Genomic DNA, 47,815 nt, shown 5'->3' on the forward strand with positions numbered 1-47,815 from the left:
ACCGTGGGGCAAGTGCGGCGGGGGAGGGCCGGAGCGCGGTGGCCCTCCCCCTGATCGGGGCCCGGTGGGGTCAGTGGGCGATGGCGCCCTCTGCACCGATACCGGTCATGGACCGAACCTCCATCTCGGCCTGGAGACGGGCATCGGCCGGCTCCTTGCTGGTGACAGTCCCCAGCCAGCCAGCCAGGAAGGACAGCGGGAGGCTGATGATCGTGGGGTTGGTCAGCGGGAAGATGTCAAAGTTCGCGCCCGGGAAGAAGGCCTTCGGGTCTCCGGAGATGGCCGGCGAGAGGATGATCAGCACCACGGCGGAGATCAGGCCGGCGTAGATCGACCAGGTCGCGCCGCGGGTGTTGAACTTCTTCCAGTACATCGTGTAGAGGATGGCCGGCAGGTTGGCCGAGGCGGCGACGCCGAAGGCCAGCGAGATCAGGAAGGCGATGTTCTGGCCGTTGGCGAAGATGCCACCGATGACGGCCAGGATGCCGATCGTGATCGAGGTGTAGCGGGCCACCTTGACCTCGTCCTCGGGGTTGACCTCGCCGTTCTTCATGACGTTGTTGTAGATGTCATGGGCAAAGGAGGCCGAGGCGGTGATGGTCAGGCCGGCAACCACCGCGAGGATCGTGGCGAAGGCCACGCCCGAGATGATGGCCATGAAGACCGAACCACCGAGGTGGTGCGCCAGCAGGGGAGCAGCCGAGTTGGCTCCGCCGGGGGCCTTCTTGATCGCGTCCGCACCGACGAGCGCCGCGGCACCGTAGCCGAGCACCAGGGTGAAGATGAAGAAGATGCCGACCAGGCCGATCGTCCACACGGCCGACTTGCGGGCGTCCTTGGCGGTGGGGACGGTGTAGAAGCGCATCAGCACGTGCGGCAGGCCCGAGGGACCGGCGACCAGCGCGATGGCCAGCGAGACGAATGACAGCTTGGTCCAGTTGTTGGCGCCGTACTGCAGCATCGGCTCCATGATCAGGTCGCCCTTGGGGTGGGCAGCGACGGCGTCACCGAACAAGCGGGAGAGGTTGAAGCCCTTTTGGGCCATGACCCACAAGAACATGATCGCGGCACCGGAGACGAGCAGCACGGCCTTGATCATCTGCACCCAGGTGGTGCCCTTCATGCCGCCGATGAGCACGTAGACGATCATGATGATGCCGACGAGCGCGATGACCAGCGACTGGCCGTTCTTGCTGGAGATGCCGAGCAGCAGGGCGACCAGGCCACCGGCGCCGGCCATCTGCGCGAGCAGGTAGACGAAGGAGATGGTCAGGGTCGACAGGGCGGCGGCGGTCCGGACGGGCTTCTGGTTCATCCGGAAGCTCATCACGTCGGCCATCGTGTACTTGCCGGTGTTGCGCAGGGGCTCGGCCACCAGCAGCAGGGCGATGATCCAGGCCACGAAGAATCCGACCGAGTACAGGAAGCCGTCGAAGCCGTTGAGGGCGATCGCGCCGGTCACGCCAAGGAAGGCAGCGGCCGACAGGTAGTCGCCGGTGATGGCCAGGCCGTTCTGGCGGCCGGAGAAGGCCGCGCCGCCGGTGTAGAAGTCGGTGGACTTCTTGGCCGAGTCGCGGGTGACCTTGATCACGACGCCCATGGTCGCGATGACGAACAGGGCGAAGATGCCAATGTTCAGTGCGGGGTTGCCGACCGTCTCGAGCAGCGTCATCGCACGGCCTCCTTCTCAAGGCGGTCGCGCACGGCGACGGAACGGGGGTCAAGGTTGTTGTTCGCGTGACGGACGTACAGGAAGGTCACCAGGTAGGTCGTCAGGAAGTTGAGCAGGCCGAAGACGATGCCGACGTTGACGAAGCCGATCAGGCGCTTGCCCATGAAGTGGGGGGCATAGACCGCCATCAGCACGAAGACGAAGTAGAGGCTGATGAAGGTGGCAACCATCGGGAACGCGAAGCTGGTGAACTTGGTGCGCAGCTCCTGGTAGTCGGGGGACTTCTGGGCGGCGACGAAGTCGATGCCGTCGCCGGGGTGTTCGGGGCCGACCTGGCTCAGTTCAGGCAGGGGCCAGTGGTCCTTGGGGAGGTGGTTTTCCACCTCTTCCTCGATGTGGCGGTGGGTCATGATCGCTCCTGAAAGGTGATTGTCCGGGCGTGGGCTGCATCGACCACGCTCTCTCGACATCAAGAGGTTCGCACACTTGTGAATCGGAACACAAGCGTTCCTCGTGAAATTTCTCACGAAAGCTTGAAAAGGTGCCGGACTGTGACATGTCTCGGTCTGGGAGACTGGTTGGCATGACTGAATCCGGCCTGCTGATCTGTGACAAGCCTGCTGGGTGGACGAGCCACCAGGTGGTGGGGCGGGTCCGCCGGCTGATGGGCACCCGCAAGGTGGGCCACGCTGGAACGCTCGACCCGATGGCGACCGGTGTGCTGATCATCGGCGTCAACCGGGCCACGCGTCTACTGGGGCATCTGGCCCTGCACGACAAGCGCTACCTGGCGACCATCCGGCTCGGGATGTCAACCACCACGGACGATGCGGAGGGCGAGTGCAGCGGGGGAGCGGACGCCTCTGGGCTTGTCCGCGAGCAGGTCGAGGCCGCCATCGCGCCGCTGCGCGGGGTGATCATGCAGCGTCCCAGCTCGGTCAGCGCGATCAAGGTCAACGGCCAGCGGGCCTACAAGCTGGTGCGCGATGGCGAGCAGGTGGAGTTGGCGGCCCGCGAGGTCACGGTCAGTCGCTTCGACCTGGGCGGGCTGCGCGTCGACGGGCCGTACTGCGATGTGGACGTCGATGTGGAGTGCTCCTCGGGCACCTACATCCGGGCGCTGGCCCGCGACCTCGGCGAGGCGCTCGGAGTCGGCGGCCACCTGACGATGCTGCGCCGCACCCGGATCGGCGGATACGACCTCGACCAGCTTCCGGTGGTCAACCTCGACAGCGACGAGCGGCCCGTATTGCTCGGCATGGCCGATGCCGCCCGGCGATCCTTCCCGGTCGTCCAGCTGGACGCGGAGCAGGCCGCCAATGTTCGGTTCGGTCGATCGCTGCGCCTCGAGGTGCCTGCCAACCCGACGGGCCTGGTCGACCCGGCGGACGAGCTGCTCGGCCTCTACCGTCCCGATGTGGACGACCCCGGCCTCGCGCGCCCGGTGGCCGTCCTGGTCTGAGGCTGTCGCTGGCCGGCGGCTCCGTGTGAGGATGGCCGCATGACGACCTATTCCCGCACCAAGGAGTTCGAGGGCGCGAGCTTCGAGCGCGTGAGCTTCAAGGGCGCCACCATCCGCTCCTGCGATGTCAGCGGTCTGGTGATGCGCGGCGTCGACCTCGACGGACTCGACATCGACAGCCACGACCTGTTCTTCGGCACGCTCATCGTCAACGGGGTGGATGTCGTCCCCTTCGTGGACGCTGAGCTCAACCGGTTGTTCCCCGGGCGGGAGCTGCAGAAGGCGCAGACCCCCGAGGGCCTGGGCGAGGGCTGGGCGGCAGTACAGGCCGCGTGGGCGAAGACCGTCGACGAGACCCCCGCCGCGCTGCGCGATGCGCACGTCCCGGACGAGTGGTCGCTCACCCAGACCCTGCGTCACCTCGTGCTGGCCACCGACGCGTGGCTGCGCTGCGGCATCCTGGGGGTCGAACGGCCCTTCCACGAGATCGGCCAGATCTTCCCCGGCGCCGCCGAGATGGGCTTCGACACCTCGATCTTCCGCACCGACGAGCCCGGCTGGGAGGAGGTGCTGGCTGTCCGCGCCGAGCGGCAGCAGATGCTCACCGACTTCCTCGCCACGGTCACCCCCGAACTACTTGCCGAGAAGCGCACCAATCCGTGGTCGACCGTGGACGACTGGCACCCCACGGTGGGTGACTGCATCCGGGTGATCCTCGAGGAGGAGTGGGCGCACCTGCGCTACATCCGCCGCGACCTGGCGCTCCTGCAGGCCCAGTAGTTCAGGGCATACCCAGTAGTCGCGCCACGGCGGCTGCTGCGGCGCCGAGCACGACCACGCCGAGGTAGGGGACGCCCCGCCACAGCGCCAACCCGGCGACTACCAAGGCCACCAGACGGGCGTCGAGGACGAGGTGGCTGCCAGTGGTGACCGCATTGAGCATCACCAGCGAGGCGAGCAGCCCGATCGTCATGGCGCTGGTGGCCTGCAGCACCCGTGGACTCTCCAGCCAGCGCGTCGGCACCAGGTAGCCGACCAGCTTGGTCAGGTAGGCGATCAAGCATGCCGCGAGCACCCATGGCCACAGGCTCATCGACGGGGCTCCCGTCCCAGCAGGGCGGCGACACCAGCGGCGGCCGCAGCTGCCACGAGCAGCGGCAGGCCCTGGGGCAGCACCGGCACCAGCAGCAGCGTGACAAACGCGGCAGCCACCCCGATCGTCACCGTGTCGCGGTTGTGCAGCCTGGGCCACAGCAGGCCGAGGAAGGCAGCAGTCGCCGCACCGTCCAGACCCCAGGCCTTCGGGTCGCCCAGGGCATTGCCCAGCACCGCGCCGGCCAGCGTGAAGAGGTTCCACAGCAGGAATACGCCCACCCCGCCGGTCCAGAAGCCTCGCGCCTGTTCGTCCGCGTCGTCCTGGCCCACCGCGCAGGCGACCGACTCGTCAATGGTCACATGCGCCTGCAGCAGTTTCCGCGGCCCTCGTGGCGCGAACATGGTGTTCATCTGCGCGCCGTAGACCATGTTGCGCACACCCAGCAGGGACGCGCTGACCAGGGCTGGTGCACCGCCGCCGCCGATGGCCCCGACGAAGGCGAACTGGGACCCCCCGGTGAACATCAGCAGGCTGAGCGCCTGGGTCTGGGCCACCGAGAGGCCCGCGGCCACGGACAGGGCACCGAAGGAGATGCCGTACAGGCCGGTGGCGACGGCCACGGACAGGCCCATGCGGACGGCTGGAGTGGGTTGCATGACCCGGAAAGGCTAGACGATCTGGGTGACCCCGGTCTGAGGGTGTCCCATTGTTCTTCGCCAATGGGCCCGCCGCACAGCTGCTCGGTCAGTCCCACAGGACGCCGGGAGCGAAGGTCTCCTCGACCAGTTCCTCGAACCAGCCAGCCTCGCGGGCCACGTCCAGCACGGTGTAGCGGGAGCGGTAGTACATCGCCTTCGGGAAGGTGGCTCGGACGTCCTGGCTGGTCAGCCCGATGTCCTCGGGTCGGCTGGGAGCCCCGGCCAGGCGCAGCATGTGCTGGAACTCGCGGGCAGGAACCAGTTGCTCCACCAGGAGCCGCCGGGTGAGCGGCCAGCCCTCCACCAACCGCGCGAGGCGGGATCGCAACTGCTGGGGGTCGAGGTACTTGACCTTGGTCTCCTTCACGGCGTGCTCGGCCAGGGGCCCCTCGAAGGTTCGTCGGATGTCGGCCTCCACCTGCTCCCACTGCGGCCAACGGGCGATCGCAGCGTCCACGTCCAGGGCTGCGACATCGCGCGCCAGGAAGCGCTCGTAGAAGGCCAGCATCGCCAGCGTCCCGATCGCGACCTTTGCGCCATGGGACAGTGGCGGATCATGCTCGGCGCCCAGATGGGAGAGCTCCCAGATGTGGCTGAAATAGTGCTCGGCGCCGGAGGCCGGACGCGTCCCGCCGTAGACCTGCATGGCCAGCCCCGACAGCACCAGACCGTCGACCAACCCCTGGTAGGCCTCCGGCTCGCCGGCCGCCAGCGCCTCGGGTCGGCTGAGGGCCGAACGCACCCCGGACTGCACCAGCTGCCAGGCCTCCTGGTGGAGGGGTTCAACGCCCACTGCGTCAGCCAGCAGCCAGTCTGCCCCACCGGGGATCTTGGCGGAGAGGTCCCCGTACCCGCTGGCCATCATGCTCTTCGGTGCGGCGGCAGCGACGTCCAGGTCGAAGATGACCACCTGGGGCGCCACGCAGTTGAGGGTGACCTTGACCCCATGGTCGCTGATCGGCGCACCGGCGCCGGTGTAGCCGTCCATGCTCGCGGCGGTACCCACGACCGCGTAGCGGCGGTCGGTCTCCTGTGCCGCCAGCTTGACCAGGTCGTTCAGGGTGCCGGCACCCACGGCGACCGGGACCACCACGGCCCCGCTGGCCTGGTCGGCCTCGCGGATGGCCGTCGCGATCGTGCGGGCGTTGTCCAGTGAGGCGTACAGGGTGGGGCTGCCGGGGAACACCAGCGGTTCCGCCAGCCGGGAACCCTGTGACCGCAGCCCGTCGTGCACCGCCTGCCCAGCCACCTGCCAGGTGCGCTCATCGGCGACCAGCAGCACCGGCTGGTCACCGAAGCACTGCGCGAACAGCTCCGGGCACCGCGTCACCGCGCCGCGTTCCACGCACACGAGATCTGTCTGGTCGGCCTGGGCCACGGCGCGCTCGACGATGGGATCCACCACTACCTCCTCGTTGACTGCTTCACGCTCACCCTAGGCACCCGACGGGATCGGCGGGGCGGGTGATGGGGTCACCGATTTGCAGCCACCGCTGCTGATCTTCGGACAATTCCGCATGGTCTGGTCAGCGATGGCGGGGGCCCGGCATCGTCTGCTGGAGCAGTCTGCTGGAGCAGTCTGCTGGAGCAGTCTGATGGAGCAGACGGAGCTCAGTGTTGGTCCGGCTCGTCCTGCAGGATGCCGCGCAGCTCGGCGAGCGCCGCCTCTTCGTCCAGACCATCGGTCAGCAGCGTGACCACCTCTGCCTCACCCACCGCCAGGGACAGCACGTCCATCACGCTCGACAGGCTCACGGTGCGCTGGCCCAGCAGGTAGGCGGAACTGCGGTAGCGGGCGGCGCAGCGTGCCAGTTCGAGCGCCACCCGGGCGTGCACGCCACCGGCCACTGTCACCGTGACGTTGGCAGTGCGCATCGGGACTCCTGGGGACGGGTGGTGACCATCGTCCCACCATGGGGAGTTCGGCGGACGATCCCACTGGGGGTACTCGTCCGGAGCTTTGCGTCCGGCCTCGCAGAGGCCCGGGTGATTCAGCGCTGCGCGAACCCGCCCGTGCGGCCTAGCGTGGCCAAAACGACGAGGAGGGAGGACGCGATGCAGCGCTCGGCACTGATCCTGCACCAGCTGGAGAGCTCGTTGTCCATTGCGCCCGAGTCCGTGGCCAGGTTGCTCGGGGTGGGGCAGCGGACGGTTGCCACCGAGGTCGCTGCCTTGAACAGCGCGCTGGGCGGCTGCGCGCAGGTGCGCCTGATCAACGGCCGCTACCGCTTGCGGGTCGCCGATGCCGTCGGGTTCGCGGAGGTTCGAGCGCAGCTCACCGGCCAGCGGGAATCGTTCAACGACCCGCACCACCGGGTTGGGCACATCCTGGGGCAACTGGTTGTCAGCCCCGTCCCGGTGCGCATCGAGACCCTGGCCCGCGGCATGAATGTGGGACGCACCACGGTGACAGCCGATCTGGTCACGCTGCGGCGCCTGGTGGCGCCTCTCGGCGTGATCGTCGAGGGCAGACCACATGTGGGCCTGCAACTGGTCGGTAGCGAGCTGGCCATCCGGCTGGCCGTCCTGCGGCACGGATTCCGCGCCACCTATGGGAGCCATCCCCTTGCGCCGGCGCTGGTTGACGTCCTCGACGACACCTGCGGCCGCTTCGGGTTCGATCCGGCTCTCGCCATGGAGCTGAGCCGCTGGCTGATCGTGAGCCTCGACCGCCAGACGGTCGGCCGCGAATTGACCGAGCTGCCCCCCACCCACCGCCGGCTCGAGGGCACCGAGGCGGCGGGCTTCGCGCAGGCCTTGGCCGATGGCGTCGCGGAGGCGACGGGACGTCCGTTCTCGCCCCAGGAGGTGCTCTTCCTCGCCATTCCGGCAGCGGGCCGGCGCACCACCTTGGGCGAGTCGAGTGACGACCACGATGACCAGCAGCAGGCCCGGGAGTTGGTCATCCTTATCCTGCAGCGGATCCGGGAACGCCTGGAGATCGACGTCCAGCCGGGTGAACTGCTGGGGGAGTTCACCCACCACCTCGGGTTCATGCTCAACCGACTCCGCTTCGGACTCCAGGTCGACTCCCCGCTGGACCTCACGGAGATGCGGGGCCGCTTCCCGCTGGCAGCCCAGATGGCGGCGATCGCCGCGGACGTCGTCCAGGCCGAGACGGGGCTCCAGATGGACGAGTCGGAGTTTGCCCTGGCGGCCACCTACTTCCAGGTCTTCCTCGACGACGAGGCACAGCGCAGGCGGCGACCCTTCCGCATCGGCATCCACTCCCGCAGGGGTCCGGCTGCCGCGTCGCTGCTGCGGGGTCAACTGGCTCAGGCGCTCTCGGTGCCCACCGAGTATGTGATGGTCACCACGGCCGCCGACGTGGCCGACAAGGGGGTGGACCTGCTGGTGCGCTCACCCGGCAGCACCCTCGACACGGACGTGCCCACCATCGAACTCGCGGAGCTCTTCGACCGCGGGGAGCTGATCCGGCGGTTGTCGCTGATGCACTTCCCCCACTTCGGCCCGCTGGTCGGCGAGCACGCCGAGGGGTCGATGCTGGTGCTCCTGCTGGACTCGGACCGCATCGTTTCGTTGCCGCCGGGTTGCGGACATCGCGATGCGGCCAGGGCCTTGGCGCAGCACCTGGTCTCGCTCGGTCAGGTGCCCCCGGCCTTCCCGTCGGTCCTCACCGAACGGCTCGACCACACCGAACCGGTGGTGATCGGGGACCGGCTGTTCTTCCCGCACGCCAGTGACCCGAAGGTCACCAGCGTCAGCTGTGCGCTGGGCATCGTCCCCGAGAACGAGTCGGGACCCCGTCGGGTCGTGTTCCTGATGGCGGTGCCCGAGAAGGACAACTACGACGACCGGATCCTCGTCCGTACCTACGAGGAGCTCATCCGGCTGGGCACCGACTCCCGACTGATGGACCGGCTCTGTGCCATCACCAGCTATCCCGAGCTGCTCGGCCTGCTCGAGGACTTCCGTGACCACAACCAAGGAAAGTGACATGTTCTGGACACTCATGATCGCCTTCGCGATCTTCTACATCCTCCAGATGGTGCTGTCGATCCGCCAGGCCACCCACTACACCAAGCAGTACGGCGCGATGCGGCGCCGCGGGCGGGTGGCGATCGGCAAGCAGAAGAACCTGCTGTTCAGCGGCGCGATCGTGATGTTCCTCATCGACGACGACGACGTGGTGGTGGAGGGCTCCCGGCTCAACGGCGTCACCGTGTTCTCCCGGTTCCGTCCTCTCGAGGGGTGCGCTGGGGTGTCGATCCGTGACGTGGACGCCCTGGCCGACCGTCGCCACCCCAAGAGCGTGCGCCAGGCGATCGCCAACGCGCGGCACAACTTCATGGTGGTCTCCGAAGGTCTGGTTCCCGAGGAACCGCCGGGCCCGATCACCCGCCTTCTCAACCGTTCCCCCCGCACGGGCCCCGTCACCGCCTGACCCGGCCCGCATCTCACGAGAAAGGAAAGACCGTGCACTATTTCACAGACTCAGCCACGTGGTTCATCGGCTTGTTCCGAGCCGGCGGCGAGACCTTCATCGGATGGATGACCGGCATCGTCCCGTTGGTGCTGATGCTGCTCATCGCGATGAACTCCCTGATCCAGATGATCGGTGAGGACAAGATCAACAGGCTCGCGCGGCGTGCCTCCGGCAACCCGGTGAGCCGCTACCTGGTGCTGCCCTTCCTGGGCTTCTTCATGCTGGCCAACCCGATGGGCTTCACCCTGGGCCGCTTCCTGCCCGAGAAGTACAAGCCCAGCTACTACGCCAGTGGCGCCCAGTTCTGCCACACCTCGAGCGGCATCTTCCCGCACATCAACGCCGGTGAGCTGTTCATCTGGCTGGGCATCGCCAAGGGCATCGAGCAGCTCGGGCTGAACAGCGCCGAGCTGGCCCTGCGATACCTGGTGCTGGGCGTCGTGCTCAACTTCCTCGGTGGCTGGGTCACCGACTTCATCACCCCCTGGGTCGCCAAGCAGCAGGGCGTCACCCTCTCCAGCGAAGTGAAGGTGCAGGCATGAGCGAGTACCGCAGCGTCGTCATCGACAAGGGCGCCGGCGGTTGGGGTGGCCCGATCCGGGTCGACCTCACCGAGGAGCGCAACAAGATCGTCTACATCGTCGGTGGCGGGCAGAAGCCCGCGGTCGTCGACCGGCTGGTCGAGCTGACCGGCGGCGAGGCCGTCAACGGCTTCCAGACCTCCGTGCCGGACGAGCAGATCGCCGTGGCCGTCATCGACTGTGGGGGAACCCTGCGGTGCGGCATCTACCCGAAGAAGAACATCCCGACGGTGAACGTGATGCCGACTGGCAAGACCGGGCCCCTGGCCCAGTTCATCCGCGAGGACATCTACGTCTCCGCGGTCACCAGTGAGCAGGTCCATCCCGCTGACGCCAGCGCGGCCCCGGTTGCTCCGGCCGCTGCTGACGATTCGCTGGCCGGCGCGACGAGCACCACGTCCAAGCCCACCTTCACCGCTGGCAAGAAGGTCTCCGAGACCCTCGCGGAGCAGAAGAAGCAGGGCATCTTGATGAAGATCGGACTGGGCGCCGGTCGTGTGGTGGCCATCTTCTACCAGGCCGGACGCGACGCCATCCAGACCATGATCAACACGATCCTGCCGTTCATGGCCTTCATCTCCATGCTCATCGGCATCATCAACGCCTCCGGCTTCGGCGAGTGGTTCACCCACTTCCTGACCCCACTGGCTGGCTCCGGCTGGGGTCTCATGGTGCTGGGCTTCATCTGCTCGCTGCCCTTCCTGTCGCCGCTGCTCGGCCCCGGTGCGGTCATCGGGCAGATCATCGGCACCCTGATCGGCGTCGAGATCGGCAAGGGCAATGTCGCACCGCACCTCGCGCTGCCGGCCTTGTTCGCGATCAACACCCAGAACGCCTGCGACTTCATCCCGGTGGGCCTCGGACTGGCCGAGGCGGATCCGGAGACGGTAGAGGTGGGTGTTCCTGCGGTGCTGTACTCCCGCTTCCTCAACGGCGTCCCGCGCGTCGCCATCGCCTGGCTGGCCAGCGCCGGCCTGTACTCCTGACAGGGGCTCGACATGACAGAGATCTTCCGTACCACCGTCACCGATGCCGGCGAACAGGCCGGTACCTTCATCGCCGACGGGCTGTTCGTCACCTTTGGCCAGGGAGTCCCTGATTCGCTCAAGGACTTCTGCTTCATCATCGAGATGAATCCGGTCGAGCAGCCCCTGGCCGTGGGGCAGAACCTGCTGGTGGATGGGGTTTCCTACCCCATCACGGCCGTGGGCGAGGCTGCCCACAAGAATCTGGAGGGGCTCGGCCATGTGACGGTCAACGTCACCGGCGGTGACACGGCCGGTCTGGCCGGAGCCATCCACATCGACTGTGCCGGCAACCCGCCCCAGCTCCAGGTGGGCAGCGTGTTGACGATCGAGTCATGACCGAGGACGCAGTGAACCTGCCGATGGTCCCGGCCCCCATGCGGGGGTCGGGCCATCGGCCTGTGCTGCGGGAGCTGGCGCCGGTGGTGCGTGGCCTGTTGTCGGGCGAGGCCAGGGTGACGCTGCGTACCGTGGCGGTGGACGCCGTGCCCGCCGATGGCTGCTGGACGCCCACCGTCGAGCTGCCCCGCGAGGCAGGTGAGGGGCTGGTCGTCTCCGACGGGCTCATCGCGGCGCTGCGCGACCAGCTTCCCGCCCAACTCCCGGCCGGCATCCGGCTCGGTGATCTGGGCGGCTTCCTGGTCGAGGCCGAACCGGGCCACACCCGTCTCCAGGGCCGCCTGGCGTTGGTCACCGGAGCCGCCCAGGGCTTCGGCCTGCAGATCGCCACCCAGCTGGCCGCCCTGGGCTGCCGGGTCGCCCTCGCCGACGTGAACCAGACCGGTGTCGAGCAGGCCACGCGAGAACTGGCCGCCGCCCATGGCGAGGATCGCGTCCTGCCGCTCACCGTGGACGTTGCCGACCCCGACTCGTTCAAAGAGGCCGTGGCCCAGCTCGTCGACGCATGGGGCGGCCTTGACCTGCTGGTGAGCAATGCCGGGGTGGTGCGGGCTGGATCCGTGTCGGAACTGTCCTGCGCAGACTTCGACCTGGTCACCCGCGTCAACTACCGCGGCTACTTCGTGGCCGCCCGCACGGTGGCCCCGGTGATGGCCGCCCAGCACCGGGCCCAACCGGCGCTGTGGTCGGACATCGTCGAGGTGAACTCGAAGTCGGGCCTGGCCGGATCGAAGCGGAACTTCGCCTACGCCGGGAGCAAGTTCGGCGGTATCGGCCTCACCCAGTCGTTCGCCCTCGAACTGGTCGACGATGGCATCAAGGTCAACGCCGTGTGCCCCGGCAACTACCTGGACGGTCCACTGTGGACGGATCCGCAGCGCGGACTGCTCGTCCAGTACCTGGCGGCAGGCAAGGTCCCCGGCGCGAGGTCGGTGGACGACGTGCGACGCCACTACGAGCAGCAGGTGCCGATGGGGCGTGGCTGCCGACCGGCGGACGTGGTTCGAGCCATCTGCTACTGCATCGAACAGGACTACGAGACCGGTCAGGCCATCCCGGTGACGGGCGGCCAGACCATGCTGAACTGACCTGCCCAGACCCCTTGGGTCGAGGGCGACGCACAAGCCCGTCCGCTGGCGGGTGGAGGAGGAAACATGAGCAACACCACCGTCGCGCCGGGCCAGCCGGTGCCGATCCGCATCTTCGTCGACTCCGCGGTGCGGGCGGAGGCCGAACCGTGGCTTGCCACCGGGATCGCGCACGGCCTGACCACCAACCCGACCCTGCTCAAGCGCGCCGGGTTGCGGCTGTCCGACATCGCGGAGGTGGCCCAGTGGGCCGGTGCTGAGGGACGGGAGGTCTGCTTCCAGCTGTGGGGCGAGACGGTCGAGGAGCAGTACGCGGCCGCCATGCGGCTCCGAGAGATCTGCGAGCACGCCACCATGAAGGTGCCGGTGACGCCGGTCGGCGCCACCGTGATCCAGCGCCTGCACGCGCAGGGTGTCCCGGTGCTGATGACTGCGGTGTACAGCGCCACCCAGGTAACCATCGCCTCCGCCATGGGGGTGCGGTACCTGGCGCCCTACTTCAACCGCATGCAGCTGGCCGGACGTGACGCGCTGGAGCAGATCCGCGCGATGACTTCCGCCGTCCCGCAGGACGGATTGGGCCCGCTGGTAATGGCGGCCTCGGTCAAGAGTGCCGACCAGGTGATGCAGTTGGTGGGAGCCGGGGTGCGGGTGTTCACGTTGCCGCCGGCGGTCATCGCGGAGCTGTTCGACGACGAACTGACCACCCGAGCGGTGGCCGACTTCGCCGCCGACATGGCCGACGTCCTGTGAAAGGTTGCCTGCGGGCCGCGGGTGCCAGGCGCCAGGCAGCGCAGTTCAGGGCTGGTGCACCGCCGCCGCCGACGGTGCCGACCAAGGCGAACTGGGACCCGCCGGTGAACATCAGCAGGCCCAGTGCCTGGGTCTGGGCCCGAGAGACCGGCGGCCACCGACAGGGCGCGTCCGGTGACGCTCTGCTGTCCACCGATGGCGACGCCGCCCTAGACTCATCCGCGCAGCAGGAGGAGAGGAAGACCGTGGCCAAGTCCATCGTGGTGATCGGCAATTTCGACGGGGTGCACACCGGCCACGCCGAGCTGTTGCAGCACGCGCAGTCCCTGGACCCCGAACTCCCCATCATGGTGGTCACCTTCTGGCCGCACCCGATGGCCGTCCTGCGCCCCGGTCGTCAGCCCAAGCTGCTCGGCGACCTCACCGACCGGATCGAGCTGCTCAAGCGCGCCGGTGCCCGCGAGGTGCGCGTCGTCCAGTTCACCCGTGACGTCTCGGTCTGGAGCCCGGACGAGTTCGTGGACCGCATCATCGCGCCGCTGGACCCGGCCTGGGTCGTCGTCGGCGAGAACTTCCGTTACGGCTACCGCGCCGCCGGAACGGCCGATACGCTGCGAGCCTCAGGCCAGGGACGTTTCCAGGTCGAGGCCGTCCAGCTGGTGCAGGTGGACGGGGAGAGCACCTGCTCGACCCGCATCCGTGCTGCCCTAGAAGAGGGTGACGTCGAGACCGCTGCCCGGCACTTGGGGCGTCCTTTCCGCGTCCGCGGCGTCGTCGTCGTGGGCGACCAGCGCGGACGTGACCTGGGCTTCCCGACCGCCAACCTGCCGGTCTCGGACGAGATGGCGGTCCCGGCGGACGGCGTCTACGCGGGCTGGCTCACGCCCCTCGTCCCGGGCGGCGAGCGGATGCCGGCGGCGATCAGCGTCGGCACCAACCCGACCTTCAATGGCATGGAACGTCGCGTCGAGACCTACGTGCTCGACCGGGACGACCTGCAGCTCTACGGCGTCGAGATCGCCGTCGACTTCGTCAGCCGGATCCGTGGGCAGGTCGCCTTCACCGGGATCGAGGCACTGGTCGAGCAGATGACCCGCGACGTCGACCAGATCCGCGACCTGCTGTCGCGCTGACTGCCCGCGTACGAAGGCTTGGCCACGTTGCCAAGACGAACGCCCCGACCGGAATCAATCCGGGCGGGGCGTCTTCGTCATGCGCGCGTCGTGCCTGGGGGTGGTCAGGCCGTGAGCGACTTCTGGTAGATCGCGTAGTGGTTGCTCACCTGGGAGGGGTCGACCACCTGGTGGGTGTCGGGGTCGTCCACGAAGAGGTGGTTGCCGGTGGGGGAGTAGCCACGGTTGAGGAAGAGCGCCAGCGCGCGTCCGTTGTTCGGGTCGACCGCGAGGAAAACCTCCTTGTGGCCGGCCTCGGCGGCCTTGTCCTCGAGCCAGGTGAACAGTTCCTGGCCAGCGCCGTGGCGGCGGGCCTCGGGAACGACCCACAGGTTCTTGACCTCGGGGTGCAGTTCGTTGTCGACGAAGTCCAGGTAGCCCATGCCGACGACCTCGTCGTCGAGGGTGGCGACGGCCAGCAGGCCCGTGCCAGCGGTCATTTCGTCGAAGCGCTTCTGTGCCAGCTTCTGCTCGGGGCGGGGCTCGATCTGGCCGAGGGCGGACAGGTCCGCGTCCTCCGCCTGGCGAATGACGAGTCCCTGTGCGGGGGTCGGTGTCATCTAGGTACTCCTTCCTGGCATGTGGCGCCAGTCAATCACGGCCATGCAAACACAAGGTGAATGACTGATCGCTGAGACGATCGTCCCAAACCGGGCGGGCGTCGGGACCGCGAGAAGCGGCCCGATGTGGTCGAAATGTGTCCGACGCCCGCGGACGTGCACCCATTTCGCCCGGATCCGGGCGATGTCGTCACGGACCTCGACGGACGACGATTCGCCCGTTCGTGTGACCGGCTGGTAGTCTCGTCCAGTTGCCGTTTGATCGGCCGCGGCCCCCAAAGAGCCCCCACTGCACCAGCACGGGGGCGCCGCGCAACGGGAAACCGAGAGGAGAGCACCGTCATGGACGCTGCGCAGAAGAAGAAGATCATTGAAGAGTACGCGACCGCCCCTGGCGACACCGGCTCTCCCGACGTGCAGATCGCGGTGCTGACCGCCCGCATCTCGCACCTGACCGAGCACCTCAAGATGCACAAGGGTGACCACCACAGCCGTCGTGGCCTGATGCTGATGGTCGGCCAGCGCCGCCGTCTGCTCAACTACGTCGCCAAGAACGACGTCGAGCACTACCGTGCACTGATCGCCCGCCTGGGCCTGCGTCGCTGATCGCAGCCAGAACACTGGGGGAGTGACCCGCATGGGTCACTCCCTCTTTGTGCACTCTCGGCTAGGCTCGAATCCGTGGCCATGAGAGTGCGCCACCGCAAAACTCAACACCGAACCACCGTATTTAGAAGCACCGTATTCAGAAGCACCGTATTCAGCAGACCCTCCGACGAGGCCGCCGTCTGGTCCTCGGTAGTGGCCTTCGGGCGGGATCCATCCCGGCCGCGGGCCTCGATCGAAGACCGGCGCGGACGCCGTTGACCGCGACAGGTGTCGCGGGTCGCCACGCCCCAGGAGGGGGCGCGGTGTGGGGTGCGTCTGCCCACACAGAAAGGAGTCCCCATGGAGGGACCCGAGATCAAGTTCGCCGAAACCACCATCGACAACGGAGCCCACGGCAAGCACGTCGTCCGCTTCGAGGCCGGCCTCCTGGCCCAGCAGGCCGCAGGCTCCGCCGCCGTCTACCTCGACGGTGACACCATGCTGCTGTCCGCCACCACGGCCGCCAAGAGCCCCCGTGACGCCATCGACTTCTTCCCGCTGACGGTCGACGTCGAGGAGCGCATGTACGCCGCGGGACGTATTCCCGGCTCCTTCTTCCGTCGCGAGGGCCGCCCCGGCACCTCCGCGATCCTGACCGCTCGCCTGATCGACCGCCCGCTGCGTCCGTCCTTCGTCAAGGGCCTGCGCAACGAGGTCCAGGTCGTCGTCACCGTGCTGTCGCTCAACCCGAGCAAGCTGTACGACGTCGTCGCGATCAACGCGGCCTCGATGTCGACCCAGATCGCCGGCCTGCCCTTCTCCGGCCCGATCGGCGGCGTCCGCGTCGCCCTGATCGACAAGCAGTGGGTGGCCTTCCCCGACGTCAAGCAGCTCGAGGACGCCACCTTCGACATGGTCGTGGCCGGCCGCGTGCTGGCCGACGGTGACGTCGCGATCATGATGGTCGAGGCCGAGTCCACCGAGCAGACCTGGGAGCTCGTGCGCTCCGGCCGCACCGCCCCCACCGAAGAGGTCGTGGGCCAGGGCCTGGAGGCTGCCAAGCCCTTCATCAAGCAGCTGTGCGACGCCCAGTCCGAGCTGGCTGCGCAGATCTCCAAGGAGACCTTCGACTTCCCCGTCTTCAAGGAGTACGAGGACGACGTCTGGCAGGCCGTGCAGTCCGTCTCCGACGAGCTGGCCCGGGCCATGCAGATCGCCGGCAAGCAGGAGCGCGACGACGCCACCCACGCGATCCGTCAGCAGTTGCAGGCGAAGCTGGCCGAGCAGTTTGCCGGCCGCGAGGGCGAGGTGAGCGCCGCGTTGAAGGCGCTGACCAAGAAGATCGTCCGTCACCGCACCCTGACCGAGAAGGTGCGCATCGACGGCCGCGGTGTCACCGACATCCGCACCCTGTCGGCCGAGGTCGGCGTGATCCCGCGCGTCCACGGCTCGGCCCTGTTCCAGCGTGGCGAGACCCAGATCCTGGGCGTCACCACGCTGAACATGCTGGGCATGGAGCAGAAGATCGACACGCTCGACCCCGAGAACACCAAGCGGTACATGCACCACTACAACTTCCCGCCCTTCTCCACCGGTGAGACCGGTCGCGTCGGGTCGCCGAAGCGTCGTGAGATTGGCCACGGAGCGCTCGCCGAGCGCGCCCTCGTGCCCGTGCTGCCCACCCGCGAGGAGTTCCCCTACGCGATCCGCCAGGTGTCCGAGGCGCTGGGATCCAATGGCTCGACCTCTATGGGCTCGGTCTGCGCGTCCACCCTGGCCCTGTTGAACGCCGGTGTGCCGCTGAAGGCTCCCGTGGCTGGCATCGCCATGGGCCTGATGAGCGAGGAGATCGACGGTGAGACCCAGTACGTCACGCTGACCGACATCCTGGGCGCCGAGGACGCGCTGGGCGACATGGACTTCAAGGTCGCCGGCACCTCCGAGTTCGTCACCGCCCTGCAGCTCGACACCAAGCTCAACGGCATCCCCGCCGACGAGCTGGCCAAGGCCATGCTGCAGGCCCGGGAGGCGCGTCACACCCTGCTCGAGGTCATGAACGAGGCCATCGACGCTCCCGACGAGATGAGCCCCTACGCTCCGCGCATCATCACGGTGAAGATCCCGGTCGACAAGATCGGAGAGGTCATCGGCCCGAAGGGCAAGATGATCAACCAGATGCAGGACGAGACCGGCGCCGACATCACGATCGAGGACGACGGCACCATCTACATCGGTGCCGAGACGGGCGAGGCCGCCGAGGCTGCGCGCTCCATGATCAACTCGATCGCCAACCCGACGATGCCCGAAAAGGGGGAGCGCTACCTCGGCACCGTCGTGAAGCTCACCGCCTTCGGCGCCTTCGTCTCGCTGCTGCCAGGCAAGGACGGCCTGCTGCACATCTCCAAGCTGAAGCCGCTGAACAACAACCAGCGCGTCGAGGCCGTCGAGGACGTGCTGAGCGTCGGCCAGAAGCTCCAGGTGGAGATCAGCGAGGTCGATGACCGCGGCAAGCTGTCGCTCGTCCCCGTCGTGGAGGAGGCGGGGGACGCCGCTGCTCCCGCCGAGCAGCAGGCTCCGGCCGCCGAGTGATCGGATCGACCATTGCGGGTGGCCGTCGGTGACGACCACCCGCACCGGGACCGCCCGGCAGCATCCCGGAGGAGAAGTCCTCCGCACGGAGCTGCCGGGCGGTCTTCGCGTCCTGTCCGAACACGTCCCCGGTGCCGTGGGCACCAATCTGGGCGTCTACGTCGGTGTCGGATCACGACACGAACCGGCCAACCGGCACGGGTCCAGCCATTTCCTGGAGCACGTCCTGTTCAAGGGCACCCCTACCCGCACCGCCGAGCAGGTTTCGGCGGAGCTGGAGGCGCGCGGCGGCGACCTGAACGCCTACACCACGCGCGAGTACACCTGTTTCCACGCCCGCGTGCTGGCCGGTGACACCGCACGTGCCGTCGAGTTGCTCGGTGACATGCTCACCCATTCGCTCGTGCGTCCCGCGGATGTGGCCATCGAGCGCGAGGTGATCCTGGACGAGATCGCCATGCACGCCGACGACCCGAGCGAGTCGAGCGTCGACCGGGCCATCGCCACGCTCTTCGAGGGCAGCTCCCTGGCGCCGCTGGTGATCGGCTCGGCTGGGTCGATCCGCCGCCAGAGCGCCCGCGCCATCACCGCGTGGTGGCAGGAGAACTACCGCGCCGGGCAGATCGTGGTCGCCGCCACCGGAGCGGTGGACCATGAGGCGCTGGTCAGCTCCGTCGCGGAGGCCTTCGCCGACGCCCCCACCGGACGGGCCGCGCGAGCTGTCGAGACACCCGTGCCCGGCGAACCAAGGGTGGCCTTCCAGCGTGGGGACACCGCGCAGACCGCCGTCACCCTGGCTTGGCCAGGCGTGCGTTACGGCGATGCGTTGCGCCCCCGGCTCGACCTCGCGTCGGTGGCCCTGGGCGGTGGCATGAGCTCCCGGCTGTTCGTGGAGGTGCGAGAGCGCCGCGCGCTGGCCTACACGATCGACGCGTCCACCAGCTCCTGGACCGATTCTGGGCTGTTCACCGTCGAGTGGCAGTCACTGCCCGCGCGCACCGCCGAGATCATCGACGTGGTGGGCGACATCTGCCAGCAGGTGCGCCAGGAGGGTTTCAGCGCGGACGAACTGGCTGCGGCCCAGGGGCAGCTGGTCGGGCAGACCCTGCTGCACTTCGAGAATCCCTCGGCCCGGATGGGCCGGATCGGCAGCCGTGAACTTCTGGGCGACCCCTGGGACACCGACGAGCTGCTGGCTGCCTACGCCGCGGTCACCCGGGAAGAAGTGAACGACACCATCGCCGGGCTGTTGTCGCGCGCCCCGGTCGTCAGCCTGGCCGGGGGATCGTCCGGACGTCTCGCGGCGGAGCGGATGATCACCCGCTGGGACGACGCCCGCTCCTGAGCCCAGCCGATCCCTGCCTCAGCGCGGTTCGCAGAAGACCGCCGCGGTGCGACCCGGGACGTGCAGCACTGCCGCCTTGGCGTCCCAGGCGGAGGTCTTGACGACCTCGTCGGAACCCCCTGCCTGCACCCGGGATAGTTCCAGCATGCGCCCCTGCAGGCCGGGAATGGCCTGCGCCACGGCATCGGGACGGGCGTTGAGCACCAGCACCAGGCCGGCCAGTTCCGCGTCCACCGGTTCGGCGCCGGAGTCGTCCACGTGCATGACGATCACGCCGTCCTGCGCGTGCTCGGTGCCGCTGACGGGGAAGCGAACCATCTCGTGCACCAGGCGTGCCTGCCCGAGCCGGAACAGCGGGGTGCTGAACCGCAGCCGCAGCAGGTCGTGGGCCATCGCCGCGGCGAGCTCGACCTCGTCCTGGGTCGGCTTCAGCGAGGGTTCGCGCAGCAGTGGCTCCAGCCAGCGCCAGCGAATCCGGTTGTCGGCCGCTGGGGGCAGCCCGCGGCCGAAACCGTTGTCGGCGCCGCTCCAGTCGAGGTGGTTGAACCAGTCACCCGAGTCGAAGGAGTTGCGGTCCAGCGACTTGGAACGCAGCAGGTCGGCGCCGGCGTGCCACAGCACGGGCGTCTGCGAGAGCGTCGCGCAGGCCAGGCTCAAGGTGTTCATCCGTATTCGACTGGCCATGGACGTGCTCGGGGGCAGCTTCATCGTCAACGAGTCCCACAGCGTCTCGTTGTCGTGCGCGTCCACATAGCTGACGACGTCGCTGGGCTCGTCCGCATAGCCCGCGGGCATCGTGAAGTAGGGCACCTCATCGCCGCGCAGCACCTTCCCTCCGGTGCCGGTGAACTCGTAGTCACGCAGGTTCCCGGCCAGCCCCAGCTGCACCAGGTTGGTCATCTCGGCCAGTTCCTCGGCCTGCTCGCGCCGCTGCCGGCGCCCATTGGGCTCGAAGTACAACCCGGAGCCGAAACCCTGCCGACGGGGGTCGTCGTCCATCGGGCGGCCACCGCGGACGGCGTCACGCAGCCGGTCGCTGAAGGTGGCGACGCCGCTGCTGGCGAGCTGGCCCTGGGTGGCCTGGAAGAACAGCGCATTGTCGGCGACCTCGCCGAAGTTCCAGCCCTCGCCGTAGAGGTAGACCTCCCGCCCGTCCACGCCGTCATCGGCGACGGTGAGCGCGTCGAGTGCGTCCCGGACGGCCGACATGTTGGCAGCAGAGGAGTGCCCCATCAAGTCGAAGCGGAAACCGTCCACGCGGTAGTCGCGCGCCCAGCGCACGCAGGCGTCGACCATCATCTTCTCGCCCATCGCCCGCTCGGGCGCGGTGTTGTTGCACACCGTCGAGTTGTAGGGGCGCCCGTCCTGGTCGAGGCGGTGGTAGTAGCCCGGGACGATCCGGTCAAGGACGGCCTTGGGGTCCTGGCCGGCGTGGGCGGTGTGGGTGAAGACCTGGTCCATGACGACGCGCAGCCCCAGCCGGTGCAGTCCGGCGACCATGGCCCGGAACTCCCGCACGCGCGCGATGCCGTCGGCATTCTCGTTGCTGGAGGCATAGCTGCCCTCGGGAACCATCCAGTGCCAGGGGTCGTAGCCCCAGTTGAAGGCGTCGCGGTCGCGGGTCTGGGCGACCAGCTTCTGCTGCTCGTGGGAGGCCGGATCCAGATCCGCGAGGCCCTGTGGGGCGACCCAGGTCGTGCGGTCCTCGTTGATGGACGTGATGTCGAAGCAGGGCAGGAGGTGGACGGTGTTCATCCCGGCCTGCGCCAGGCTGGCGAGGTGGCGTGCGCCCTGCCCATCGGCGGTGAAGGCCAGGTAGCTGCCGCGCAGGAGCTCTGGTACCCCAGGGTCGTTCGCGGAGAAGTCGCGCACGTGCAGCTCGTAGATCGTCGCGTCGACCAACTGGTCGAGCTGTGGGCCGGTGGAGCCCTCGAAGCCCTCCGGCATGCCGCAGGGATCGGCGAGGTCGACGATCACCGAGCGTGCCGAGTTGAGCGTCAGGCCGGCGGAATAGGGGTCGGTGACCAGATTGGTCTCCAGCCGTCCGGTGCTGGGCGCGTACACGGCCACCTCGAACAGGTAGCGCCAACCGACGTGCTCGCGCTGCAGGTGGGCCTCCCAGACGCCATCGTGGCGACGCACCGTCGGGTGTCGCACCGCCTGGTCGATCGGCGGCTCGCTGCCCGCGTCCGTGCGCCACAGCAGCAGGACGACGCGTTGCGCGGTCGGCGCCCAGACCCGGACGTCGACGTCCTTGCCGTTCACCACCGCGCCCAGCTCTGTCTTCCGGGCGCTGTCGGCGTGCAGGGAGTCCAGCACCCGTCCGAGCTGGATGCCCGTCAACTCGACCCGCTGGCCGTCGCGAGTGCGTTCCACCCACAACTGACCGGTGAGCATTTCGGGCACCGAACGCACCATCGGCTCGGGCAACCGCAGCGCGATGTGACCGGTCAGCTCGGGGTGCAGTGCGAGTTCCTCCCGGGCCAGTTCGGGCCGTCGCTTCAGGGGGACGGCCACGTGGTCGTCCACGTCCAGACTGTCCGGGGTCATCGTGCAGCTGGGCGACCAGTGCAGTGTCCACTGCGAACGTGACGGCTCCCGCGAACTGGTGGCACGGTGGGCGGGGACGGTGATCGTCGATGCGTTCAGCCACACGGCCCGCGCGTCGATGGTGGTCGGCTCTGGCACGGCTGGAAGCCTAGTTGGTCGCTGGGGGAGAATGGGCGCCACCATTGGGCATGACGAGGGCACGACGAGAGGTACGGCGATGACGCGGGTAGCGGTGTTCGGGGCGAACGGGAAGATGGGCGCGGAGGTCTGCCGCGCCGTGGCCGAGGCAGGGATGAACCTCGTCGCCGCGATCGACGCCGGCGATGACCGTTCCGCCGCCGAGAACGCGGAGGTCGTCGTCGACTTCACCCACCCTGACGCCGTGATGGACAACCTGCAGTGGTGCATCGAGCACGGCATCCACGCCGTCGTCGGCACCACCGGTTTCACCGCCGAGCGCCTTGACCAGCTGCGCTCCCAGCTCGCCCAGCACCCCGAGGTGGGGGTACTGGTCGCGTCCAACTTCTCGATCGGCGCGGTGCTGATGATGCACTTCAGCCGAATCGCGGCCAGGTACTACCCGAGCGTCGAGGTCATCGAACTGCACCACCCGAACAAGGCTGATGCCCCCTCTGGCACCGCCGCCACCACCGTCGGCAAGATCGCCGCCGCCCGCCGCGAGGCCGGCCTGGACGCCATCCCCGATGCCACCCAGCACGACCCCGACGGCGCGCGCGGTGCGCAGGTCGAGGGCATCCACGTGCACGCCGTGCGCTTGTCCGGCCTGGTCGCGCACCAGGAAGTGCTGTTCGGCGCTCCCGGTGAGACCCTGACCATCCGCCATGACTCGATGGACCGCGCCTCCTTCATGCCCGGCGTCGTGCAGGCCATCGAGGCGGTCGGTTCGCGGCCCGGCTTGACGCTCGGCATCGAGGGCCTGCTGGATCTCGAATGAGGCGCCTGTTGACGGGCCTGTTGGTCACGCTCCTGGTCCTCGGCGGTCTGGGCGCCGTGGGGGATGAGTTGCTGCGCTCCGAGGCGGAGAAGCGCGTCGCCACCACCTTGGCCGCGCGTTTGGGCACCACGCCTGACGTCCAGGCCCACGGCTGGCCCTTCTGCGCGATGCTGGTGACGCACCGGCTGCCCGGAGCGCAGGTGCGGGCAGACCAGATCAGCGGCCATGTCGACGGTCAGCAGGTGAGCGTCACCGACCTGCTGGTCGAGGCCGACTCGATCACCAACCCCACCGACCTGGACCAGGCGAAGGTTGGACGGGTCGTCGTACACGGCACCGCCGACTGGGCGACCCTCTCGCGCCGGCTGGATCTGGCCGTTTCCGACGGGGGGGACGGGCGCATGAAGGTCGCTACCACGGTGGCCGGCCAGCAGGTGGAACTGGTTGGACAGCCGGTGATCGCCGGCGACGGGTTGTCCTTCAGCAACGCCACCGGGACGCTCGGCGGCAAACCGCTGGACCAGGGCTTGGTCGAAGCGGCCGTCATGGTGGCCCAGAGTGAACTCCAACTGCCCCGGGTGGAGGGCTTCACGCTCTCGGACGTGGAGGTCGTCGAGGGCGGCCTGCGGGTAGGACTGGTCGGCAACGACGTGGCGGTCTCTCGATTCCGCTGACCCCGACCCCGAACTACTGGGAGATGTCGGTGTGCATGCGCACCTGCTTGACGCGCAGCACGCCATCCTCTGTCCCGATCTCACGGTGCGCGCCGTCGGGCGCCCAGCCGGCCTCGGCCAGCCAGCCGCGCAGGGCATCGTCGGTGGAACGCACCCACCAAGTGGCCCGCTGGTAGCCATCGGCGCGCATGGTGTCGACCAGCGCATTCATCAGCCGGTCCTCGTGGCCCTGGTCGCGCAGCAGGGGGTCGACGCAGAACTCGGTGACCAGCGAGTCGGTGGCGTCGGCGTCCGGGTCGTCGGAGGGGCCGGTCGCGGCGAAGGCGCACACCCGGGTGCGCTGCCTGCTGCCGCCTCGCTCGTCTGCCTGCTCCGCGGTTCCGTAACCCTCGGTTGCCACCAGGACACGAAAGTGTGCCAAGGGAGGACGGGTGATGGCCCCGTGCCACAGCTCCGCGACCTGGTCGACGCTCACCTCGTCCAGCATCCGTCGTTCGAGCTCGTCGGTGGCCCAGACGCGGCGCTGGAGGTCGGCCATCTGCCAAGCCTCCGCGGGCAGGGCGAGACGGACGCTGGGCGGGACGGCGGCTGGCTGTGACATGCGCACCATCCTAGGGAGTGCCTCGGCCCGGCCCCTGCGGGCAGCCCTTCACCCTGAACCCCGGCGGTCGTTATGGATTCGTTATGTGGTAGGGCTTTCACGGGGTTTTGGCTGTGCATCCAGGTGCACTACGTTGTTCAACAGGTCCCAGTCGTCCGAACCCCCGAGCGGGCGGCTGGGACTCCTTGCGTCCAAGGACATGTCATCGGATGGGTAGGGTGGAGCGGTGACTGGCGAACTACGAACCCCACCTGCCCTGAAGCCCGGCGTACTGCGCGTCATCCCTCTGGGAGGCCTGGGCGATGTGGGCCGCAACATGTCCTGTTACGAGATCGATGGTCAGATCCTGCTCATCGACTGCGGCGTGCTGTTCCCCGAGGACGACCATCCCGGCGTTGACCTGATCCTGCCCGGCCTGGACTTCCTGGCCGACCGGATGGACGACATCATCGGGATGGTGCTCACCCACGGGCACGAGGACCACATCGGCGCCGTGCCCTACCTGCTGCGCCGCCGCAGCGACATCCCGATCTGGGGCTCGAAGCTGACCCTGGCCTTCGTCGAGGCGAAGCTGCGCGAGCACCGCATCCGCAACACGAACCTCGAGGTGGTGGCGGAGGGTGACCGTGCCCGCGTCGGCCACTTCGACCTGGAGTTCCTGGCCGTCAACCACTCCATCCCGGACGCCCTGGCGGTGATGATCCGCACCGCCGCCGGCAGCGTGCTCAACACCGGCGACTTCAAGATGGACCAGTTGCCGCTGGACGGACGCATCACCGACCTGCGCGGCTTCGCCCGGCTCGGCACCGAGGGTGTCGACCTGTTCATGGCCGACTCCACCAATGCCGAGGTCCCTGGGTTCACGACCCCGGAGAAGGACGTCGTCCCGGCCATGGAGCGCGTCTTCGAGCAGGCCGACCAGAAGCTCATCGTCGCCTGCTTCGCCTCCCACGTGCACCGCGTGCAGCAGGTGCTGAACATGGCCGTCAAGCACGACCGCAAGGTCGTCTACGTCGGGCGCTCGATGGTGCGCAACATGGCCACCGCCCGCGACCTGGGCTACCTGAGCGTGCCGGGCAACACGCTGATCGAGCTCAAGGAGATCGACAACTACCCGGCCGACAAGGTCGTCATCATCTCCACCGGGTCGCAGGGCGAGCCTCTGAGCGCCTTGGCCCGGATCGCCAACAAGGAGCACCCCGTGGTCGAGGTGGGCCCCGGTGACACGGTGTTGCTGGCCAGCTCGTTGATCCCCGGCAACGAGAACGCCGTCTACCGCGTCATCAACGGGTTGTCGCGGCTGGGGGCCAAGGTCGTGCACAAGGGCAATGCCCTGGTGCACGTCTCCGGCCACGCCAGCGCCGGCGAGCTGCTCTACTGCTACAACGTCATCAAGCCGCGCAATGCGATGCCGATCCACGGCGAGATCCGTCACCTGATCGCCAATGCCAACCTCGCGAAGGCGACCGGCATGCGCGACGAGAACGTCATCGTCGCCGAGGACGGTGTCGTGGTCGACCTCCACCACGGCCGGGCCCGCGCGGTGGGCAAGGTCGACGCGTCCTACATCTTCGTCGACGGCTCGACGGTCGGCGACATCACCGAGAGCGAGCTCACCGACCGCCGCATCCTGGGCGAGGAGGGCTTCATCTCCGTCGTCACTGCGGTGAACCTGCACGACAACACGGTGGTCTCCGGGCCCGACATCCATGCCCGCGGCTTCATCGAGGGCGACCAGGCCTTCGACCGGGTGCGCCGCGAGGTCACCGAGAAGCTGGTCCAGGCGATGGAGGAGGGCGTCGACGACACCCATCGGCTGCAGCAGATCGTCCGCCGCGTTGTCGGGCGTTGGGTGAGCTCCACCTATCGCCGTCGCCCGATGATCATCCCGGTGGTCGTCGAGATCTGATCCTCCACAGCCGGGCTTCCAGGTGCAGGGAACGGGCGGTTTGGCCGTCCCCGCCCGGTCGGGCTATCATTCTCGGGTTGCCCTTTTGGGCCGACCCCCCGGCGGTTCGCTGCTGGGACTTCCAGAACCATCTATCGAGGAGTACCACAATGGCTGCCGTGTGCGACGTCTGCGCCAAGGGCCCGGGCTTCGGCCACAACGTGCCGTGGTCGAAGAAGAAGACCAACCGCCGTTGGAACCCGAACATCCAGCGCGTCCGTGCGACCGTGAACGGCACGCCGAAGCGCGTCAACGTGTGCACCTCCTGCCTGAAGGCTGGCAAGGTCACCCGCTGACCCCAGCCCGTCCGGGCACCTGATCACCACGCAGGGCCGCCGCTCGTCACCGACGAGTGGCGGCCTTGCTGCGTGTTCCAGCAGCGTCCATGTCTTTTTATTGGGCCTGTTTCTCTGACCGGTATCTGCGGGTGATGTTTGTCACTTGTATGGGTGCATGTCGGGAGTGTCCTTCGAGGAGATGTTCAACGCGATCTGAGCCGTCGGCTCGTTTCCCGAGCCTGCCGAGGGATTCAGTCCTGTTCGAACTGGGCGTTGAAGTCGGTTCCCCGCTGATGGTCCAGGATCACCGAGGTCTCGGTGCTGGCGATGGCGCGGTGCTCACTGAGGTCGTGCAGGACGAAGGCGCGCAGCTCGGTGGGATTGGAAGCGGCCACCCACAACACGAAGTCGTAGTGGCCGCCCAGGAAGAAGACATTGAGGACGGCGGGCAGCTTCGCCAGTCGTTCGGTCTCGGGTTGGAGTTCCTCGCGGGAACCGGGATGAATCCGCACGAAGATCAGTGCCTGCAGCGGCCGCCCGATGGCGGTGGTGTCAACCTCCGCGTGGATGCCGCTGATCACCCCCGCCTCGCGCAGGGCCTGGACACGTGCGTGGCTCGTCGACTCGGCCGTCTTGGTGGCCGCTGCGAGGGCCGCATTGCTCATCCGACCATTCTCCATCAGGAGTCTGATGATCTGGTGGTCGGTGGCGGCCAGCTGACGTGGGCCCTTGCTCCTTGGGCCGCCCTGGGCGTGGTGTAAGGCGTCTTTGGTCACATGGGTGAGACCACTGACTCTTGGTCCGTCCGTGTGCGGCGGCCCCGTGCGCAGCCTCCTCGACCTCACCCATGGCGTCGAAGTCCAACTTCGAGTGGCTGCGCCTTCCCGGGCCAATCATCCGGTACAGCAAGGCCATCAGACCGACCCACACGGGAGCCGCCAGCAGCGCCATCCGGGAGTCCTTGGACTGAGGAAGAACTCGAGGTCGTTTCGCTTCGCGAATCCTGCGAGCTGCGAACGGTTCCGCAGCCGTATGTCAACAAGAGCCGTCGCGCCGCTGTCGGAGAGCAGACCGAAGAACTCGCGCGCCTTCTTCTTCGTGAACCCGATGGTAAACAGCCGCATCATCTTGCCTCCCACGGTCGGTGAACCTGCTTGCCACGAGACCCGCTAGGTACAGTTCCGAAATGGATCACCTTTCCTCAGTGTCCACCCACGTCCATCCCGATGTCCGGGTGCGTGGTGCCCGCGAACACAACCTCAAGGACGTCGATCTCACGGTTCCGCGTGACGCGATGGTTGTGTTCACGGGCGTGTCCGGATCCGGGAAGTCCTCCTTGGCTTTCGGCACGTTGTACGCGGAGTCGCAGCGGCGCTACTTGGAGTCAGTTGCCCCGTACGCGCGGCGACTGATCGACCAGGCGGGTGTCCCCGACGTCGACTCCATCACCGGGATGCCGCCCGCAGTCGCCTTGCAGCAGCAGCGCGGAGGGCGCAGCGCGCGCTCCTCTGTAGGCAGCATCACCACGCTGTCGAGTGTGGTTCGGATGCTCTATTCGCGAGCCGGTGAATACCCAGACGGTCAGCCGATGCTCTACGCCGAGGACTTCTCCGCGAACACCGTGCAGGGCGCGTGCCCCGAGTGCCACGGCATCGGCAGAGTGTACGCGGTGACCGAGGAGCGGATGGTGCCCGATCCCTCACTCACCATCCGGGAGCGCGCCATCGCATCGTGGCCGACCGCCTGGCACGGCCACCAGTTGCGGGACGTGCTCGTCGCGCTCGGCTACGACGTCGACGTACCGTGGAAGGATCTGCCGAAGAAAAATCGGGACTGGATCCTCTATACCGACGAGACCCCCTTCGTTCCCGTCCACTCTCGACTCACACTCGCCGAAGCGCGCCGGGCAATCCGAGCAGGAATCGAGCCGAGCTACTCGGGCACCTTCGTCGGCGCGCGGCGGTACGTGCTCGACACTTTCGCGAACACGAAGAGCGCGTCGATGAAGCGCCGCGTAGCCCAGTTCATGAGCGCGGCGGTCTGCCCGGTGTGCCATGGGAAGCGGCTCAAACCCGAAGCACTGACGGTGACGTTCCAAGGACTCGATATCGCGGACTTCTCAGCCTTGCCACTGCGTGAATTGGCTGAGCTCCTCGAATCCGTCGTCGCCGAGTCTGACAGCGAGGGCGAGACCTCCGGCGCCGTGGTAGACGTCGCGACCAGACGTGAAGCCGTCGAGCAGCGCGTTGCTGCTGGCGGCTCCGCACACTCCGCTGCGCCGGATGTCCGTCGCACACCGAATCAGTCTGTCGAGAAGCGCGCAGCGGCAGCCCGCCTGGGCGCAGAATTGCTGGACCGCCTGCGCCCCATCATCGATCTCGGACTCGGTTACCTCTCGCTAGGTCGCACTACGCCGACACTGTCCGGAGGGGAGCTACAACGACTTCGACTCGCCACGCAGCTCACGTCGGAACTGTTCGGTGTTGTCTACGTCCTCGACGAACCGTCAGCCGGTCTCCATCCGCACGACGTCACCGCGCTGCTGGGTATTCTCGACGGGCTGAAGCAGCGCGGCAACAGCCTCTTCGTCGTGGAGCATTCCGTCGACGTGATGCGGCACGCGGACTGGCTGGTCGACATCGGCCCTGGAGCCGGGGAACGCGGCGGGCGCGTGATCTACAGCGGACCCACGGACGGGCTCGCGGAGGTCGACGAGTCGGTGACGCGCGGATACATCTTCGGGGGCAGCGGCCTTCCACCGCACCAGCCCCGTGCCGCCCACGACTGGTTGCAGCTGGAGCACGTCACCCGCAACAACCTGCGGGACGTATCCGTGGCGCTACCGCTCGGAACGCTCACGGCTGTCACTGGCGTGTCAGGGTCGGGGAAGTCCAGCCTTGTCAGTCAAGTCCTGCCTGCCCTCATCGGCGCCAGACAAGGAGACGCCCCTCGCGTCGAGGAGGAAAGCGCTGAGGCCGACGCCCTGCTCCTCACTGACGAGTCCGATGAACTCGGAGGGTCGGTCGAGGGCGATCTCACGACCGTCCGGCGTGTGGTGAGCATCGACCAGAAACCCATCGGCCGCACGCCCCGCTCCAACGTCGCGACCTACACAGGACTCTTCGATCATGTGCGGCGCCGGTTCGCCGAGACGCTGGAAGCTCGGACACGCGGATACAAGCCCGGTCGGTTCTCCTTCAATGTCGCAGGTGGCCGTTGCCCGACCTGTGAAGGAGAAGGCTCCGTGATGGTCGAGCTGCTCTTCCTGCCCTCGGTCTACACCGTGTGTCCCGACTGCCATGGCACGCGCTATCAATCGAGCACCCTGGAGATCACCTGGCGAGGGCGCAACATCGCGGAAATCCTCGCGATGAGCGTCGAAGAGGCTCACGAGTTCTTCGCCGGCGAGGACGACGTGATGCGCTCCCTCACCTCGCTGGTCGATGTCGGGCTCGGTTATCTGCGCTTGGGACAGCCGGCCACAGAGCTCTCCGGTGGGGAGGCGCAGCGTGTGAAGCTGGCCACCGAACTGCAACGAGCGCAGCGCGGCGACACTCTGTACGTGCTCGATGAGCCGACCTCCGGCTTGCACTGTGCCGACGCAGACCGTCTGGTTACCCACCTTCAGACTCTCGTCGATGCGGGCAACACGGTCGTGATGGTGGAACTCGACATGCGAGTGGTCGGCGCAGCCGACTACGTCATCGATCTCGGGCCGGGAGCCGGTGACAACGGCGGCACAGTGGTCGCGTCCGGAACGCCAGCAGAGGTCGCCGCGTCCAGAAACAGCGCTTCAGCACCGTATCTCGCCGCCGCCCTCGCCGAGGCCGCGACGCTGACGTCAGGGGCATAACCTTCTCCCACGAGCGTGATGCTCAGCAGGCGCAAGCTGTCGACGAACTCCCGAGGCGCCTCGACAGTGGGGACATGCGCGGCAGCTGGTGCGACGACGACTTCGGTGCCGAGCCGACTGGCCATCTCTACCTGCACGTCGAACGGCCAAGCTTAGTCGTCGGCGGCGCGCCCACCCCAGAAGGGCACTCCGATCGACGCCACCCCACCCACCCGGTCGGGGGCCTACCGGTGCCGGCGGTCACCACCAGCCACGACGCCGCCGGTCGGGTGACCGGCACCACGTCAGCGGCCGGGTCCACGGCCATGACGTACGACGGCTGGGGCCGCCAACTCACCTACTCCAACACCCCGCCGGACAGGTCGCGGACACGTCGACCACCAGCTACGACAAGCTCGGGCAGGTCACCAAGGTCACCGACAACACCGGTGAGGCCCGCTACACCTATGGTGGGACCGACGCGAACGGGCAGGTCGAGACCCGTGGCCTGGTCACCAAGGTCGAACAGACCAGCGGCGGGATCACCCACTCCGCGACAGCCGCCTACGACGCCCAGGGCAAGGTCACCGTGGAGAAGCTGCCCGGCGGGATCACCCGCCGGCACAGCTGGGATCCTGCAGGGGAACTGGTCGACCTGGTCTACTCCGGACGTGGCACCGACCCCGACACCGGCGCGACGGTGGATGACCAGCCCTGGTTCGGCTGGTCCGCGACCACCGACGCCGCCGGCCGCACCGTCCGAGAATGGTCCACCGACGGCGGGTCCTCCTACACCGCCACCACCGGTGCCCAAGCGGTGAGGTCGGACCGGTACTACACCTACGACAAGGCCGGGCGCCTCACTCAGGTTGATGACATCACCGGCAACCCCGCTGGCGACGCCACCGTCCCCTGCACCCGCCGCGGATACGGGTTCGACGCCAACGGCAACCGCACCAGCCAAACCAGCGCCACCAACACCGCCTGCGTGGACACCGGAGCCACCACCCTCACGCGGGCGTACAACGGGGCCGACCAGCCCACCACCGGCGCCAACGCCCAAGGCGCCTACAGCTACGACCCGCTCGGGCGTCAGACCAGCATCCCCGCAGCTGACACCGCCAACCCGTCGCGTGGTGACATGGCGCTGGGCTACTACGACACCGACGCCGCCCAATCCATCAGCCAGGGCGACGTGCGTGTCACGTTCACCCTCGACGGGGCCGGCAGGCGCCTCGCCCAGAACACCACCGTCGGACCCGTGGTCGTTCCCGGTGCCGTCGCCGGCACCGTGGTGCGGCACTACACCGACGCGTCGGACAACCCGGCCTGGACCGTCGAGGTCCGCGATGGCACCCAGACCACCACCAGGTTCGGGTCGTTGACCGGCGACGGGCTCGGCATCACCTACACCATCACCAGCGGAGGGACCACCGCCGAACTCGCCCTCGCTGGGCTCCGGGGGGACATCAACGCCACCATCACCCTCGACGGCACCAACCCCGCCGCGGGCATCGACGTATGGCGAGACTGGACCGAATACGGCCAACCTGGACAACCAGTCACCTCAAGCGCTGCCGGCTCGGCTGCAGCCGGATACGGCTGGCTGGGACAATACGAACGCGCCACGCTCGATGCCCTTGGGGTCACGTTGATGGGGGCCCGGCTGTACAACCTCCAAACTGGACTGTTTACAAGTTTGGACCCGGTCTACGGTGGAAATGCCACGAGCTATGGATATCCAAATGATCCCGTGATGAATAGGGACAGGACCGGGCGATACGCATACTCATTTGACTTTAGCTTGGGGTGGGGGAGTCGCCATACGTCCCCGCAACATCTCGGCTATGTTCTGACCCACGCTTTCGCTGCAGTGTTTCCAATACCAAGCTTGTGTTGGAACATGTGGGTTGGGGGCCGATGCTCCCTTTCCGGAAACCCGGTTAGAGTGACGAGTCGTTGGTCCACTGGGATGCAGTTTCTCTCGCTGCCGGGCCACAAGGAAGGGGCTGGCAAGCACATCACCTTTAACATCTACAAGGGGAGTTGGGGAATCCTGCACCTACGCGTCACGGCTTGGGGCTCAGATGTTACGAAGTGTGACCGCAATAGGGTGTGCGCTTGGGGCAACAAGCGGGTGGCTAAGGCTATGTGGCGGCAGCTGGCTGCGAACTTGGTGCTCTCTACACTCTGACGTGGGCCTGAAGCCTTGGCGGGTGCTCGTCGGATCGACGAAGCATGCTGCATAATAAAGCTGTGTCCTTCACTTTCGAGCCCCCCATGCCCCCGAAGGAAAGGTCCATGCCGGAGAATCTGTGGCCGGTCTGGTCCGGTCTGGCAGTTCCCCTGTCGGTGGTAGCAGGCGCTTTCCTCGGCATGAAGCTCATAGGTGGTTATGAAGTACGAGCGAACTCGGTTGCGTTGATAGTGCTTTGGGGATTCACTGTGGCGGCGCTGGCTCTCCCTGTGGTGATCGCCATCGTGGGTAGGTGCAAAGTCTCGGCAGGTGAGCTGATCGTGATCCTGTTCGTGGGAACTTTGGCTGAGTTCGTCGGGTGCATGCTGGCAGCATTCTGACCCCCTCCCCGGCAGTGCTGGCGAGCCGTTCCCCACGGGCCTGGTGAGGGGCCTGCTCTGTACGCCATGCAACTCGTCGGCGGAGCCGGCCGGGATCCGCACCCGGGAGGACGTGTGGTCCACCTACACGACCCAGCCACCGATCGGGGAGTATCACGTCAGCTACCCGCCTCGGCGATAGGCAAAGAACCGCGACGACCTCTGAAGTCCCCAGCTCATCGCCTGGTTCCCGCTGGACAGAAGGCGGCGCGTCTCAACTATCACTGACCACGAGAAACCGGCGTCCGCTGGGGCACCTTCTATCGGGTAGGCGACATCCCCCGGAAACTCCCGGCCCCAGGACGGCTGGGGGCGGGGGGTGAATCGGGCCAACTTTGAAAGGCAAGGCCAGTGCACACTGCCGACCACTCGAAGCTGTCCCTCGGCCCGTCCCCCTCGGGTACCCGGAGTCGCGCCCTTCAGAACCTGACCCCGGGTGCCCAGATGGCGTTCCAGGACGAGATCTGGCTGGTCGAGGAGATAGGACCCGACCCCACTTCACCAGGCCTGCTCCGGGTTGAGGGTAGCGTGACGGCTTCGCCGCGGCGGGGTGCGATCGGGCAGCGACGGCAGGGTTCGGGGAGTCCACGGGCTCGTGTGGACGTTTACGAGGCGCTTGATGGCCACCTGCCCGTGTGTGGTCACTGCGGGGGCCCGTGGCCCTGCCAGTGGCTGCGGATCGACGAGGAGACGAGCAAGTGCTTGGCTCGCGCGGTCCGCTACGAGGTGCCGGGGGTTTGCCCCGCCTGTCAGGAGCCGGTCACTGGCCAGCAGCTGCGCCAGACCTGGTCGGTCAACCTGTACGCCCTGGAGGGGCCGGTCGTGTTCCATCTCCGCGCCCGGTGCTTGCGTGAGGCAGAGGTTCATGACCGCGCATATCGGCTGCGGGCCATCCTTCACGTCTGGGTCTGTGAAGTGCGCGGGGTGGCGGGGGCTGTTTGACGCCGCATCGTTGTGAGTTCGAGAGGATCCAGCCATGGCGAAGGTGATCGAGCGTCCGGCGACGGATTGTAGGGTCGGGACGTGGCTGCCTGGAGCCCTCAGTGGCGCACCGAGACCTTTGCGGAGCTGAACCGTGACCTCAGCCAGGTGCTCGGAGGGAAGACCGCGAAGCAGTTCGCAAAGATGCGCATCACCACCACCGGTGACCTGCTGCGGCACGTCCCGCGGCGCTATGTGTCGGGCACCGAGACCAGCACGATCGCCGACCTGGTGCCGGGGGAGGACGCCGCACTGCTGCTCCGCGTGCACGGGAGGCCCGAGCCGGGTGGGCAGGAGCCGCGCCGGCGGCTGACCGTCAACCTCTCCGACGGGCGCCGCACCCTGCCGATGACGCTGTTCGGCAAGGGCCACATGATCAAGTACTGGACGAACCTGCTGCCGGAGGGCCGGCTGGTGCTGGCCGCCGGGAAGGTCGGCGAGTTCAACCACAAGCCCCAGCTCGCGCACCCCAACTTCGTCGCGCTGGACGAGGACCTGCGCATCCTCGGCCGGGCGAAGGACGAGAAGGACCAGCGTTCCCGCGAACACATGCTCGCCGTCGCCCGACGCGGCGGGCTGATCGGCATCTACCCCGGGGGCGGGGGGCTGCCGACCTGGGAGATCGCCGACTGCGTCCAGATCGTCCGGGAACATCTGGGTGACCTCTCCGAGTCGCTGCCGGCATGGGTCGTCCAGCAGGAGGGCCTGCCCAGCCTGCCCGAGGCCTTCCGCGCGGTGCACGCGCCCGACAACCGGGACGAGGCGGAGCTGGGGGCCGAACGGTTGCTCTTCGACGAGGCCCTGTCGATGCAGCTGACGATGGCGCACCGCCGCCTCGACAACTCCCACCACCGCGCGCCCGCGCTGACCGGGCGTCCGGGCGGGCTGTTGGATCAGCTGGACGCCCGGCTGCCCTTCCAGCTGACGCAGGGCCAACGGGAGGTCTCCGAGCAGGTCTTCGCCGACATCGCGTCCGAGGCGCCGATGCAGCGACTGCTGCAAGGCGAGGTCGGCTCCGGCAAGACGGTCGTGGCCCTGCGCGCGATGCTCAAGGCGGTCGATTCCGGGCGGCAGGCCGTCCTGCTGGCGCCCACGGAGGTGCTCGCCACCCAGCACCTCGACTCCATCCGGCGGATGCTCGGCGACCTGGGCCAAGGGCGCACCCTGGGCGCGCCCGAGGACGCCACGGAGGTCGTCCTGGTCACGGGGTCGATGCCCGCCGCCGCGCGGCGCAATGGGCTCACCAAAGTGGCCTCCGGCGAGGCGGGGATCGTGATCGGCACCCACGCCGTGCTGGGCGCGCAGGTCGACTTCGCCGACCTGGGTCTGGTGGTGGTCGACGAGCAGCACCGCTTCGGCGTCGAGCAGCGTGCCGCCCTGAACGAGAAGGCGGAACTTCGTCCGCACGTCCTGGTGATGACCGCGACCCCGATCCCGCGGTCGGTCGCGATGACGGTGTTCGGTGACCTGGAGACGTCCGTGTTGACCGAGATCCCGGCGGGACGGGCCGAGGTGCAGACCCAGGTGGTGGACGCCGTCCAGCGTCCGGCCTGGCTGGAGCGCGCCTGGCAGCGGATCCGCGAGGAGGTCGAACAGGGACGCCAGGCCTTCGTCGTCTGTCCCCGGATCACCGGCTCCGACACCGACGACTTCCGCGAGGACGGCGCTCCCGCCTCGGCCACCGTCGTCGACACCCACGGCTGGCTCACCTCCGGCCCCCTGTCGGGACTGCGGGTGGAGATGCTGCACGGCAAGATGCACCCGGACGACAAGGACGCGGCGATGGCGCGGTTCGCGGCGGGGGAGACCGACGTCCTCGTGGCCACCACCGTGATCGAGGTCGGGGTGGACGTCCCGAACGCGTCCGTGATGGTGGTGCTGGACGCTGACCGCTTCGGCATCAGCCAGCTGCACCAGCTGCGCGGGCGCATCGGACGAGGTTCCCTGCCGGGCCTGTGCCTACTGGTGACCAGCTCGGAGGTCGGCACCCCGGCCCGGGACCGGCTGGACGCGATCCAGCGCACCCGGGACGGTTTCGAGCTCGCCGAACTGGACCTGGCTCAGCGCAAGGAGGGCAATGTGCTGGGCGCGAGCCAGTCCGGCACGCGCACCACCTTGCGCTTGCTGCGGGTGATCGACCATGCAGAGCTGATCCAGCACTGCCGCGAGCTTGCCGAAAGGCTCATCGCCGCCGACCCCGACCTGGTCGACCCCTACCTGGCCGACATGATCACCCAGACCGAGCTGCTGGCGGCGGGGGAGTGGCTCGAGAAGTCCTGACCAGTGGACGCAGACAGGGCGCCCGCCGACGGCGGACGCCCTGTGTGGACTTCGGGTGCGGGGTGTTGGTCAGGCCTTGGGTTCGGCGCCGAAGGCGAAGGTGCGTCCGGTCAGCTCGCCCGGCGTGACGCGGACGTAGTGCTTCTTGACCGTCGGAACCCAGGGCTTGAGCGGCATGTGGTCGGCCAGCTGCAGCTCGCGCTCGTCGGTGATGACGGTCGCCTCGCCCTTGATGACCACCGACCAGCCCTTGTCGTCGTCCCAGCCGTCCACCTCGAAGGCAACCAGCGCATTGTCGGTGAGCTCCTGGAGCTTCGAGCCCTCGGCGGTGCGGAAGACGACCGACTGGCCGTCCACGCAGTAGTTGATCGGGAAGATCTCGGGCTGTCCGTCCCGGGCGGTGGCCAGCCGGCCGACCTCCTGGGATGCCAGGTAACCCCAGCAGGTGTCCTCTTCGATCGGGGTGATGGGGTTCTCCATGTCGGCCATGCCCCAATTCTGTACCACGACGCTTCTCGCCGGGGCACTAGGGTGGGCCGACATGAGCGGGAGCCACGAATGAGCCGGATCATTGCCGGACGGGCGAAGGGCCTGCGCCTCACCACTCCCACCGGCGACCGCACCCGGCCCACCACCGATCGCGTCCGCGAAGCCTTCTTCAGCGCGCTCGCGACCTGGAACGGCACCGGCGACCAGAGCGCCGAGGAGCACCTGGCCGGCGTGGGCTTCGTCGACCTGTACGCCGGTTCCGGCGCCGTCGGCCTCGAGGCCGCCAGCAGGGGAGCGTCCCCGGTCGTCCTGGTCGAGCACGATGGGCCCACCGCGCGCATTGCCAAGGCCAATGCCAACAAGGCGCGGCTCTCGGTCGAGACCGTCACCTCCAGCGTGGACGCGTGGCTGGACCGTCCGGGTGGGGAGTTCGACGTCATCTGGGCCGACCCGCCCTACCACCTGACCAACGACCACCTGAAGCGGACGCTGGAGCTGGCGATGCCGCACCTCGTCCACAACGGCATGCTGGTGATCGAGCGCTCCGCCCGCGACCCGGAGCCGACCTTCCCGGCCGGGACGGAGCACTGGTCACGCAACTATGGTGAGACCGCCCTGTACTGGTGCCAGCGCACCGAAACCCCCGTCGAGGAGGACGAGTGAAGGCCATCTGCCCGGGGTCCTTCGACCCCATCACCCGCGGCCACCTGGACATCGTCGAGCGGGCGCACGCCACCTTCGGTGAGGTGTTGGTGGCGATCGGTCGCAACTCCACGAAGAACCACCTGTTCGCCCCCGAGGAGCGCGTCGAGCTCACGCGTGACGCCTGCGCGCACCTGTCCGGTGTGCAGGTCGGCCTGATCGACGGGCTGCTGGTCGAGTACGCGAAGGCCCAGGGCTGCACGCTGATCGTCAAGGGGCTGCGGTTCGCGTCCGACTTCGACTACGAACTGCAGATGGCGCACATGAACACCCACATCTCCGGGCTGGAGACGGTCTTCCTGCCCGCGGCCGCCCGGTTCGGGACGGTGTCCAGCTCGATGATGCGCGAGGTGGCCGCCAATGGCGGGGACGTGTCGGACTTCGTCACCCCCGAGGTCAGCCGAGCCATGCAGGCGAAGCTGGCCGAGCGTCGCGCCTGACCGGTTTGGTGTGCGCGAGGGCTCACGGTAGGCTAGGCCCTCGGTCATGACGCTGTCGTGTCCCTCTGCGCTGAAGGAGCTGAGCGATGAACAACCATCATCGTCATCTCGACGCCCGTAAGTCGTTGGTCCTCGAGACCCATGACCTCGTGCGTCGTGCTGGCACGATGAAGGAGTTCCACCGCGAGGTCGAGGCGCCGGCGGATCTCGGCATCGACATGATCGGAGTGCCCGAGGGTTCTCCCGTCACGCTGGATCTCCGTCTGGAGTCCGTCGTGGAGGGGATCCTGGTCACCGGCACCGCCGACATCACCCTCGAGGGGGAGTGCGCCCGCTGTCTGGAGAAGTTCTCGTGCGACGAGAGCTACGACCTGACCGAGCTGTACTTCTACCCGGAGCGGGAGGCGGAGGAGGAAGCCAGTCGTGTCGTGGACGAGTTGATCGACCTCGAGATCGTGCTGCGCGACGCCGTGGTGCTCGATCTGCCCTTCACGCCCCTGTGTCGGGATGATTGCTTGGGTCTGTGCGTCGAGTGTGGCGCCAACCTGAACGATGATCCAGACCACAGCCACGGTGAGGCGGTCGACTCCCGATGGGAGAAGCTCGCCGACCTCGGGTCGCAGGAGCAGGACACATCCGGTCAGCCCGACTGACCAACAACAGCAGGTCAGCGCAGCTGGCCGATCGGATTCAACCCGGCGTCAACCACGCCGGGCCCTGGCAAGGAGACAATCGTGGCAGTCCCGAAGCGGAAGATGTCCCGCAGCAACACCCGCAGCCGTCGTGCGCAGTGGAAGACGACCGCCGTGCAGACCGTCGTCTGCGTGAACCCGGCGTGCCGTCAGCCCGTCCTGCCGCACACCGCGTGCAGCGCCTGCGGCCAGTACGGCCCCCGCGGCGCCCGTCGCCAGGTGCTCGAGGCCTGACATTCCCGAGCACACTGGTGCGTCGTTGAGCCGTTTCCAGGAGCTTCTCGCAGAGCTGGGCGTCCCCTTGGACGTCCAGCTCTTCGAGCTTGCCCTCACCCACCGTTCGTTCGCCTACGAGAACGGTGGCATCCCGACCAACGAGCGACTCGAGTTCCTCGGTGACGCGGTGCTGGGCATCGTCGTCACCGAGCACCTCTACCTGCGCTTCCCCGCATACCCCGAGGGACGCCTCGCGAAGTTGCGCGCCGCCGTCGTGAACGCGCACAGCCTCGCCGACGTGGCCCGCGAACTGGGGATCGGTCCGCTGGTGAAGTTGGGACGAGGGGAGACCACCACCGGTGGTCATGACAAGACCTCGATCCTGGCCGACACCACCGAGGCCCTGATCGGCGCCATCTTCCTCACCGGCGGCATGACGAAGGCCGAGGTCTTCGTGCACCACATCTTCGACCCGCTGGTCGAGCAGGCCGACGCCATCGGTGCTGGTCTGGACTGGAAGACCTCCCTGCAGGAGGTGTGCGCCAACCGCGGCTTCGCGATGCCCACCTACCGCATCACCGAGTCGGGCCCCGACCACGACAAGCGCTTCGTGGCGCGTGCCGAGGTCGACGGGGTCGAGTACGGCGAGGGACGCGGACGCAACAAGAAGCAGGCCGAGCAGGAAGCAGCAGCGCTCGCCTTCGCGGCGCTCAGCGAGACCTCCGCCCTGGCCGACGAGCTCATCGGCTGACGTGCCCGAGCTCCCCGAGGTGGAGGTCGTGCGGTCCGGGCTGGAGCCCATCGTCACCGGCCGTCGGATCGAGTCCGTCCAGGTGCTGCACCCACGGCCCGTCCGTCGCCACCTGCCCGGGCCCGAGGACTTCGCCCTCACCCTGACCGGCCGCAACTTCGATCGTCCCCGGCGTCGCGGCAAGTACCTGTGGTTCGCGCTGGCCGACGGTGACGCGATCCTGGCCCACCTCGGCATGAGCGGCCAGTTCCGACTGGACCAGCCGTCCGCAGAGCTGCAGCGCAACACCCGCATCACCTTCGACCTGGACGACGGCGGTCAGCTGCGCTTCGTCGACCAGCGGATGTTCGGTGGGCTGAGCCTGAGCCCCGGTGGTGCCGAACTGCCCGACGAGGTCGCCCACATCGCGCTGGACCCTTTCGACGAGCACTTCGACCTCACGGCCACCGCAGATCGCCTCCGGGCCAAGCGGACGACCGTGAAGCGCGCCCTGCTCGACCAACAGCTCGTCAGCGGCATCGGCAACATCTACGCGGACGAGTCCTTGTGGCTCGCCGGGATCCATCCCGAGCAGCCAACGGCCACGCTCACCCGCACCGAGTCGCTGGCCGTCCTGGAAGCCGCCCGCACCGTGATGGCCGAGGCGCTGGCCCAGGGCGGTACCTCCTTCGACGCGCTGTACGTCAACGTCAACGGCCAGTCCGGCTACTTCGGCCGCGACCTCAACGTCTACGGCCGCGAGGACCTGCCCTGCCCACGGTGCGGCACCGCCATCGTCCGACAGCAGTTCATGAACCGTTCCAGCCACTTCTGTCCGTCCTGCCAACGACTGCGCAAGGGGAGCTCTCGCTTACGTCGTACATAGACGCACGAAAGCTGTTTTAGAGCGCATATGTGCGATGTTGGGTAGCATGGTGTCATGGCGACGCGACCCACCCCCTTCGGCACCATCCAAGCCGGGCAGTCGGTTGGCGCCCACCTTGCTGCCTGGCGCAAGCTACTCAACCTGCCCGCTGCCGTGGTGGCCGACCGGGCAGCGATCTCACGCAGCACCCTCAGTCGGCTGGAGAACGGCGACGTGAAGGTGGGGCTGGACACCGTCTTGAATGTGGCTGCGGCGCTGGGCATTCGCGACCAGGTGGTGAAAGCCTTCGACCCCTTCGAGACCGACCTCGGGCGTGCCCGCTCCGATCAGACGCTGCCTCGCCGGGTACGGCGATGACTTCGGTGGTGACCGTCCATCTCGACATCGGCGGCCAGCCCGTCGAGGCCGGCACGCTGTATGTCCATTCGGGTCGCACGCTCACCAGCACCTTCGTCTACACCTCCAACTACCTCGGCGACCCACGCGCCCACGCCGTGGATCCGGCGTTCCCCCTCGTACGCGGGCAGCACCACGTCGCGGGGTTGCCGCGCGCCTTCTCGGACTCGGCGCCGGACCGGTGGGGCCGAAACCTCATCCGCAAGCGGCTTCGCGCGTCCGGAGACACCGCATCGAGAAGCATCACCGAAGTCGACTACCTGCTGGGGGTCAGCGACGTGACCCGCCAGGGCGCCCTGCGGTTCAGCCTCGATGGTGGGGACTTCCTTGCGGCACACGGTGATGTCCCAAGGGCCCTAGCCCTGCCAAGGCTGTTGCGAGCCTCCGAGAAGGTCGCCCGGGACGAGGAGAGTGTCGAGGAGATCAAGCTCCTCCTGGATGCGGGCACCGCCAGCCTCGGTGGGGCTCGACCAAAGGCCTCCATCCGTGAGGGCAGCACGCTCTACATTGCCAAGTTCCCGCACCCGGGCGACCAGTGGGACGTGATGGCCTGGGAGGCCACGGCGCTCGACCTGGCGGAGCGTGCAGGAATCGAGGTTCCCGAGCACCGGCTGATCCGCGTCGAGGGGCGCGCAGTGCTCTTGCTGCGTCGCTTCGACCGGGAAGGGGCCCTGCGCCGCGGCTATCTCAGTGCCATGACGCTCGTCGGTGCCGACGATGGCGATCAGCGTGACTACCTGGAACTTGCGGAGGCCCTGGCCCAGAACAGTGCGGCTGCCACGGCCGACCTGGCCCAACTCTGGCGCCGAGCTGCCTTTGGGCTCCTGATCAACAACACCGATGACCAGTTGCGCAACCACGGGGTGGTGCAGGCCGAGAAGGGGTGGCGGTTGTCCCCGGCCTTCGACATCAACCCCAACCCCGATGGCGCACGACACGCGACCACCATCGCGGGTGAGGACGGCCGGGAGGAAGGTCTAGAGGCCCTGGTGGCCAGCGCTCCCCAGTTTGGGCTGGGCGCCGACGAGGTGGAGCGGGCACTCGCCGAGGTCCGAACCGTGCTCGGGTGCTGGCGGGAGATTGCCGCCGGACACGCGGTTCGGCCGGCGGAATGTGACCTGATGGCCGAGGCTTTCGGTCGCTGATGGTGGCCGAGGACGCGGCCGCGGGACCGCACAGGGTCGACGCCGCGCCGCGCTCCACCGGCGAGGGACCACGGCCCGGACCGGTAGGATTTGCGCACTGTGACTCTTGAATCCCGCCGCGCCCGCAGCCGCCGACATTTGCGCCAGTTCCTGAAGTTCGGAATCGTCGGTGGTTCCGGCGTGGTCGTGAACATGGTCGTCGCCTTCATCATGACCAAGCTGCACGGCGGTACCTCCCACGACAACGACCCGGTCTGGTTCATCACGGCGCGACATGCGCTCCGCTACACGCATCTGGTGTGGCTGGGAGCCTTTGTGGTCGCGAACTTCTGGAATTTCCAGCTGAACCGGTCATGGACCTTCAAGCGCACCCATCGGCGCGGCTGGTGGGCCGAGTTCTGGCCCTTCTTCGCGGTCGGCAGCGTGGCCGCCATGGCGGGCCTGGTGATCAAGACCTGGCTCACCAACCCCACGTCACCGGTCTACCTACCGTCGTCGGTCTTCAACGACGACCAGGGGTTACGTGCGCGTGCCTACTGGTCCCAGTTGATCACCATTGTCATCACGTTGCCCATCAACTTCGTCGTGAACAAGTTGTGGACCTTCCGCGCCGTCCACCATCCCGCCGCCGAGGTGCCGATGCTGGCGCCGGTCGTCGACCCCGACGAGGTGACCGAGTCCGGGACCATCGTCAGCGAACCCCGGCACGCCGAGGGCTGACATGTACCTCAAGTCCCTCACCCTGCGCGGCTTCAAGTCCTTCGCGTCCGCGACGACGCTGAACTTCGAGCCCGGCATCACCTGCGTCGTGGGGCCCAACGGCTCCGGCAAGTCGAATGTCGTCGACGCGCTGAGCTGGGTGATGGGGGAGCAGGGCGCCAAGAGCCTGCGCGGCGGGAAGATGGAGGACGTCATCTTCGCCGGCACCTCCGGACGCGCGCCGCTGGGCCGCGCCGAGGTCGTGCTCACCATCGACAACACCGACGGCGCGCTGCCGATCGAGTACACCGAGGTGACGATCAGCCGCACCATGTTCCGCAACGGCGGTTCGGAGTACGCGATCAACGGTCACGCGGCCCGCCTGCTCGATGTCCAGGAGCTGCTCTCTGACTCCGGCATCGGACGCGAGATGCACGTCATCGTCGGCCAGGGCCAGCTGGACACGATCCTCCAGGCCACCCCCGAGATCCGCCGCGGCTTCATCGAGGAGGCGGCTGGCGTCCTCAAGCATCGCAAGCGCAAGGAGAAGGCGCTGCGCAAACTCGAGTCGACCCAGGGGAACCTGGACCGACTCAACGACCTCGTCGCCGAGATCCGCCGCCAGCTCAAGCCGCTCGGGCGACAGGCCGAGGTGGCCCGCAAGGCCGCCGTCATCCAGGCCGAACTGCGCGACGCCAAGGCCCGCCTGTTGGCCGACGACCTCGCCCAGGCCCAACTCGCGCTGGCCAGCGAACTCGCCGACGAACAGGCACTCGTCCAGGCCCGCGCCGCCGCCGAACAGCGCCTGGCCGCAGCCCGGGACGACGAGGTGGCCCGCGAGCACGCCGTCGCCGAGGCGCAGGCGCGCCTGGCCCGCGCCCAGGAGTACTGGTACGACCTCGCCGCCCTGCGCGAGCGAGTCTCGACCACCTTGTCCATTGCTGCCGAGCGGATGCGCCACGCCGACGCCAGCCCCGACCACTCCCGTCAGGGGCGCGACCCCGAGCAGTTGGAGGCCGAGGCCGAACAGGTCCGCCAGCAGGAGGACGAACTGCGCGCCGAGGTCGACCGCCTCACCGGCGCGATGGCCGACGCCCAGCTGCGGCGCACCGGCGCCGAACAGTCCCACGCCGCCGCCGAGAAGGCCTACGCCGCGCAGTTGCGTGCCGTGGCCGACCGACGCGAAGGCCTGGCCCGCCTCACCGGTCAGGTCAACTCGCTGAAGTCCCGGCTGGACGCCTCCGCTGAGGAAGCCGGACGCCTCACCGCCCGCCGCGACGAGGCGATCGCCCGCGCCGAGGAGGCCGACCTGGCCTTCCGCCGGCTCGAGACGCAGATCACCGGCGCCGAGGACGGTGAACTGGGCCTCGACGAGGCCTACGAGACCGCCGCCGAGAAGGTGGAGGAGATCCGCACCCAGATCCGCTCCCTGCGCGAGACCGAGACCGCCGCAGCCCAGCACCGGGCCTCGCTGGCGGCCCGCGTGGAGGCCCTGGAAATGGGGCTGGAACGCGAGGACGCCGGCACCGCGCTGCTGGCGGCCAGCGAACGCCTCGACGGCCTGCTGGGTCAGGTGGCTGGCGTCATCGGCGTCCGCTCCGGCTGGGAGACAGCTGTCTCGGCCGCCCTCGGGCAGGCCACCGACGCCGTCGTGGTCGCGGGGATGGACGCTGCCGTCGACGCCTTCGCGCTGCTCAAGTCCGACGACCTCGGCCGAGCCGGTCTGCTCGTCCAGGGCTCTCCCGTTCCCCCCGGGCCGGCTTGGCCGACGCTTCCTGACGGGGCTGTGTGGGCCGTGGACGCGATCGAGGTGGCCGAGGGACTGCGTCCGGCACTCGCCCGCCTGTTGCGCACCGTCGCCCTGGTCGACGACCTGACCGCCGCGCGGGAGTTGGTGGCTGACCTCCCAGATGTCGTCGCGGTGACCCGGGAGGGGGACCTGCTCTCGTCCTGGTTCGCCAGCGGTGGCTCAACCGCGCGGCAGTCACTGATCGAGGTACAGGCCGCGGTTGACGAGGCGCGCGGCGGACTGGTCGAGGCTGAGCATGCGCTGGAGCGCGTCCGCTTCGAGCTGGCGCAGGCGCAGAACATCCTGCAGACGGCCCAACAGGAGGCCAATGCAGCGCTCGAGGCGCTGAACGAGTCGGACGCGTCAATGGCGGCGCTGGCCGAGCAGCTTGGGCAGCTCGGCCAGACCAGCCGCAATGCCCGCGGCGAGGCCGACCGACTGGTGCAGGCGATGGAGCAGTCGCAGGCCACCCGAGCTCAGGACGAACAGCGTCTGGCAGACCTGGCCGAGCGGTTGGAGCTGGCGTCCGCCGAGGGGGAGCTCGTCGAACCCGACCCGGCCGAGCGGGACCGGGAGGCCGACCTCGCGCGCCGCGCCCGGCAGCACGAGATGGACGCCCGCCTGGCCCTGCGCACCGCGGAGGAGCGGGCCAAGGCATTGGCGGGGCGGTCTGACTCGCTGCGCCGCGCCGCGATCGCCGAACGGCAGGCGCGGGAGAAGGCAGAGGCGAGGGCACGACAGTTGCGCCGCGAAGCCGAGGCTGCCCGCTCCGTGCACGCAGGGGCGCAATGGCTGGTGGGGCGGGTGGACCAGTCCCGGGCGCTGGCCACCACCGAACGCTCGGCTGCCGAGGCCGCCCGGATCGAGGCCGAGGCCGCGCTCGGTGTCGCCCGCCGCGAGGCCCGCGAGGCCGGCCGCAGCCTCGACCAGGTCGTCGAGGGTGCCCACCGCGACGAGATGGCGCGCATCCAGCAGACGATGCGCATCGAGCAACTCGGCGAGCGCGCGATGAGCGAGCTGGGCATCGAGGCCGAGGCGTTGGTCGAGGAGTACGGGCCCGACCAGTTCGTCCCCGTCCTGACCCGCCGCGACGGGAGCGCACTCACCGAGGACGACGATGTTCCTGAGCCAGTCCCCTTCGTTCGCGAGGAACAGTCCAAGCGGCTGCGCGCCGCGGAGCGCAACCTGCAGGTGCTGGGGCGGGTCAACCCGCTGGCGCTCGAGGAGTTCGACGCCATGCAGGAGCGGCACGCCTTCCTCGCCGAGCAGTTGGACGACCTGCGTCGCACCCGCAAGGACCTGCTCGAGATCGTCGAAGAGGTCGACCGCCGGGTCGAGGAGGTCTTTGCCGCCGCCTACGCCGACGTGGAGCGCACCTTCAACGATGTCTTCCCGCGCCTGTTTCCCGGCGGTGAGGGGCGGCTGGTGCTGACCGAGCCCGGCAGCTGGCTCACCACCGGCGTCGACGTCGAGGCGCGTCCGGCGGGCAAGAAGGTCAAACGGCTGTCGCTGCTGTCGGGCGGTGAACGCTCGCTGGTGGCTGTCGCCTTCCTCGTGAGCCTGTTCATCGCCCGTCCGAGCCCCTTCTACATCCTGGACGAGGTGGAGGCGGCCCTCGATGACGCCAACCTCGGCCGACTGCTCGGGATCTACGAGCAGCTTCGGGAGAGTTCGCAGCTTCTGGTGATCACCCACCAGAAGCGGACGATGGAGATCGCGGATGCCCTGTACGGCGTCACGATGCGCGGTGACGGCGTCTCAACGGTGATCAGCCAACGGTTGCGTGACGAACAGGTGTCCTGAGCCTTAGACGAGGCTGTGGAAACGCCAAGACGGGCCGTGTCGATTTGAGTGCCGTCATGCGGGCGGGGAATGATTGGACCACACCACCAGTCCGCCTGCCCAGCAGGCAAAGAAAGTGACCCGACGTGACCTCCGTCTACCTGTCCATGTTCCTGATCATCGCGCTCGCCGTTGTGATCTCTGGTGTCGTGCTGATCGGGATGAAGGGCATGTACCGCTCGAAGGTTCCGCAGGTCGCCGACCACCTGGCCACCGCTGCCCGCCACCTCAACGGTGACGCCGAGCCACCGGCCGCCTTCCTCAACGTCTACGAGCAGGCCACCTCCCGCCGCAACGAGTCGCAGAAGGCCTGAGCGCCCGCTCCTTGACGTAGTTCTTGCCCACGGCCCTCGCCCCATCGGGCGGGGGCCGGCCTGTGTGTCGGCCGCCGTTAGGCTGTGGACGTGCAATACGACCTACTGATCTGGATCATCCTCGCGGCCGTCGTCGCCTGCATCGTTGCGGCGTCGGTGATCATCACCGTCAGCAACCGCCGGGGGTTGGACCGCCAACCGCCCGTGGAGCAACTGCCCTCGGAGCCTTCGGTCGAGGTGCCGGCCGAGCCGGAGGTCGGGCTGGAGGTGCCCGAGGCGGCCGGTTCACGCCTCACCCGGCTGCGCCGCCGTCTGTCCGGCTCGAACAATGCGCTGGCCCGTGGCCTGGCTGACCTGCTGTCGCGGGACCGGCTGGACGAGGAGACCTGGGACGACTTCGAGGCGACCCTCATCTCGTCCGACCTCGGCGTAGCCCCCACCACGGAACTGATCACGAACCTGCGCCGTGAGCTGGCGATCGACGGGATCACCGAACCGGCGCGGGCAGCTGATGTGCTGCGTCTTGAGCTGGTCAAGCTCGTTGACCCGTCCATGGATCGTTCGCTCAACCTGACCGGCACCGACGGCAAGCCCGCCGTCGTCATGGTCGTCGGGGTCAACGGCACCGGGAAGACCACGACCGTGGGCAAGCTGGCACGCGTGCTGGTGGCCGAGCACAAGAGCGTCCTGCTCGGTGCCGCGGACACCTTCCGTGCTGCTGCTGCCGAACAGCTCAGCACCTGGGGTGAGCGCGTCGGCGTCGAGACAGTCCGTGGTGTCGAGGGGGCCGACCCTGCTTCGGTCGCCTTCCAGTCCGTGGAGCGCGGCATCGCAGAGCAGGTGGACGTCGTGCTGATCGACACCGCCGGGCGGCTGCACACCAAGACCGGCTTGATGGACGAGCTGGGCAAGGTCAAGCGTGTCACAGAGAAGCTCGCCCCCGTGGGGGAGGTGCTGTTGGTGCTGGACGCCACCACCGGCCAGAACGGCCTGGTGCAGGCGCGGATCTTCGCCGAGGTTGTCAAGGTCACCGGCATCGTGCTCACCAAGCTCGACGGCTCGGCCAAGGGCGGCATCGTCGTGCAGGTGCAGCGCGAGCTCGGCGTCCCGGTGAAGCTGATCGGTCTGGGCGAGGGCGTGGACGACCTGGCCCCCTTCGACCCCGAGCAGTTCGTCAACGGCCTGATGGGCAACTGACCCGACCCTTGGTGTGGGAAGCCGCCGGCCCCCTCCACCAGATCCAGCTCCACCAGACACGACGCACAACCAACAGTGCCCGCCCCCG

General features: G+C 68.1%; 45 protein-coding genes. 33 read left to right on the plus strand and 12 right to left on the minus strand.

From position 1 onward, the window contains the following. Positions 1–70: 70 nt before the first annotated feature. Both ABD089_RS01770 and ABD089_RS01775 read right to left on the minus strand, forming a co-directional pair. Positions 71–1,672 (minus strand): solute symporter family protein, encoded by a 1,602-nt coding sequence (locus tag ABD089_RS01770; RefSeq protein ID WP_343884464.1) that lies wholly within the window; start codon positions 1,670–1,672, stop codon positions 71–73. Further along, positions 1,669–2,082, minus strand: coding sequence for a DUF485 domain-containing protein (locus ABD089_RS01775; RefSeq protein ID WP_343884465.1), 414 nt, complete (start codon positions 2,080–2,082; stop codon positions 1,669–1,671). Before ABD089_RS01775 ends, ABD089_RS01770 begins: the two co-directional genes overlap by 4 nt. Before the next feature lie 173 nt (positions 2,083–2,255). Here ABD089_RS01775 and truB point away from each other — a divergent pair, with 173 nt between their 5' ends. Next, positions 2,256–3,134 (plus strand): tRNA pseudouridine(55) synthase TruB, encoded by an 879-nt coding sequence (gene truB, locus ABD089_RS01780; RefSeq protein ID WP_343884466.1) that lies wholly within the window; start codon positions 2,256–2,258, stop codon positions 3,132–3,134. Positions 3,135–3,173: 39 nt separating this feature from the next. Then, positions 3,174–3,914, plus strand: a complete 741-nt coding sequence (locus tag ABD089_RS01785) for a DinB family protein (RefSeq protein WP_343884467.1) — start codon at positions 3,174–3,176, stop codon at positions 3,912–3,914. Position 3,915: 1 nt separating this feature from the next. On the opposite strand, the gene ABD089_RS01790 is transcribed toward ABD089_RS01785, so the two are convergent. The 4 genes from ABD089_RS01790 to ABD089_RS01805 all read right to left on the minus strand — a co-directional run bounded on the left by ABD089_RS01790 (position 3,916) and on the right by ABD089_RS01805 (position 6,803). After that, positions 3,916–4,227, minus strand: a complete 312-nt coding sequence (locus tag ABD089_RS01790) for an AzlD domain-containing protein (RefSeq protein WP_343884468.1) — start codon at positions 4,225–4,227, stop codon at positions 3,916–3,918. Further along, a complete protein-coding gene (locus ABD089_RS01795) occupies positions 4,224–4,886 on the minus strand; it encodes an AzlC family ABC transporter permease (RefSeq protein ID WP_343884469.1) in 663 nt (220 codons plus the stop codon). Before ABD089_RS01795 ends, ABD089_RS01790 begins: the two co-directional genes overlap by 4 nt. A gap of 88 nt (positions 4,887–4,974) precedes the next feature. Continuing rightward, positions 4,975–6,273, minus strand: a complete 1,299-nt coding sequence (locus ABD089_RS01800) for a sn-glycerol-1-phosphate dehydrogenase (RefSeq protein ID WP_386769089.1) — start codon at positions 6,271–6,273, stop codon at positions 4,975–4,977. A gap of 266 nt (positions 6,274–6,539) precedes the next feature. After that, positions 6,540–6,803 (minus strand): HPr family phosphocarrier protein, encoded by a 264-nt coding sequence (locus ABD089_RS01805; RefSeq protein WP_343884472.1) that lies wholly within the window; start codon positions 6,801–6,803, stop codon positions 6,540–6,542. Between the two features lie 180 nt (positions 6,804–6,983). On the opposite strand from ABD089_RS01805, the gene ABD089_RS01810 reads away from it, so the two are divergent. The 8 genes from ABD089_RS01810 to ABD089_RS01845 all read left to right on the plus strand — a co-directional run bounded on the left by ABD089_RS01810 (position 6,984) and on the right by ABD089_RS01845 (position 14,354). Beyond that, entirely contained in the window at positions 6,984–8,885 is a 1,902-nt protein-coding gene (locus ABD089_RS01810) for a BglG family transcription antiterminator (RefSeq protein WP_343884473.1), read from the plus strand. A gap of 1 nt (position 8,886) precedes the next feature. Then, the gene (locus tag ABD089_RS01815) at positions 8,887–9,333 is read left to right on the plus strand and encodes a transcriptional regulator GutM (protein ID WP_343884474.1); all 447 of its coding nucleotides are present in this window, start codon (positions 8,887–8,889) and stop codon (positions 9,331–9,333) included. A gap of 32 nt (positions 9,334–9,365) precedes the next feature. Continuing rightward, entirely contained in the window at positions 9,366–9,917 is a 552-nt protein-coding gene (gene srlA / locus ABD089_RS01820) for a PTS glucitol/sorbitol transporter subunit IIC (protein ID WP_343884475.1), read from the plus strand. Further along, entirely contained in the window at positions 9,914–10,942 is a 1,029-nt protein-coding gene (gene srlE / locus ABD089_RS01825) for a PTS glucitol/sorbitol transporter subunit IIB (RefSeq protein WP_343884476.1), read from the plus strand. The genes srlA and srlE overlap by 4 nt, the downstream gene beginning before the upstream one ends. A 12-nt stretch (positions 10,943–10,954) precedes the next feature. Next, positions 10,955–11,320 carry a PTS glucitol/sorbitol transporter subunit IIA gene (locus ABD089_RS01830; RefSeq protein ID WP_343884477.1) on the plus strand — a complete coding sequence of 122 codons (366 nt, stop codon included), beginning with the start codon at positions 10,955–10,957 and terminating at the stop codon, positions 11,318–11,320. Beyond that, complete coding sequence (locus tag ABD089_RS01835; RefSeq protein WP_343884478.1) at positions 11,317–12,468, plus strand: SDR family NAD(P)-dependent oxidoreductase; 1,152 nt, start codon at positions 11,317–11,319, stop codon at positions 12,466–12,468. Before ABD089_RS01830 ends, ABD089_RS01835 begins: the two co-directional genes overlap by 4 nt. 66 nt (positions 12,469–12,534) lie before the next feature. After that, positions 12,535–13,221, plus strand: coding sequence for a transaldolase family protein (locus ABD089_RS01840; protein ID WP_343884479.1), 687 nt, complete (start codon positions 12,535–12,537; stop codon positions 13,219–13,221). A gap of 104 nt (positions 13,222–13,325) precedes the next feature. Then, positions 13,326–14,354, plus strand: coding sequence for a bifunctional riboflavin kinase/FAD synthetase (locus ABD089_RS01845; protein WP_343884480.1), 1,029 nt, complete (start codon positions 13,326–13,328; stop codon positions 14,352–14,354). 104 nt (positions 14,355–14,458) lie between these two features. On the opposite strand, the gene ABD089_RS01850 is transcribed toward ABD089_RS01845, so the two are convergent. Further along, positions 14,459–14,953: a GNAT family N-acetyltransferase gene (locus ABD089_RS01850; protein WP_343884481.1), complete on the minus strand. Its 495-nt coding sequence runs from the start codon at positions 14,951–14,953 to the stop codon at positions 14,459–14,461. A 342-nt stretch (positions 14,954–15,295) separates the two neighbouring features. Here ABD089_RS01850 and rpsO point away from each other — a divergent pair, with 342 nt between their 5' ends. The 3 genes from rpsO (at position 15,296) to ABD089_RS01865 (ending at position 19,475) form a co-directional block, all read left to right on the plus strand. Beyond that, complete coding sequence (rpsO, locus tag ABD089_RS01855) at positions 15,296–15,559, plus strand: 30S ribosomal protein S15 (RefSeq protein WP_343884482.1); 264 nt, start codon at positions 15,296–15,298, stop codon at positions 15,557–15,559. A gap of 342 nt (positions 15,560–15,901) precedes the next feature. Continuing rightward, positions 15,902–18,130 carry a polyribonucleotide nucleotidyltransferase gene (locus ABD089_RS01860; RefSeq protein WP_343884483.1) on the plus strand — a complete coding sequence of 743 codons (2,229 nt, stop codon included), beginning with the start codon at positions 15,902–15,904 and terminating at the stop codon, positions 18,128–18,130. A gap of 28 nt (positions 18,131–18,158) precedes the next feature. After that, entirely contained in the window at positions 18,159–19,475 is a 1,317-nt protein-coding gene (locus tag ABD089_RS01865) for a M16 family metallopeptidase (RefSeq protein ID WP_343884484.1), read from the plus strand. 18 nt (positions 19,476–19,493) lie between these two features. Here the strand turns inward: ABD089_RS01865 and pulA are convergent, their stop codons facing one another. Next, positions 19,494–22,163, minus strand: a complete 2,670-nt coding sequence (gene pulA / locus ABD089_RS01870; RefSeq protein ID WP_343884485.1) for a pullulanase-type alpha-1,6-glucosidase — start codon at positions 22,161–22,163, stop codon at positions 19,494–19,496. A 79-nt stretch (positions 22,164–22,242) separates the two neighbouring features. Between pulA and dapB the strand changes: the two genes are divergently transcribed. After that, entirely contained in the window at positions 22,243–22,980 is a 738-nt protein-coding gene (gene dapB, locus ABD089_RS01875; RefSeq protein WP_343884486.1) for a 4-hydroxy-tetrahydrodipicolinate reductase, read from the plus strand. Further along, on the plus strand, positions 22,977–23,654 hold the full coding sequence (locus ABD089_RS01880) for an LmeA family phospholipid-binding protein (protein WP_343884487.1): 678 nt from the start codon (positions 22,977–22,979) through the stop codon (positions 23,652–23,654). The genes dapB and ABD089_RS01880 overlap by 4 nt, the downstream gene beginning before the upstream one ends. A gap of 13 nt (positions 23,655–23,667) precedes the next feature. Here the strand turns inward: ABD089_RS01880 and ABD089_RS01885 are convergent, their stop codons facing one another. Then, the gene (locus tag ABD089_RS01885; RefSeq protein WP_343884488.1) at positions 23,668–24,255 is read right to left on the minus strand and encodes a GNAT family N-acetyltransferase; all 588 of its coding nucleotides are present in this window, start codon (positions 24,253–24,255) and stop codon (positions 23,668–23,670) included. 226 nt (positions 24,256–24,481) lie between these two features. On the opposite strand from ABD089_RS01885, the gene ABD089_RS01890 reads away from it, so the two are divergent. Then, positions 24,482–26,164 (plus strand): ribonuclease J, encoded by a 1,683-nt coding sequence (locus ABD089_RS01890; protein WP_343884489.1) that lies wholly within the window; start codon positions 24,482–24,484, stop codon positions 26,162–26,164. Positions 26,165–26,313: 149 nt separating this feature from the next. Beyond that, the gene (rpmB, locus tag ABD089_RS01895) at positions 26,314–26,499 is read left to right on the plus strand and encodes a 50S ribosomal protein L28 (protein ID WP_343884490.1); all 186 of its coding nucleotides are present in this window, start codon (positions 26,314–26,316) and stop codon (positions 26,497–26,499) included. A 233-nt stretch (positions 26,500–26,732) separates the two neighbouring features. Here rpmB and ABD089_RS01900 read toward each other — a convergent pair whose 3' ends face one another. Further along, positions 26,733–27,326 carry an Lrp/AsnC family transcriptional regulator gene (locus tag ABD089_RS01900; RefSeq protein WP_343884491.1) on the minus strand — a complete coding sequence of 198 codons (594 nt, stop codon included), beginning with the start codon at positions 27,324–27,326 and terminating at the stop codon, positions 26,733–26,735. Between the two features lie 69 nt (positions 27,327–27,395). Next, the gene (locus tag ABD089_RS01905) at positions 27,396–27,608 is read right to left on the minus strand and encodes a DUF488 family protein (RefSeq protein ID WP_343884579.1); all 213 of its coding nucleotides are present in this window, start codon (positions 27,606–27,608) and stop codon (positions 27,396–27,398) included. A 59-nt stretch (positions 27,609–27,667) separates the two neighbouring features. Here ABD089_RS01905 and ABD089_RS01910 point away from each other — a divergent pair, with 59 nt between their 5' ends. The 4 genes from ABD089_RS01910 to ABD089_RS01925 all read left to right on the plus strand — a co-directional run bounded on the left by ABD089_RS01910 (position 27,668) and on the right by ABD089_RS01925 (position 36,190). Continuing rightward, complete coding sequence (locus ABD089_RS01910) at positions 27,668–30,334, plus strand: excinuclease ABC subunit UvrA (RefSeq protein WP_343884492.1); 2,667 nt, start codon at positions 27,668–27,670, stop codon at positions 30,332–30,334. A gap of 88 nt (positions 30,335–30,422) precedes the next feature. Next, complete coding sequence (locus ABD089_RS01915; protein ID WP_343884494.1) at positions 30,423–32,507, plus strand: RHS repeat-associated core domain-containing protein; 2,085 nt, start codon at positions 30,423–30,425, stop codon at positions 32,505–32,507. 107 nt (positions 32,508–32,614) lie between these two features. Then, positions 32,615–32,890 carry a hypothetical protein gene (locus ABD089_RS01920; RefSeq protein ID WP_343884496.1) on the plus strand — a complete coding sequence of 92 codons (276 nt, stop codon included), beginning with the start codon at positions 32,615–32,617 and terminating at the stop codon, positions 32,888–32,890. 1,062 nt (positions 32,891–33,952) lie between these two features. After that, the gene (locus ABD089_RS01925; RefSeq protein WP_386769082.1) at positions 33,953–36,190 is read left to right on the plus strand and encodes an ATP-dependent DNA helicase RecG; all 2,238 of its coding nucleotides are present in this window, start codon (positions 33,953–33,955) and stop codon (positions 36,188–36,190) included. A gap of 69 nt (positions 36,191–36,259) precedes the next feature. Here ABD089_RS01925 and ABD089_RS01930 read toward each other — a convergent pair whose 3' ends face one another. Continuing rightward, a complete protein-coding gene (locus ABD089_RS01930; RefSeq protein ID WP_343884497.1) occupies positions 36,260–36,679 on the minus strand; it encodes a pyridoxamine 5'-phosphate oxidase family protein in 420 nt (139 codons plus the stop codon). Between the two features lie 69 nt (positions 36,680–36,748). Here ABD089_RS01930 and ABD089_RS01935 point away from each other — a divergent pair, with 69 nt between their 5' ends. From ABD089_RS01935 to ftsY, 12 genes are all read left to right on the plus strand, one after another. Continuing rightward, a complete protein-coding gene (locus tag ABD089_RS01935) occupies positions 36,749–37,342 on the plus strand; it encodes an RsmD family RNA methyltransferase (protein ID WP_343884498.1) in 594 nt (197 codons plus the stop codon). Beyond that, positions 37,339–37,821: a pantetheine-phosphate adenylyltransferase gene (coaD, locus tag ABD089_RS01940; RefSeq protein WP_343884499.1), complete on the plus strand. Its 483-nt coding sequence runs from the start codon at positions 37,339–37,341 to the stop codon at positions 37,819–37,821. The genes ABD089_RS01935 and coaD overlap by 4 nt, the downstream gene beginning before the upstream one ends. A gap of 86 nt (positions 37,822–37,907) precedes the next feature. Further along, positions 37,908–38,474 (plus strand): YceD family protein, encoded by a 567-nt coding sequence (locus ABD089_RS01945; RefSeq protein WP_343884500.1) that lies wholly within the window; start codon positions 37,908–37,910, stop codon positions 38,472–38,474. Between the two features lie 81 nt (positions 38,475–38,555). Beyond that, on the plus strand, positions 38,556–38,747 hold the full coding sequence (gene rpmF, locus ABD089_RS01950) for a 50S ribosomal protein L32 (RefSeq protein WP_343884501.1): 192 nt from the start codon (positions 38,556–38,558) through the stop codon (positions 38,745–38,747). A 1-nt stretch (position 38,748) separates the two neighbouring features. Continuing rightward, on the plus strand, positions 38,749–39,480 hold the full coding sequence (rnc, locus tag ABD089_RS01955; protein ID WP_386769090.1) for a ribonuclease III: 732 nt from the start codon (positions 38,749–38,751) through the stop codon (positions 39,478–39,480). A 1-nt stretch (position 39,481) separates the two neighbouring features. Beyond that, a complete protein-coding gene (mutM, locus tag ABD089_RS01960) occupies positions 39,482–40,345 on the plus strand; it encodes a bifunctional DNA-formamidopyrimidine glycosylase/DNA-(apurinic or apyrimidinic site) lyase (protein WP_343884503.1) in 864 nt (287 codons plus the stop codon). A gap of 54 nt (positions 40,346–40,399) precedes the next feature. Next, complete coding sequence (locus ABD089_RS01965; RefSeq protein ID WP_343884504.1) at positions 40,400–40,702, plus strand: helix-turn-helix domain-containing protein; 303 nt, start codon at positions 40,400–40,402, stop codon at positions 40,700–40,702. An 8-nt stretch (positions 40,703–40,710) separates the two neighbouring features. Continuing rightward, positions 40,711–41,886 carry a type II toxin-antitoxin system HipA family toxin gene (locus tag ABD089_RS01970; protein WP_343884505.1) on the plus strand — a complete coding sequence of 392 codons (1,176 nt, stop codon included), beginning with the start codon at positions 40,711–40,713 and terminating at the stop codon, positions 41,884–41,886. A gap of 99 nt (positions 41,887–41,985) precedes the next feature. Continuing rightward, positions 41,986–42,606, plus strand: coding sequence for a GtrA family protein (locus ABD089_RS01975; protein WP_343884506.1), 621 nt, complete (start codon positions 41,986–41,988; stop codon positions 42,604–42,606). Position 42,607: 1 nt separating this feature from the next. Beyond that, on the plus strand, positions 42,608–46,177 hold the full coding sequence (gene smc / locus ABD089_RS01980; protein WP_343884507.1) for a chromosome segregation protein SMC: 3,570 nt from the start codon (positions 42,608–42,610) through the stop codon (positions 46,175–46,177). A 125-nt stretch (positions 46,178–46,302) separates the two neighbouring features. Next, entirely contained in the window at positions 46,303–46,530 is a 228-nt protein-coding gene (locus ABD089_RS01985) for a hypothetical protein (RefSeq protein ID WP_343884508.1), read from the plus strand. Between the two features lie 90 nt (positions 46,531–46,620). Next, entirely contained in the window at positions 46,621–47,727 is a 1,107-nt protein-coding gene (ftsY, locus tag ABD089_RS01990) for a signal recognition particle-docking protein FtsY (protein WP_386769084.1), read from the plus strand. Positions 47,728–47,815: the final 88 nt, after the last annotated feature.

Source organism: Luteococcus sanguinis (assembly GCF_039527675.1).
Taxonomy (GTDB): domain Bacteria; phylum Actinomycetota; class Actinomycetes; order Propionibacteriales; family Propionibacteriaceae; genus Luteococcus; species Luteococcus sanguinis.

Excerpts from the sequence above, each read along its gene's own strand:
- ABD089_RS01815 (WP_343884474.1), top strand. The coding sequence starts at position 8,887 with ATGTTCTGGACACTCATGATCGCCTTCGCGATCTTCTACATCCTCCAG.
- ABD089_RS01910 (WP_343884492.1), top strand. The coding sequence starts at position 27,668 with ATGGATCACCTTTCCTCAGTGTCCACCCACGTCCATCCCGATGTCCGG.
- rpsO (WP_343884482.1), top strand. The coding sequence starts at position 15,296 with ATGGACGCTGCGCAGAAGAAGAAGATCATTGAAGAGTACGCGACCGCC.
- ABD089_RS01775 (WP_343884465.1), bottom strand. The coding sequence starts at position 2,082 with ATGACCCACCGCCACATCGAGGAAGAGGTGGAAAACCACCTCCCCAAG.
- ABD089_RS01920 (WP_343884496.1), top strand. The coding sequence starts at position 32,615 with ATGCCGGAGAATCTGTGGCCGGTCTGGTCCGGTCTGGCAGTTCCCCTG.
- ABD089_RS01830 (WP_343884477.1), top strand. The coding sequence starts at position 10,955 with ATGACAGAGATCTTCCGTACCACCGTCACCGATGCCGGCGAACAGGCC.
- rpmB (WP_343884490.1), top strand. The coding sequence starts at position 26,314 with ATGGCTGCCGTGTGCGACGTCTGCGCCAAGGGCCCGGGCTTCGGCCAC.
- ABD089_RS01770 (WP_343884464.1), bottom strand. The coding sequence starts at position 1,672 with ATGACGCTGCTCGAGACGGTCGGCAACCCCGCACTGAACATTGGCATC.
- srlE (WP_343884476.1), top strand. The coding sequence starts at position 9,914 with ATGAGCGAGTACCGCAGCGTCGTCATCGACAAGGGCGCCGGCGGTTGG.
- ABD089_RS01905 (WP_343884579.1), bottom strand. The coding sequence starts at position 27,608 with ATGATGCGGCTGTTTACCATCGGGTTCACGAAGAAGAAGGCGCGCGAG.
- ABD089_RS01935 (WP_343884498.1), top strand. The coding sequence starts at position 36,749 with ATGAGCCGGATCATTGCCGGACGGGCGAAGGGCCTGCGCCTCACCACT.
- ABD089_RS01785 (WP_343884467.1), top strand. The coding sequence starts at position 3,174 with ATGACGACCTATTCCCGCACCAAGGAGTTCGAGGGCGCGAGCTTCGAG.
- ABD089_RS01860 (WP_343884483.1), top strand. The coding sequence starts at position 15,902 with ATGGAGGGACCCGAGATCAAGTTCGCCGAAACCACCATCGACAACGGA.
- ABD089_RS01795 (WP_343884469.1), bottom strand. The coding sequence starts at position 4,886 with ATGCAACCCACTCCAGCCGTCCGCATGGGCCTGTCCGTGGCCGTCGCC.
- ABD089_RS01835 (WP_343884478.1), top strand. The coding sequence starts at position 11,317 with ATGACCGAGGACGCAGTGAACCTGCCGATGGTCCCGGCCCCCATGCGG.
- ABD089_RS01965 (WP_343884504.1), top strand. The coding sequence starts at position 40,400 with ATGGCGACGCGACCCACCCCCTTCGGCACCATCCAAGCCGGGCAGTCG.
- dapB (WP_343884486.1), top strand. The coding sequence starts at position 22,243 with ATGACGCGGGTAGCGGTGTTCGGGGCGAACGGGAAGATGGGCGCGGAG.
- ABD089_RS01810 (WP_343884473.1), top strand. The coding sequence starts at position 6,984 with ATGCAGCGCTCGGCACTGATCCTGCACCAGCTGGAGAGCTCGTTGTCC.
- smc (WP_343884507.1), top strand. The coding sequence starts at position 42,608 with ATGTACCTCAAGTCCCTCACCCTGCGCGGCTTCAAGTCCTTCGCGTCC.
- ABD089_RS01790 (WP_343884468.1), bottom strand. The coding sequence starts at position 4,227 with ATGAGCCTGTGGCCATGGGTGCTCGCGGCATGCTTGATCGCCTACCTG.
- truB (WP_343884466.1), top strand. The coding sequence starts at position 2,256 with ATGACTGAATCCGGCCTGCTGATCTGTGACAAGCCTGCTGGGTGGACG.
- ABD089_RS01945 (WP_343884500.1), top strand. The coding sequence starts at position 37,908 with ATGAACAACCATCATCGTCATCTCGACGCCCGTAAGTCGTTGGTCCTC.
- ABD089_RS01880 (WP_343884487.1), top strand. The coding sequence starts at position 22,977 with ATGAGGCGCCTGTTGACGGGCCTGTTGGTCACGCTCCTGGTCCTCGGC.
- ABD089_RS01805 (WP_343884472.1), bottom strand. The coding sequence starts at position 6,803 with ATGCGCACTGCCAACGTCACGGTGACAGTGGCCGGTGGCGTGCACGCC.
- ABD089_RS01930 (WP_343884497.1), bottom strand. The coding sequence starts at position 36,679 with ATGGCCGACATGGAGAACCCCATCACCCCGATCGAAGAGGACACCTGC.
- ABD089_RS01850 (WP_343884481.1), bottom strand. The coding sequence starts at position 14,953 with ATGACACCGACCCCCGCACAGGGACTCGTCATTCGCCAGGCGGAGGAC.
- ABD089_RS01840 (WP_343884479.1), top strand. The coding sequence starts at position 12,535 with ATGAGCAACACCACCGTCGCGCCGGGCCAGCCGGTGCCGATCCGCATC.
- ABD089_RS01885 (WP_343884488.1), bottom strand. The coding sequence starts at position 24,255 with ATGTCACAGCCAGCCGCCGTCCCGCCCAGCGTCCGTCTCGCCCTGCCC.